Origin of the sequence: Paenibacillus dendritiformis (genome assembly GCF_015845845.1) — a bacterium.
Classification (GTDB): domain Bacteria; phylum Bacillota; class Bacilli; order Paenibacillales; family Paenibacillaceae; genus Paenibacillus_B; species Paenibacillus_B dendritiformis_C.
This window is the reverse complement of the sequence record NZ_LDIG01000237.1, coordinates 1-46,350: the sequence shown is the minus strand read 5'-3', so window position 1 is coordinate 46,350 and position 46,350 is coordinate 1. Positions and strand designations below refer to the sequence as shown.

43 protein-coding genes, 3 pseudogenes and 4 riboswitches are annotated in these 46,350 nt (G+C 56.1%); of the genes and pseudogenes, 24 read left to right on the top strand and 22 right to left on the bottom strand.

The features are described from left to right. Positions 1-194 (bottom strand): IS110 family transposase (locus ABD76_RS23670; protein ID WP_197259483.1); only part of this gene is annotated, 194 nt, incomplete at its 3' end. Positions 195-299: 105 nt separating this feature from the next. Between ABD76_RS23670 and ABD76_RS23665 the strand changes: the two are divergent. The 5 genes and pseudogenes from ABD76_RS23665 to ABD76_RS30275 all read left to right on the top strand — a co-directional run bounded on the left by ABD76_RS23665 (position 300) and on the right by ABD76_RS30275 (position 2,665). Continuing rightward, positions 300-905, top strand: a pseudogene (locus tag ABD76_RS23665) (YjgB family protein). A 182-nt stretch (positions 906-1,087) separates the two neighbouring features. Beyond that, complete coding sequence (locus ABD76_RS23660; protein WP_197259482.1) at positions 1,088-1,741, top strand: TVP38/TMEM64 family protein; 654 nt, start codon at positions 1,088-1,090, stop codon at positions 1,739-1,741. Further along, positions 1,738-1,932 carry an HTH domain-containing protein gene (locus ABD76_RS29915; protein ID WP_338125189.1) on the top strand — a complete coding sequence of 65 codons (195 nt, stop codon included), beginning with the start codon at positions 1,738-1,740 and terminating at the stop codon, positions 1,930-1,932. The genes ABD76_RS23660 and ABD76_RS29915 overlap by 4 nt, the downstream gene beginning before the upstream one ends. After that, positions 1,869-2,432: a helix-turn-helix transcriptional regulator gene (locus tag ABD76_RS30280; protein ID WP_275100858.1), complete on the top strand. Its 564-nt coding sequence runs from the start codon at positions 1,869-1,871 to the stop codon at positions 2,430-2,432. The genes ABD76_RS29915 and ABD76_RS30280 overlap by 64 nt, the downstream gene beginning before the upstream one ends. Further along, positions 2,429-2,665 carry a WCX domain-containing protein gene (locus ABD76_RS30275; protein WP_338125188.1) on the top strand — a complete coding sequence of 79 codons (237 nt, stop codon included), beginning with the start codon at positions 2,429-2,431 and terminating at the stop codon, positions 2,663-2,665. The genes ABD76_RS30280 and ABD76_RS30275 overlap by 4 nt, the downstream gene beginning before the upstream one ends. Positions 2,666-2,733: 68 nt before the next feature. On the opposite strand, the gene ABD76_RS23650 is transcribed toward ABD76_RS30275, so the two are convergent. Continuing rightward, the gene (locus ABD76_RS23650; RefSeq protein ID WP_197259481.1) at positions 2,734-2,997 is read right to left on the bottom strand and encodes a hypothetical protein; all 264 of its coding nucleotides are present in this window, start codon (positions 2,995-2,997) and stop codon (positions 2,734-2,736) included. Positions 2,998-3,379: 382 nt separating this feature from the next. Here ABD76_RS23650 and ABD76_RS23645 point away from each other — a divergent pair, with 382 nt between their 5' ends. The 3 genes from ABD76_RS23645 to ABD76_RS23635 all read left to right on the top strand — a co-directional run bounded on the left by ABD76_RS23645 (position 3,380) and on the right by ABD76_RS23635 (position 5,209). Then, complete coding sequence (locus tag ABD76_RS23645; protein WP_197259480.1) at positions 3,380-3,820, top strand: MBL fold metallo-hydrolase; 441 nt, start codon at positions 3,380-3,382, stop codon at positions 3,818-3,820. Between the two features lie 182 nt (positions 3,821-4,002). Beyond that, the gene (locus tag ABD76_RS23640; protein ID WP_197259479.1) at positions 4,003-4,761 is read left to right on the top strand and encodes a threonine/serine exporter family protein; all 759 of its coding nucleotides are present in this window, start codon (positions 4,003-4,005) and stop codon (positions 4,759-4,761) included. Between the two features lie 16 nt (positions 4,762-4,777). Next, positions 4,778-5,209: a threonine/serine exporter family protein gene (locus tag ABD76_RS23635; RefSeq protein ID WP_197259478.1), complete on the top strand. Its 432-nt coding sequence runs from the start codon at positions 4,778-4,780 to the stop codon at positions 5,207-5,209. A gap of 68 nt (positions 5,210-5,277) precedes the next feature. Here ABD76_RS23635 and ABD76_RS23630 read toward each other — a convergent pair whose 3' ends face one another. The 5 genes from ABD76_RS23630 to qoxA all read right to left on the bottom strand — a co-directional run bounded on the left by ABD76_RS23630 (position 5,278) and on the right by qoxA (position 10,255). Continuing rightward, entirely contained in the window at positions 5,278-6,183 is a 906-nt protein-coding gene (locus ABD76_RS23630; protein WP_197259477.1) for an SDR family oxidoreductase, read from the bottom strand. 193 nt (positions 6,184-6,376) lie between these two features. Next, the gene (gene qoxD, locus ABD76_RS23625) at positions 6,377-6,664 is read right to left on the bottom strand and encodes a cytochrome aa3 quinol oxidase subunit IV (RefSeq protein ID WP_006679562.1); all 288 of its coding nucleotides are present in this window, start codon (positions 6,662-6,664) and stop codon (positions 6,377-6,379) included. A 1-nt stretch (position 6,665) separates the two neighbouring features. Then, positions 6,666-7,262 (bottom strand): cytochrome aa3 quinol oxidase subunit III, encoded by a 597-nt coding sequence (qoxC, locus tag ABD76_RS23620; protein ID WP_197259476.1) that lies wholly within the window; start codon positions 7,260-7,262, stop codon positions 6,666-6,668. Continuing rightward, positions 7,259-9,202: a cytochrome aa3 quinol oxidase subunit I gene (gene qoxB, locus ABD76_RS23615; RefSeq protein ID WP_197259475.1), complete on the bottom strand. Its 1,944-nt coding sequence runs from the start codon at positions 9,200-9,202 to the stop codon at positions 7,259-7,261. Before qoxB ends, qoxC begins: the two co-directional genes overlap by 4 nt. Positions 9,203-9,229: 27 nt before the next feature. Beyond that, on the bottom strand, positions 9,230-10,255 hold the full coding sequence (qoxA, locus tag ABD76_RS23610) for a cytochrome aa3 quinol oxidase subunit II (RefSeq protein ID WP_197259474.1): 1,026 nt from the start codon (positions 10,253-10,255) through the stop codon (positions 9,230-9,232). Positions 10,256-10,905: 650 nt separating this feature from the next. Between qoxA and ABD76_RS23605 the strand changes: the two genes are divergently transcribed. Both ABD76_RS23605 and ABD76_RS23600 read left to right on the top strand, forming a co-directional pair. Then, positions 10,906-11,997 carry an NAD(P)H-dependent flavin oxidoreductase gene (locus ABD76_RS23605; RefSeq protein ID WP_197259473.1) on the top strand — a complete coding sequence of 364 codons (1,092 nt, stop codon included), beginning with the start codon at positions 10,906-10,908 and terminating at the stop codon, positions 11,995-11,997. A 136-nt stretch (positions 11,998-12,133) separates the two neighbouring features. Continuing rightward, positions 12,134-12,952: a TlyA family RNA methyltransferase gene (locus ABD76_RS23600; protein ID WP_197259472.1), complete on the top strand. Its 819-nt coding sequence runs from the start codon at positions 12,134-12,136 to the stop codon at positions 12,950-12,952. A gap of 81 nt (positions 12,953-13,033) precedes the next feature. Here ABD76_RS23600 and ABD76_RS23595 read toward each other — a convergent pair whose 3' ends face one another. The 5 genes from ABD76_RS23595 to ABD76_RS23575 form a co-directional block, all read right to left on the bottom strand. Continuing rightward, positions 13,034-14,023, bottom strand: coding sequence for a DUF3298 and DUF4163 domain-containing protein (locus ABD76_RS23595; protein ID WP_197259471.1), 990 nt, complete (start codon positions 14,021-14,023; stop codon positions 13,034-13,036). 254 nt (positions 14,024-14,277) lie between these two features. Next, the gene (gene rbsK / locus ABD76_RS23590; protein WP_197259470.1) at positions 14,278-15,207 is read right to left on the bottom strand and encodes a ribokinase; all 930 of its coding nucleotides are present in this window, start codon (positions 15,205-15,207) and stop codon (positions 14,278-14,280) included. Between the two features lie 63 nt (positions 15,208-15,270). Continuing rightward, positions 15,271-16,632, bottom strand: a complete 1,362-nt coding sequence (gene dcuC / locus ABD76_RS23585) for a C4-dicarboxylate transporter DcuC (RefSeq protein ID WP_197259469.1) — start codon at positions 16,630-16,632, stop codon at positions 15,271-15,273. A gap of 32 nt (positions 16,633-16,664) precedes the next feature. Next, entirely contained in the window at positions 16,665-17,591 is a 927-nt protein-coding gene (gene rihC / locus ABD76_RS23580) for a ribonucleoside hydrolase RihC (RefSeq protein WP_197259468.1), read from the bottom strand. Between the two features lie 218 nt (positions 17,592-17,809). Further along, a complete protein-coding gene (locus ABD76_RS23575) occupies positions 17,810-18,787 on the bottom strand; it encodes a LacI family DNA-binding transcriptional regulator (RefSeq protein WP_197259467.1) in 978 nt (325 codons plus the stop codon). 490 nt (positions 18,788-19,277) lie between these two features. Then, a riboswitch (cyclic di-GMP riboswitch) is annotated at positions 19,278-19,365 on the top strand. Positions 19,366-19,556: 191 nt separating this feature from the next. On the opposite strand from ABD76_RS23575, the gene ABD76_RS23570 reads away from it, so the two are divergent. After that, the gene (locus ABD76_RS23570; RefSeq protein ID WP_197259466.1) at positions 19,557-23,762 is read left to right on the top strand and encodes a MucBP domain-containing protein; all 4,206 of its coding nucleotides are present in this window, start codon (positions 19,557-19,559) and stop codon (positions 23,760-23,762) included. Between the two features lie 68 nt (positions 23,763-23,830). Here the strand turns inward: ABD76_RS23570 and ABD76_RS23565 are convergent, their stop codons facing one another. After that, positions 23,831-24,484 carry an anthrax toxin lethal factor-related metalloendopeptidase gene (locus ABD76_RS23565; RefSeq protein WP_197259465.1) on the bottom strand — a complete coding sequence of 218 codons (654 nt, stop codon included), beginning with the start codon at positions 24,482-24,484 and terminating at the stop codon, positions 23,831-23,833. Positions 24,485-24,584: 100 nt separating this feature from the next. Continuing rightward, positions 24,585-24,672: riboswitch (cyclic di-GMP riboswitch) on the bottom strand. A gap of 104 nt (positions 24,673-24,776) precedes the next feature. Next, positions 24,777-24,866, bottom strand: a riboswitch (cyclic di-GMP riboswitch). 242 nt (positions 24,867-25,108) lie between these two features. Between ABD76_RS23565 and menA the strand changes: the two genes are divergently transcribed. Next, positions 25,109-26,062 carry a 1,4-dihydroxy-2-naphthoate polyprenyltransferase gene (gene menA, locus ABD76_RS23560; protein WP_197259464.1) on the top strand — a complete coding sequence of 318 codons (954 nt, stop codon included), beginning with the start codon at positions 25,109-25,111 and terminating at the stop codon, positions 26,060-26,062. A 128-nt stretch (positions 26,063-26,190) separates the two neighbouring features. Here menA and ABD76_RS23555 read toward each other — a convergent pair whose 3' ends face one another. The 4 genes and pseudogenes from ABD76_RS23555 to ABD76_RS23540 form a co-directional block, all read right to left on the bottom strand. Further along, positions 26,191-26,322 carry a DUF4023 domain-containing protein gene (locus ABD76_RS23555; protein WP_006676166.1) on the bottom strand — a complete coding sequence of 44 codons (132 nt, stop codon included), beginning with the start codon at positions 26,320-26,322 and terminating at the stop codon, positions 26,191-26,193. Positions 26,323-26,423: 101 nt separating this feature from the next. Then, positions 26,424-26,756 (bottom strand): annotated as a pseudogene (locus ABD76_RS23550) (GNAT family N-acetyltransferase); the annotation flags it as partial. A 446-nt stretch (positions 26,757-27,202) separates the two neighbouring features. Then, positions 27,203-27,568 (bottom strand): serine hydrolase, encoded by a 366-nt coding sequence (locus tag ABD76_RS30540; RefSeq protein WP_338125187.1) that lies wholly within the window; start codon positions 27,566-27,568, stop codon positions 27,203-27,205. A 57-nt stretch (positions 27,569-27,625) separates the two neighbouring features. Next, entirely contained in the window at positions 27,626-28,096 is a 471-nt protein-coding gene (locus ABD76_RS23540) for a GyrI-like domain-containing protein (RefSeq protein WP_197259463.1), read from the bottom strand. 102 nt (positions 28,097-28,198) lie between these two features. On the opposite strand from ABD76_RS23540, the gene ABD76_RS30535 reads away from it, so the two are divergent. Next, a complete protein-coding gene (locus ABD76_RS30535; RefSeq protein WP_206765783.1) occupies positions 28,199-28,906 on the top strand; it encodes a GyrI-like domain-containing protein in 708 nt (235 codons plus the stop codon). A 64-nt stretch (positions 28,907-28,970) separates the two neighbouring features. Here the strand turns inward: ABD76_RS30535 and ABD76_RS23530 are convergent, their stop codons facing one another. Genes ABD76_RS23530 through ABD76_RS23515 form a run of 4 tightly spaced genes read right to left on the bottom strand, consistent with a single transcriptional unit; the run spans position 28,971 to position 32,710 of the window. Beyond that, positions 28,971-29,759, bottom strand: coding sequence for an energy-coupling factor transporter transmembrane component T family protein (locus ABD76_RS23530; RefSeq protein WP_197259461.1), 789 nt, complete (start codon positions 29,757-29,759; stop codon positions 28,971-28,973). Then, positions 29,725-31,512: an ABC transporter ATP-binding protein gene (locus tag ABD76_RS23525; RefSeq protein ID WP_197259460.1), complete on the bottom strand. Its 1,788-nt coding sequence runs from the start codon at positions 31,510-31,512 to the stop codon at positions 29,725-29,727. Before ABD76_RS23525 ends, ABD76_RS23530 begins: the two co-directional genes overlap by 35 nt. Next, positions 31,509-32,081, bottom strand: coding sequence for an ECF transporter S component (locus tag ABD76_RS23520; protein ID WP_006676176.1), 573 nt, complete (start codon positions 32,079-32,081; stop codon positions 31,509-31,511). The genes ABD76_RS23525 and ABD76_RS23520 overlap by 4 nt, the downstream gene beginning before the upstream one ends. A gap of 32 nt (positions 32,082-32,113) precedes the next feature. Next, positions 32,114-32,710, bottom strand: coding sequence for a YkoF family thiamine/hydroxymethylpyrimidine-binding protein (locus tag ABD76_RS23515; RefSeq protein WP_133383674.1), 597 nt, complete (start codon positions 32,708-32,710; stop codon positions 32,114-32,116). 129 nt (positions 32,711-32,839) lie between these two features. Then, positions 32,840-32,947, bottom strand: a riboswitch (TPP riboswitch). A 172-nt stretch (positions 32,948-33,119) separates the two neighbouring features. Here ABD76_RS23515 and ABD76_RS29895 point away from each other — a divergent pair. The 10 genes and pseudogenes from ABD76_RS29895 to ABD76_RS23470 form a co-directional block, all read left to right on the top strand. Beyond that, positions 33,120-33,893 (top strand): annotated as a pseudogene (locus tag ABD76_RS29895) (serine/threonine protein kinase); the annotation flags it as partial. Positions 33,894-34,392: 499 nt separating this feature from the next. Further along, positions 34,393-34,860 (top strand): helix-turn-helix transcriptional regulator, encoded by a 468-nt coding sequence (locus tag ABD76_RS30530; RefSeq protein ID WP_338125190.1) that lies wholly within the window; start codon positions 34,393-34,395, stop codon positions 34,858-34,860. A gap of 335 nt (positions 34,861-35,195) precedes the next feature. Further along, on the top strand, positions 35,196-35,876 hold the full coding sequence (locus ABD76_RS23505; protein WP_242069763.1) for a GNAT family N-acetyltransferase: 681 nt from the start codon (positions 35,196-35,198) through the stop codon (positions 35,874-35,876). A 28-nt stretch (positions 35,877-35,904) separates the two neighbouring features. Next, positions 35,905-36,600 carry a response regulator transcription factor gene (locus tag ABD76_RS23500; protein WP_275100859.1) on the top strand — a complete coding sequence of 232 codons (696 nt, stop codon included), beginning with the start codon at positions 35,905-35,907 and terminating at the stop codon, positions 36,598-36,600. Between the two features lies 1 nt (position 36,601). After that, positions 36,602-37,543 (top strand): sensor histidine kinase, encoded by a 942-nt coding sequence (locus tag ABD76_RS23495; protein WP_206765782.1) that lies wholly within the window; start codon positions 36,602-36,604, stop codon positions 37,541-37,543. A 143-nt stretch (positions 37,544-37,686) separates the two neighbouring features. After that, a complete protein-coding gene (locus ABD76_RS23490) occupies positions 37,687-38,610 on the top strand; it encodes an ABC transporter ATP-binding protein (protein ID WP_197259458.1) in 924 nt (307 codons plus the stop codon). A 16-nt stretch (positions 38,611-38,626) separates the two neighbouring features. After that, positions 38,627-39,301: an ABC transporter permease gene (locus tag ABD76_RS23485; RefSeq protein ID WP_242069762.1), complete on the top strand. Its 675-nt coding sequence runs from the start codon at positions 38,627-38,629 to the stop codon at positions 39,299-39,301. A gap of 228 nt (positions 39,302-39,529) precedes the next feature. After that, entirely contained in the window at positions 39,530-40,489 is a 960-nt protein-coding gene (locus tag ABD76_RS23480) for an AAA family ATPase (RefSeq protein WP_197259456.1), read from the top strand. 5 nt (positions 40,490-40,494) lie between these two features. Next, complete coding sequence (locus ABD76_RS23475; RefSeq protein ID WP_197259455.1) at positions 40,495-41,613, top strand: DUF58 domain-containing protein; 1,119 nt, start codon at positions 40,495-40,497, stop codon at positions 41,611-41,613. Further along, a complete protein-coding gene (locus ABD76_RS23470; protein WP_197259454.1) occupies positions 41,603-43,150 on the top strand; it encodes a DUF4129 domain-containing protein in 1,548 nt (515 codons plus the stop codon). Before ABD76_RS23475 ends, ABD76_RS23470 begins: the two co-directional genes overlap by 11 nt. A gap of 468 nt (positions 43,151-43,618) precedes the next feature. Here the strand turns inward: ABD76_RS23470 and ABD76_RS23465 are convergent, their stop codons facing one another. Continuing rightward, the gene (locus ABD76_RS23465) at positions 43,619-44,821 is read right to left on the bottom strand and encodes an MGDG synthase family glycosyltransferase (RefSeq protein WP_197259453.1); all 1,203 of its coding nucleotides are present in this window, start codon (positions 44,819-44,821) and stop codon (positions 43,619-43,621) included. A 332-nt stretch (positions 44,822-45,153) separates the two neighbouring features. Here ABD76_RS23465 and ABD76_RS23460 point away from each other — a divergent pair, with 332 nt between their 5' ends. After that, positions 45,154-46,320 carry an IS4 family transposase gene (locus tag ABD76_RS23460; RefSeq protein ID WP_242069761.1) on the top strand — a complete coding sequence of 389 codons (1,167 nt, stop codon included), beginning with the start codon at positions 45,154-45,156 and terminating at the stop codon, positions 46,318-46,320. Positions 46,321-46,350: the final 30 nt, after the last annotated feature.

Genomic DNA, 46,350 nt, shown 5'->3' with positions numbered 1-46,350 from the left:
GATGTTGCTTCCAGCCCGATATGAACCTCGGAGCAGGCTGTCTTGACTGCGGCAGAAATGATGCGATCCCGCAAGTAAGAAGCGCCGTGCAGATTGTTGTTGGTCTTGAAGGTCTCCAGGGTGTCGCCATCCGAATTCATAAAACATGCTTCCAGTTCTTCGGAACTGACGTCAATACCGACAAAAAGCTTCAAGGGAATTCCTCCTTTCCATAAGGGATTCAGGGAACGGACTCTCCGGACTGTCTCCGGCGCACTCGCCGATCAGTCACCCTCGCCTATGAGAACACGCTTCGGTTCATGAGCTGCCCCGACGCTGCTGCTGCCGGTACCGTGTCTGAGACGCCGTCCCCTTCACCGGATGCGCCGGCGGCGGACAAACCGCCCGCATCGGCGCCTTCCGGCGACTCCGAGACTTCCGGCGTGACGAAGCCGGAGCCGGAGAAGGGCGAGCCGACTGCGGAGGAAGAGGTGGAGGAGATGATGAAGCTCGCTGCCGAAGGGCGGGTGGCGCACAGCGACTTCGCCGTCGAGCATGGCTTGATGGATGACGTGGAGAAGGAATGGGGCGAGCCGGACAAGGACGAGTTCGCGGGACATGGCATGTACGCCACCTATGAGAAGCGGCATATCATCTTCGGCTATAACAAGGGCATGCAGATTTTCGACGTCTGATCGGACGGTCCGGAAGTGCGGAAGCTGACGCTGGAGGATGTGGAGAAGGCGCTGGGCAAAGCGAAGGATGTGCGCGAGACCGGCGGCGATGCGATCTATGTATACGAGGCCAGCGCGGATTACGAGCTCAAATTCATTGTGCCCAAGCCAACCGGCAAGAACCCGAATCCGCATGTCGATCATATCTCCGTGTTCTATCCGCAAGGGGCCAAAAATCTGATGGCCGGTTGATGGGGATGGGTGGCGGCCTGGCGGCAAGCGGCTCTGTTTGCTTTATTTGAACAATTGGTGGCAGCGCGGATCGGTCATCTCCTGGCCCGATATTTATGCTATGCTAAGGCGGAGGATAAGTGCCGAAGCGAGGAGCTTGGCTCTGTCCCATCACGCTGAATAAAAGTTGGTGCATACACGATATGGAGCTATCGAATATGATGTCTTACGTGACGGAGGAGAACCTCAGGAATCTGCTGGAGCAGTTCCGGTCGTTCGGTCCGCTGCCCGGCATTTTGCTGACCTTCATGAAATCGTTCATTCCCCCGCTGCCAACGATTGTGATCGTCGGCGTCAATGCCGCCGTATACGGGCTGTGGCCCGGGTTCTTCTATTCCTGGCTCGGCATGATCGCCGGATGCATGGTCACGTTCCTCATCGTCCGTACCATCGCCGGACATCGATATTTTCAGCGCTACGCGCAGAAGCCCAAGGTGAAGAAGAGCTTGCTGTGGGTGCGGCGCAATGCGTTCAGCTATGTCTTTCTGCTCAGTATTTTTCCGGTCGGTCCGTTCGTCATTATCAATATGGCGGCCGCCATCGCCCGGATGCGCATCCGCTCTTTCTTCATTGCGGTCACGTTTGGCAAGGCGATTATGGTGTTCGCGGTCTCGTACATCGGGCATGACTTGATGAGGTTCGTTCATCATCCGATTCAGATTGTGTACGTGGTGTTGTTTCTTGCCGCCTCGCTATGGGTCAGCAAGAAGATTGAAGCGCGCTTCACCAAGGATCTCCCGCCGGAAGAAGAGCACGATCTGCCCGTGCCCGAGCGGAAGGAATCGATAGGTTCATGAGAGTCGAACGGCTGCTCTCTATGCTGCTAATCATCTCGCAGCGGGGCAAGGTGACGGGCCAGGAACTGGCCGAACACTTCGAGGTCTCTCTTCGCACTCTCTTCGCACGATCTACCGGGATATCGACATGCTGGGCGAAGCCGGGGTGCCGATCGCGGCGCTCGGCGGGCCGGGCGGAGGCTACTACCTGATGGAGAATTATCAAGTCTCCAATCTGTTCCTGAATGAAGGGGAGGCCGCGACGTTCCTGGCCGTCGCGAACAATTTGAACGTGCTGTTCGGGAAGAACCCGCATTTCAACGATATGGTGTTGAAATTCGAGCATGAGCGCAGAACTACTTCCGCGGATGCATGGAGCATCAACCTGTCTCATTTCAGCATGGAGGATGAGCTGAGGAGCAGCCTGCAGCTGATAAATCAAGCGCTGGAGCAATCAAGACTGCTTGTCTTCGATTATATGAACCGGCGCATGGACGTCGAGGAGCGGACGGTAGAGCCGGTTCAGATCGCTTTCTCTGGAGGCCACTGGAATCTTAATGGCTATTGCCGCATCCGGAACGGTTACCGCCGCTTCAAGCTGGTGCGGATCCGGCAGCTGCAGTTGGGCGGTCATTACGAGAAGCGGCCGAATACGGCGGAAGCGGTACAGCGACTGCTCGATGAGGGGTATTATCACAGCAGCATCAGGTGACGCTGCAGTTCTCTGCCCGCATCGGAGGACAACTGGCGGAGCACTTCCCGAAGCAGTCGATAACGAGAACCGAAGAGGGACATTTTCTCGTCACGGATTATTTTCCGTATGAAGAAGGTCTATTCAAGTTCATCATTGGCTTCGGCAAGGACTGTACGGTCGTCGATCCTCCCCAGGTCAGAAATGCCGTCCAACAATATATTTATGAGATGTGGTTGTCGTATCATGGCTGACATATAGTTGTCAGTCATTAAGACTGTCGACAATGGTTTTGGCGAGATAGGCCGCCTTATACACGGTGTCATTCTTCAATTCCCTGATAGGCGGTCGAATTCCATTCTGTGAGAACCAATTCCTTGTCAGACAGCCCTTGCTCGGCTAGCAGCCTCATCACCTGCGCAAGCATGTCCCGCAAACAATCCGGATTCGGAAGTGTCCCCATGAACTCCTCCACTATTTGGCGGTACCGATGCAACGGGAGCCCCAGCGGAGCGGCCAGTTCGGCGTGAAGCACCTCCTCAATATGGTCATGCGGATAGAAATGAAGCGGTATGAAGTCCGGCAAACACGGATTGCTGCGGCAGAACGCAAAAAATTCATCATTCAGCCGCGGCGAGCGGATGGTGATGATCCGCCCTGGCGCGCAGCCGCTCCGAAACGCCCTTCAAGGTCTGATTGGTTCGCAAATACATCTCCATATAATCTTCCATCGTTCCCGGCCAGAACGTCTGAAACTCCGGTCATCCACTCCACTAAACCTCCAGTATCTCCCGCCACTCTAGTCATCTGCTACACCAATACTGCAAGAATGCAGCAATTTCATTGACACGAGGATGCGAAAATACGATTACTGCAAAAATACAGCAATTACCGTGCGGCGAGGCATAAATAGCGTTCAAAATGGCGAAATAATGTAATTTGGCAGGATTTTCTCGGAATTTAGCCTATTGAGGTTAAAAATGCTGCGCCTGTGCAGCAATTTCATGCGGGGACCAGCTTGCCCTAACCTAACCTGTTCTGCCTTCCCCGGCCATGCGCATTGCAGCGCGCTTGTCACTATTAACCGGCAGTACGTTCATATCGGCGACGAGCTCATGTTCACGAACGGCAGAGAAGCGATTCTGCCATCGGTTGACAGCGGCCAGTATGTGGCGAGACATCGGGACTCGCTGGATAAGCTTAGGGAATACGGCGATTATACGCTTATCCCGAGCCATGGCCCGATCATCAGCGGCCGGGAGGCAATCGAACGCGATATTGCGAATCGTATCGCTTACTTCGAGGCGATATTGGTTAGCGAACAACCTTTGTCTTATGATGAAGCAGTGCGGAATTGTGACGGCCCGTTCCTGCATCAGGAATGGCATCACAATGTGTATCGCACCTAGGTGGCGGGTGCCTGGCAGGCTGCATTTTCCTCATCTGGACTAAACCGGGAGGCGTCGGTTACACTATAGGCAGAGTGATAGAGAAGGAGAGCGAAGGCTCTCCTTTTTGCGAATGGACATCGAGGCATGTCCCAAGCCTCTCATCAATGACAGCGCAGATGGCCAATATGGGAAGTGAAGCAATGAGCGCACAGCCGAGTGCAAGCTACGAGGTGACCCAGGTATGTCTTCTTGCGGGGAAAATTATGCTCCAATGCGGCGGCGAGACGTACCGGGTGGAGGATACGATGATGCGGATTGCGGCTGCTTACGGGTACGAGAACAGTCATAGCTTCGTGACGCCGACCGGCATCATCTTCGCCATTGACGGCTCCGCGCCGACAACCCGGCTGTTCCGCATCGGGGAGCGGTCGACCGATCTGAAGAAGGTGACGCTCGTCAACCATATTTCGCGCAGGATTAGCGGGGACGGGCTGCCGCCGTCGGAAGCGCTGCGCTTGCTGCAGCGAATCGACAAGGCCCGGCTGGCCCATCCGCTATGGCTGCAAATCGCCGCGGCGACCCTATCCAGCGGCTGCTTCGCCATTATGTTCCGGGGCGGCTGGCCCGAATTCGTGCCGGCGATGCTGGCGGGCGGCATCGGCTTCTCGCTGCTGCTGTATGTGCACGGGTTGGTGCGCATCAAGTTTTTCGCCGAGTTCCTGGCGTCGATCGCCATCGGGACGGTGTCCTATCTATGCGTCACATACGGGCTGGGGCGCGACTTGGACAAAATCATCATCGGCTCGGTCATGCCGCTCGTGCCCGGACTGCTGATTACGAATGCCGTGCGGGATCTGATGGCCGGACATCTCGTCTCCGGCATCTCGAAGGGCGCGGAAGCGTTTCTGACCGCCTTCGCGATCGGAGCCGGCATCGCATGCGTCTTGTCCCTCGGATAAGGGAAGGAGGATGGGAATGAGCTTCATCGAACAATCGGCGGTCAGCTTCTTCGCAACGGCTGCCTTCGGCATACTTTTCAATGTTCCGGGGAAAAATCTCGTGCAGTGCGGCTTCGTCGGCTTAATCGGGTGGCTCGTCTACCTCTCGTGCACGATGTATGGGATCGACGCCATTCCGGCGACCTTGATCGCTTCCTTCGTCGTGACGATGGTAAGCCATGTCTTCGCCAAAAAATACCGGACTCCGATCATTGTGTTCAATGTTTCCGGCATTATCCCGCTTGTGCCCGGGGGCATGGCCTATGACGCGATGCGGCATGCGGTCGGGAACGAATATGACATCGCCATTCAGCTTGCGGTCAAGGCGGCGATGATCTCGGGCGCGATTGCGATGGGGCTGGTGTTCTCCGAAGTTATCTATCAAGTCATGCGAAAAAAGGCGGCCTAGCCTCGGCCGGCCATCGGCTGCCCGGCTGGCCGCCGGACAGCGAACCGCCCTGCTCCTGGCGGCCAGGCTCAAGAGGTAATGAACCCGCCGCCGTTCACATGCATCGTCTCGCCGGTAACGTAGCGGGAATCGTCGCTCGCCAGGTAGATATAGGCGGGAGCGAGCTCGAACGGCTGCCCGGCCCGCTTCATCGGCGTATCCGAGCCGAAGACCGCCACCCGATCGGCGGAGAAGCTGGACGGAATGAGCGGCGTCCAGATCGGGCCCGGGGCGACCGCGTTGACGCGGATGCCCTGCTCGACCAGCGAGAGGGATAATGAGCGGGTGAAGGATACGATGGCTCCCTTCGTCGACGAATAGTCAATCAAGGTCTTCTCGCCGCGGTAAGCAGTGATCGAAGCGGTATTGATAATCGAGCTGCCCGGCTTCAGATGGGGCAGCGCCGCCTGCGTGACGAAGAAGAAGGAGAAAATATTGGTGCGGAACGTCTGCTCCAGCTGCTCCTCCGTAATATCAAGCAGGCTGTGCTGCGGATACTGCACGCCAATATTGTTGATCAGTACATCGAGCCGTCCGAAGCGGCGCAGCGTCTGCTCCACAATGTCGCAGCATGCGGCCCGGCTGCGCAGATCGGCCTTCATCGCCAGGACGTTCCCTCCCAACTGCTCGATCCGGGCACGGGTCTCTTGCGCATCGGCTTCTTCATACAGATAAGCGAATGCGACCGCCGCTCCTTCCTTGGCGCAAGCAATGGCCACGGCCCGCCCAATGCCGCTGTCCCCGCCCGTAATGAGCACGGCCCGATCCCGAAGCTTGCCGCTGCCTGCATAGTTCGGATTCTCCGCGATCGGCCGCGGACACATTACATATTCCAATCCCGGCTGCTGATTTTGATGCTGGGGCGGGAACGTAATCGGCTGCTCCTCGCACTTCGTCATTGTGCTGTAATAAGGATACATGGGGTAATCGTACATAGCGTTCGGATCCTCCCTATAGTTATTCGCCTAGACCTACCGTATTCAGGAAGGCCCGGTTCGTTCCGCCTCCGTCCCCGCTCCTTCTGCCCCGTACGACAACGGTCTTATGGCAGTCAACTGCCGCACCGCACCAAAAAAGCGGCCGCCCCGAAGTCCCTGACTTCAGAAGCAGCCGCTTGGCTGAATCGATTTATTGATAACCCCAGATCATGGTGAACAGCGTACCGAAGACGGTCACCAGACCGACGAACAGCGCGTAGACGAGGTTCGTCATGTTGGACGACTTCGTTGTCTTGTCTTCCGTAGCGTGCATGAACAAGAACAGCTGCACCGATGCCTGGATAGCTGCGCAGACGAGCAGGATGGTCATTCCCATGGCGAACGACATATCCCAGAAAATGACGGCCAGCGCGACGACAGAAAGGATGAGAGAGAAGACATATCCCATCACATGACGAATCGGGAATAGTTGTTTCATGTCACATCAATCCTTTCAAGTAGACAAAGCTGAAGATGAAGATCCAGACGACGTCAAGGAAGTGCCAGTACAGCGAGAAGATGAACGACTTGTTCGCCGTATCCAGCGTAAAGCCTTCGCGCGAAATCTGAATCATAATCCCCGCTCCCCACAGCAGGCCCAGCGTGACGTGCGCGCCGTGCGTGCCCAGCAGCACGAACAAGCTGGACAGGAAGGCGCTCGTCTGCAGCGTTGCACCTTCATGGACATAGGTCACGAATTCGAAAATCTCGACGCCGAGGAAGCCGAGGCCGAGCAGCAGGGTGATGCCGAAGAAGACGAGCGACGGCTTCTTCAGTCCGAGACGCATGCTGTGAATCGCGAGACCGCAGGTGAAGCTGCTGGTCAGAAGCAGGAACGTCTCGATCAGGACGCCCTTCAGTTCAAATATATCCGTACCCGTCGGGCCGCTGCCCGTACGGTTCCACAAGGTCAGATAGACAGCAAAGAGAGTGGAGAAGAGGACAATCTCTGCCCCCAGGAACAACCAGAATCCGAAAATACGGTTGCTGTTCTCCTCCGAGCGATATTCAAGCGGCAGCGTGTTGTCTAATTTCATGCTTGTTCACCCCGCAATCGTTGTTCCGTCTCCTGAATCGTCTTCACTGGAATGTGGTGGCCGTGATCGCGCTCGAAGGAGCGAACCGCGAGCATAATCAGCACACCCAGTCCGGCGATAATGGACGGAATCCACCAGCTAAAGACGAGGAAGAAGCCCAGGAAGAAGAAGATAACGCCCAGAATAAACGGTTGCCCGCTGTTATTCGGCATATGGATCTCTTCGATTTTGTCTTCATACAACGGCTGTTTGTCTTTTTTCCAGAACCAGAACGCGTCCAAGCTCTTCACAGTCGGGATAACGGCGAAGTTGTACTCCGGCACCGGACTGTGCGTGCTCCACTCCAGCGTGCGCGCATCCCAAGGGTCGCCGGTCTTGTCTCTCGGCGCATACCGTGCGCTCCAGTAAATGTTGTACACGAGAATCGCGAAGCCGATAGCCAGACCAAAGGCGCCGATTGTGGCGATCAGGTTCAGCGGACCGAATCCGGTCTCGGCCGAGTACGTGTACATCCGGCGCGTCATGCCGTTCAAGCCGAGGAAGAACAGCGGCAAGAACGTGATGTTGAAGCAGATCGCGATGAACCAGAAGCTGATTTTGCCCAGACGCTCGTTCAGGCGGAAGCCGAAAATTTTCGGGAACCAGTAGTACATGCCGGCAATGACCGCGAACACGGTGCCCGGAATCAGCACATAGTGGAAGTGCGCGACCAGGAACATCGTATTATGGTATTGATAGTCGGCGCTCGCCATCGCGAGCATGACGCCCGTGACGCCCCCGATCGTGAAGATCGGAATGAAGGCGAGGGCATACATCATCGGTGTCGTAAACTGTATCTTCCCTTTTTGCATCGTGAAGAGCCAGTTGAATATTTTAACCCCGGTCGGCACGGCAATCGCCATCGTCGTGACGGAGAAGAAGCCGTTGACCATGGCCCCGTGGCCCATCGTATAGAAGTGGTGCGCCCATACGACGAAGGACAGGAGCGAGATGGCAACCATGCTGAATACCATCGATTTATAGCCGTACAAGTTTTTGCGCGAGAAGGTCGAGATAATCTCGCTGTAAATCCCGAACGCAGGGAGGACGACGATATAGACCTCCGGATGGCCCCATACCCAGAACAGGTTGGCCCACAGCATATCCATGCCGCCATTGGCCATCGTGAAGAATTGCGCCCCGAACATCCGGTCGAACATCATCAGGGCGAGCGCTACCGTCAGAACCGGGAACGCGAACAGGATGATGACGCAGGTGATCAGAACCGACCACGTGAACATCGGCATGCGCATCAGCGTCATGCCAGGCGCGCGCATTTTGAGAATCGTCACGATGAAGTTGACCCCGGTCATCAAGGTACCGATACCGGCAATCTGCAGCGCGATGGAGTAGAAGTTCATGCCGACGGTCGGACTGAACTCGACGCTCGCCAGCGGGAAGTAAGCGGTCCAGCCGGCGTCCGGCGAACCCCCGATAACGAACGAAATGTTGAACAGCATCGCCCCGAAGAAGAACAGCCAGAAGCTGACCGCATTCAGGCGGGGGAATGCGACGTCGCGGGCCCCGATCTGAAGCGGTATCACGACGTTCATTAAGCCGATAATGAACGGCATCGCCATGAACAGGATCATGATGACCCCGTGTGTCGTAAAGATCTCATTATAGTGCTGCGCATCCAGGAACTTCATGTCCGGAGCCGCGAGCTGCGTACGCATCAGCAGGGCGTCGACGCCGCCGCGGAACAGCATGAGGAGCGCGGCGATGATATACATGACGCCGATGCGCTTATGATCGACGGTCGTCAGCCATTCGCGCCACAGGTAACCCCATTTTTTAAAATAGGTTAACCCGATCACGATAGCGAGCGACACGATGACGATACTGGCCATCGCGCCGTAGATCATCGGTTCTCCGGTAACGAAAAATTCGTCCCATTTCATACAGATTTGACTCCTTTCTCTGCGAATCTAGTTGCCATGCTGAGAGTGCTCCGTCTGCTCATGATCCGGCTCTGAACCGTTCATCGCACCGTGATCCATATCCGAATGATTCATATTCGCATGGTCGGTGTCCGAATGCTCCGTTCCCGTGTGGTTCGTGCCGGAGTGCTCCGAGTCTGATTCCGGAGCGGTCGCATCGTCCGATCCGTGATGATGGCCTGCATGCTCGCCTTCAGGCGCAGGCTTGAAGTCCAGATGGGTTGACGAGTAGCTTTTGCGTCCGACATGCTCCGTCGCGAGCAAGGCATCGAACTCTTCGCTCGTCAGTGCCGGAGCGGTGGTTTTCACTTCGTTCACCCATTTGTCGAAGGCTTCCGGCGACATGGCCAATGCCTCGAAATCCATGTGGGCAAAGCCCGCGCCCGAGAAGTTGGAGTTCTTGCCCATGAAGGAACCCTCATGTTCGGCCACGAGCCGCAGCTTGGTCACCATGTCGCTCATGGCGTATTTCTGCCCGCCGAGCTGGGGAATCCAGAAGCTTGTAATCGGCCCGTAGGAATAGAGCCGGAACTCGACTGGCCGGTTCGTCGGAATGTTGACGTAATTGACCGTCTCGACGCCTTCTTCCGGATAGCTGAAATGCCACTTCCAGTTCGAGGAGGAGGCATAGACGATAAGCGGCTTCTGATCCTCATAGCCCGCCGGCGTTGTCTCCACGGCATTGGTCGATCGAATCGTAACGACCGACAGAATGATGACGATAATGACCGGAATGAGAGTCCACGTAATTTCCAGCCATGTGCTTCCCTCCATATGAGGCGGCTCATAATCCGGCGCGGCCTTCGACGCCCGGTACTTGGTCAGCATGTAGATGTACAGGACGTAGACGACCAGCAGCACGCCCGCCATAATAAACATGGAGAAGATGATCGTGTCCGATTGGGTCTTGGCCACCGGACCTTTTGGATCCAGCACGAGCAGTGATGAATCACATCCGGTCAGCAGGATGATAAGAGATAGGAAAAGAAAAGATAGCGACCATCTCTTTTTCACAAAAATACCCCTTTCTATGTGTGATGAACTTCGCTGAAATATGTCGGGATAATGATTTCACAGTCTATGTTAGTAAGAAGGGAGTAGAAAAACAAAGCATATAGAAAACCATAAATGACATTAAATGGTTTGACATTGGATGTGAAAACCAAAAAAATAAACGATTAAATGTGATATGTGACAAAAATCACGCGTATTCGGCCGAAATCGGCCGTTTTGATTTTTGTACACATTTATGGGCGGAAAGGCCGAGTTTGCAATATTGTCACATTAGGAGGACGCTGGAAAGTGCGGTTTTCGCGCGGAGGGGACTCGCTTTGACTGGTAATTATTTGTGCAATAGAGCTATGACATGTTCGTGCAAAGCCTTGTTGCATCCGGTTTTTTCGGCTTCGCTCACGAAGGGGCCGCCTGCCTTGCGGACGGTTCCTCATGCGATATCGCGCTGTCATAAAATCGTAACATCCGATTAAGAAAAGGTATCTAATGGGTGAACGAATGTCTTTCCCATGAGAACAAAAATGACTCGGCTTCGGAATCGATCTTGCTAAAGCTCTCGTTTTCTGCCGAAAGGTAGGGATTGGTACTTAAAGGATGCTCGGCTTAAGAACGGCGGGCCCTAAAATGGATGGAAAGGAGCTGAGATCAAGATGAAGATGGCCACGGAGCTGTGCAAAGCATTGAATATCGCGTATCCTATCGTGCAAGCCGGCATGGCGGGCGGACCGACGACCGCGGATCTCGTGGCGAGCGTGTCCGAGGCAGGCGCCCTCGGAACGCTGGGGGCGGCCTATATGGAGCCGGACGATATCCGGGCGGCGATTCGGCTGATCCGTCAGCGGACCGCCAAGCCGTTCGCGGTCAATCTGTTCGCGGCCGATATGACGGACGATGCGAGCCGAATCGCCGAGGTGAACGATGTGCTGCGCGGCCGGCTCTCCGAGCTTGGGCTCGGAGAGCCGGCCGCGGAGCTGCATACGCCCGATCGGTTCGAGCGGCAGATGCAGGTGCTGCTTGAGGAGAATGTGCCTGTTATCAGCACCGCATTCGGCGTTCTGCCGGCCCGGTTCATGGAAGAAGTGAAGCGGCGGGGCATTCGGGTCACGACGATGGTGACGACCGTCCGCGAAGCGGTGGAAGCGGAACGGGCGGGCAGCGACGTCATCGTGGCCCAGGGCAGCGACGCCGGCGGCCATCGCGGCACGTTCGACGTCGGCCTGCACCCGGACGGAGCCAATATCGGCACGTTCTCTCTCGTGCCTCAGATCGCCGATCAGGTACGGGTCCCGGTCGTCGCGGCGGGCGGCGTGATGGACGGGCGCGGTCTGGTGGCGGCCTTGGCCTTGGGCGCGAGCGGAGTTCAGCTCGGAACGAGGTTCTTGACCGCCGCCGAATCGGGGGCCCATCCGGCCTATAAGCAAGCGCTGCTGGACAGCACGGAGGAGAGCACCGTCATTACGCGGGTGTTCTCGGGACGGCCGGCACGGGGGATCAGCAACGCGTTTGTACGGCGGTTCGATGAGAGCGGGGTAGAGCCGCTGCCATTTCCGACCCAGAACTCGGCAACGAATGAGATTCGCAAGGCCGCGGCAGCACGGAATGAAGCGGACTACATGTCGCTGTGGGCCGGCCAAGCTACGCGGCTGCTGACGGACGGCGATCCGGCTTCCCGTATCGTGATGGAGATCATGGAAGAGGCGCAGCGGCTGTTAAGCGGACTTCCGGCGCTGAATCAAGATTAAAACAGACGACGTACATAGGAAGGAGACAGCGATGTACCATCTTATAGTCGAGATATAACGCGGCTGTTCAATCCGTGTCCCTCCTCCCGGAAGAAGACTCTGATCATTCGGACTTCTATCTCGGGGAGGATTCAATATGGGACAACGGACTATGCCCTTATGGAGGGCGCTAATGGATGGCGGACATGTTCACGACCGCGCGCAGGCAGAGAGTCTGATTCTTGCGGGTAGCGTCTTCGTGAACGGGCAGGAAGCGGCTTATGCGGGTGAACCGGTAAAAGCGGATGCCCGGATTGCCGTCAAAGGGAGCGAGAGGAAATACGTCGGGAAGGGCGGCCTGAAGTTGGAGGGCGCGCTGCGGCATTTCCGGATCGACGTAACGGGGCGTATCGCGCTGGATGCCGGCGCTTCCACGGGCGGATTTACGGATTGCCTGCTTCAACATGGAGCCGCGCAAGTGTACGCGGTAGATGTTGGCTACGGCCAGTTGGCGGGACGCTTGCGGCAGGATCGCCGCGTCGTGTGCATGGAGAAAATAAATATTGGGCAATTGAAGCCAACGATGCTCCAGCCAAAGCCGTCGCTTGTGACGCTGGATTTGTCCTATTTGTCGCTGAAGCAGACAATTCCCATTGCAGGAGCTTTGTTGGAACCGGATGGGCAGATGCTCTGTCTCGTCAAGCCGCTATTCGAAACAAATGACCCTGAAATACGGCGAACCGGCGTTATTGAGTCGCCGGACGTGTATCGGGAAATATTAAGAGATCTCGTGAGAAGGGTAAGGGAGCTCGGCTACGCCCCTTCCGGCGTTACGCACAGTCCGGTCACAGGGAACCGGGGGACGCGCGAGTTCTTTCTTCATCTATTCCTTCGCGGCAACGGAGTGAAGCCGCTGGATGAGGACATCGATCAGGCGGTGAACGCCGCTCTGGCCGTCGAAAAATATCGAAAATAAAGCAGAACAGCCCAGCCCGGCCCAGTGCCGGAGTGGGCTGTTTTCTTCATTTCCAATGCTTAGAAAAAATGAGAGGCCTAGTCAGCCTTGCAGCGCCTGGACGAAGGAATCGGAGAGCTTGGACTGAATCGATGCCAACGGCAGCTTGAACGTTGGCGCGCCTGCCGCCCCGGGGGCGATCTCATAGCGCTCGAAGGTGAGCACAAGATAGCCGTTCGATACGTAGAAGCTTTGCGTATCTTTTATTTCCGTGAACGTGAAGTCGTCTTTGTTTTTCTTCAGCGCAATTTGATTTCTGACTACATTGCCGAGCAAGGCTTTATAGTCCACGTCTTCTTTGAAAAGATCGGCTAATTGTAGCGCCTTGGCATTGTCTTGGTTAATGAAAACATAGCAGTCTGTGCGGCTTTGGCCGTTGGCTTCCGCATTCGTGATTTTGAACGTATCGACGATAAGCGAGACGACATTGCCGCTCTGCACGAAGCGGAAGCCGGAGTGCAGCTCGGCTGGGTTGAACGATACTTTTTGCTTCTTCGCTTCTTGCGCGGCTTGCTTCGACGAGGCGTAGACTTCCGCCTTCTCCTTGAGTGCATGGCGCATCAAAATGTCGTTAAGCTGTTCTTCGTACTTTTTGTCTTTGAGGCCGGACAGAACCGGAACGTTCACGTTGACATGGATGAATGTATTGGCCGTTTTGATCGAGTGTTTTTCCGCCTGAGGCACAGCCGGCGCAGATATGTACATTTCGGACAGTTTGCCGAAGCCCTGCAGATCGTAGCGAATCCCGTTCTTCATCCAGTTGGCGGCATAATCGGACGGGGCCTTCTTATCCAAGACCGGTTCATTCGCTTTTCCCAATTCTTTGCTGATAAGCGGTGTCAATTGGTTGGATTGTGCCAGGGTAAGGCCAAGGCCGATATCGCTCTTCGCATATTTTGTCTTCTGGGCGGGGGTTGCAGCGGACGGATGGACTGTTTTGTCTGGTGCAGGTGCTGCGAATGCCGCGGCGCACATGTTGGCGATCATCGTGCAGGACAGTACAAAAGCGACAGTTATTCTCTTGGTGTTCATTAGGAAGTTCAATCTTTTCTCTTGATGCTGGTTTCTTAATTAAGAATAAACCTCGATGCAAGAAAAGGGATGACATTCGAATAACAAAGGGAAGGCAAAAGGATACAATCTGGTCATTGGTTAGCGCTTACGTATGACGATGTGTTTACCATTAAGGCGCGAGGGGAGGAGCGACGCGCATCGGCAAGCCGCAGCAGCGGGAGATTCATGGCTGAAAGTGAAAAAGCATGGGCGGAGTGATTCCGCCCATGCGATTATTTTTCCTGCACAGATTCCATCTCATGCGCGTAAGGAATCGAGGAAATGGCTCCCTTGCGCTGAACGACCAGCGCCGAGAAGGAGTTGGCGAATCGTACGATGTCCTGCATATGGCGGACATCCTGCCATTGAGCGAGATCGAGGCGGCTGCACAAGGCGCCGATGAACGAATCGCCGGCGGCCGTCGTATCGACCGCGGGTACCCGCTTCGCCGGCACATGCGCAGCTCCGTCCGCATGGCAGATAAGCGCCCCTTGCTCGCCCAGCGTCACGATGACGTAGCGGATGCCGTACCCGAGCAGCCGGTCCGCCGCCTGGCGAATGGCATCGTCGCTGTTCGGCTCCACTCCCGTGATGATCTGCATCTCCGATTCATTCGGCACCAGAATATCGGTAGCCCGCAGCAGCTCCTCCGGAATCACCTTGGCCGGAGCCGGATTGAGAACCGTCACTTTGCCCTGCCGTTTGGCATAGACGAACGCTTGGGTTACCGCCGGAATCGGAATTTCGAACTGGGCGATGACGATATCCGCCTGATCGATGGCCGAGTAAGCCCGCTCTATATCTTCTTCGCGGATGCTCATATTGGCGCCCGGCGTGACGATAATGGCATTTTTCCCGTCCTCTTGAATCAGGATCGTCGCTTCTCCGGAATGCACCTTCGGATCGACATCGATATGGGAGGTGTCGATTTGCTCCTCCTTCAGCACCGCCAGAAGCTGATCGCCGGCTTTATCTTCACCGACCTTGCCGATGAAGGCGACCTTCGCGCCCAAGCGTGCGGCGGATACGGCTTGGTTGCAGCCTTTGCCTCCGGCGCTGGAAGAGGTGCTGATGCCATGCACCGTCTCCCCCACCATCGGAAGTCTTGCGAGCAGATGGCTTGTATCTCTGTTCAAGCTGCCCACGACACATATATGGTTCATTTTCTAACACTCCCTCCTACCTGAAGAAGATCCCTGGCGGGATCCTCTCTTTCCCTTGTCCTCTTAGGCGAACATAATGAACGACAAGATGAGGCAAGAGACGACCCCGACCAGAATCGGCACGGATGTCCGCTTCACAATTTGTATCGGGTTGACCTTAATAATCGAAGCGACGACGATAATGACCGCCGCTACCGGCGAAATCGAGCGGATCAGATTCGAGGTCAACTGCATCGGCAGAGCGACCATGATGCTGCTCACGCCGATTTTCTCCGTAATCTCCGGAATAATATTGATGAACGAATAGAATACAGCCAGACCGCTTCCGCTGATGAAGCCGATAAGACCAGCCACACCAGAGAAGATAAGCATCAGGATGATGCCGGCGCTCTCGACATGCTTGACGGATTCAATCAGCATATCGATAATGCCGATCGCTTTCAACCCCTCGACCAGCATGCTGGCAGCGACGATAAGCGATACGACTTGCGCCAGTCCGTTTCCCATACCGGTAAAGAAGATCGAGAGCTGCTTCGACGTCTCTTTGAAGCTGCCTTTGCGAATAATCTCGATGATTAAAGCCAAGGCGAGACATATAAAGGTGATCTCGATCAGACCCAGCTTAATATTCGTGATAACCAGACCGAAGACGAGTACGAGAATGAGCGGCAAAATCGGCAGCAAGCCGTAATAGCTTGGCGGCAAGTCGGTTTTCACCTTCAGCTTCTCGTCATTAATATCCTGCTGGATGCTGCCCTGTTGGCGCTTGTCCATATACTTCTGCCAGAAGTAGTGGGCTACGGCCATAATCAGCAGAACCGGAATCGAGATTTTGGCATGATAGGAGAAAACATACTCGACCAGGCTGACGCCCAGCTTCTCTGCGGCTACGACGTTATCCGCTCCGAGCGGTGTCGGCATGATGGTGGCTGTTGTCGCAATGACGGCTCCGGCAGTCAGGGAGGACATCCCTGTATTTTTCAACACCGGATATAGCGTCGCCATGAGCAGCACAGCCAAGCTGGATGCGCTGGGAACAACAAGAGACAACAGGTTGCCCAACAGGAAAATAATCGGTACAAGGATATACTGCGATTTGATTCGGCCCAGCGGCTTCGTCATTAAATGGACGGCTACATCATTGGCTCCGATGTGCGTCATATAACTGGAGAAGCCAAAGAGCACCATAATGGTCAAGCCGACGCTTCCCAGTTGCTTAACGAAGATCAGGCCAATCTGCTTGAACGGATCAAGCAGGGCGAGCCCGGTTGTATCTTCAGGTGACAGAACTGGATGTCCGAGCAGCGCGGCAGCGATCATAAGCATGATACCTGCGGCCAGGAGCACAAACTTAGCGTCATAGTTCTTGGCGATCAAATACCCGGTTGCAACAAGAAGAACGATGCTGATGATGATCTCCAACACGTTGAACACGCTCCCTTATATAATAAGAAGGTTTATACGGTTTTGCCAAGGACTTCAATCGCCCACTCGCGGAAAGCGGGAACATCAATGTCCAGACATACGGTGGCGTTGCTTGGCTTGCCAAGGCGGTTCGTAATATCGGTGACCGTCGTGCCGGCCGTATAAGTTCCTGCCAGCTCGATGTCAACGAAGCAGTCCTGCGTCTTGAACAGTCCTGGATTGACCAGATAGGCGATAGCGCACAGGTCATGCATTTTCAAGCCGCGGCTCTTCAGGCTGCCGCCCCGGTAATGCTGGAACAAGGAGTAGAGCATGAAGCCCGTCTTGTTCATTTCCTTTATCTTCTCCACAATCTCGGTCGTCAATGTAGCCTGGCTGGTCACGTCAAGGCCGACCATCACGAGCGGCAGACCGGCATTGAATACGATGCTGGCGGCTTCCGGATCGGCATAAATGTTGTATTCGGCATTCGGCGTATGGTTGCCGCGGGAAGCGGAACCGCCCATCAGCACGATTCGCTCAATCTTCTCCTTGCATTCCGGGAACAGCGTCAGCAGCAGCGCCACGTTCGTAAGCGGCCCGATCGGAACGATCGTAATCGGTTCCGGGCTGTTCATAATGGTATCGCGCATCTGCAATACGGCATGATCGAGCGGAGTCTGCTTCGGTTCGTCGAAATCATAGCCGTCCATGCCGGATTCCCCGTGAATATGGCTGGAGTCTTCGGCCGGGCGCACGAGAGGCTTGCCCGCGCCCTGAGCGACAGGCACTTCTTTGCCGAAGAACTCGAGCAGCTTCAAGGCGTTATTGGTCGTCTTGTCGAGGCCGACATTGCCTGCAACGGTCGTAATCAGCCGGACATCGATACGCTCATGGAACAGGGCGGCCGCAATGGCGACGGCGTCATCAATTCCAGGGTCCGTATCCAAAATGATTGGAATTTTTCTCACAGTTTCCATGTTTAAGCACTCCTTTTGAATGTAATGGGTTGAAAGTAGCCTATGAAAACAAATCAAATTGTATGTGTAACCGGTTACACATCCGTCAAAGAAATTCTTCATCCCAAGCGGTCGGATGGGTATGAAGAAAATCAGACCAGAGAGCACGCTGTTTTTTCTAAAGAATAGCATTCCCCCGAAAATGAAGTTCTATGAAAGCGGAGTTCAGGCCGATCCGACTATCGCGTCGTCCCTCGCCGAATCAGCTCTACGGGAAGCTTGTAATGCATCGTGTCCAGCGGCTTTCTTTCGATCATTTTAATCAGCATTCGGGCTGCCAGCAGCCCCATTTCATAGATGGATTGCGCGACTGTCGTCAATTCCGGGTAGACCATCTCGCCCAGCGAGATGCCGTCGAAGCCGACAATCTGCATCCGGTCGGGAACAGGAATGTCCCGTTTCTGAACGGCCCTCAGCGCTCCCATAGCCATAATATCGTTGCCGGCGAAGATTCCGTCGATATCGGGGTGACGATCCAGCAAGCGATTGGCCGCTTCCGTCGCCTGATTCAGGTTGAAGTTGCCTTCGACGATGAGATCCGGGGAGAACCATGCGGCTTCCTGCACCACGTCCAAATATCCCTGGCATCGTTCATCCGCTATGGATAGCTGCTGCGGTCCCCGAATATGGGCGATTTTGCTGCAGCCGCGATCAAGGAGATATTGCACGCCTTGCCGCGCGCCCTCGCGGTTGTCGGAGGCGACCGTCGGTATGGTGTCCGAAATCGTCCGGTCCAACGTGACCACCGGAACATCCAGCTGCCGGACTTCTTCCGCCGACAGTGTATTCGATGCGAGGATGAAGCCATCGATGTATTTCTGCTTCAACGCATGAATATACTGCTTCTCATTGGCCGGGGTGTCGTCGGAGTTGCATAAAATGGTTGCGTATCCGTACAACTGGGTTACCTTCTCCACGGCACGGGCCAGTTCATTGAAGAACGGGTTCGTGATGTCGGGGACGAGAAGCGCCAGCATTTTCGCCGATTTTTTGGTCAAGCTTCGGGCGACGTCATTCGGAATATAGTCGAGTTCCCGAATCGCGTCCATCACTTTCTTCTCAGTGTCCTCGTGGACATACCCTTTTTGATTCAGGACCCTAGAGACGGTTGCGACCGATACGCCCGCCAATTTTGACACATCTTTGATCGTGGCCATGACGGAGTATCCTCCCTTTCTATGTGTAACCGGTTACACATCCGTTACATCACTTATCATATGTCCTGCTTATCCATTTGTCAACGATCCAAGATCTGCAAATATTCTGTAATTTTGTCGTCTCTTCTGGTCGGGGTGCGAGTAACTTCTCTTATATTATGACCCGTTTCGGCATGAAGCGATGGAAAATGAGCTGCAATTTAATTCCTTTTAGCTCCTCGTTTATCCATTTATTTGCGGACGAGTCGAACTATGAGATATTAGGTCGATGTACCCATAATTATGAAAATAAGGGGCGATAATTTTTCAAAGAAATGAATATTTTATCCCATTCGAAGGTCAAGGAAAATCCCCTAACCAGGGGATTTTTCGGGGATGGGGCGCCATTGGAAACGCATCGAAACATTTTCAAAAAAGTGATTGACAAATAGGAGTCTGTCACATATATTGAGCATTGAATAGTGCTTTAGCTGGGTATGATTGGATGCAAAACTACATAGGGCACACTAATCGAAAGATTAGGCCGCAAAGCTTAGGAATCTAAAGGCCCCCAGGCCCATGATCGTCCGGCTGCATTTAACAATCGTTAAATTGCAGCCGGATTTTTTATTTTTCATAGGGCGGTTCTCCGCGGTATTTTTGGCCCGCAGAACGATATAAATAAGACGTGAGGAGGCAATTTTTACTCTGCAAAGGAGGACTCAGATGAAAAAATGAGGAGGAAACTATGAAACGCCGATTCAGACTAGTAGTCACATGGTTGTGTATGTTGAGTGTCGCATTTGGGACGATTCCGGGCACGCTCGGCGCCCAGGCGGCGAGTTCCGGGGAGCTTGAGTGGCCGAATCCGGGAGCGGTGAAGCTCACGAAGGAAGCCAATCCGGTCGAAGGCAAGCTGGATGAATGGGATATTACACTGACAGTCGAAGGCAAGAATCTGAAATCGGGCTCCTCCGATATCGTGCTCGTAATCGACAAGTCGGGGAGCATGACCCAAAAACCGAACCAGAATCGATTGCCGAAAGCCAAGGATGCAGCCAAGAAATTCGTTGACAATCTCTTGATTGAAGACTCGGACACGAGAATTGCAGTCGTAACCTTCAATAGGACTTCTGAGCAGGTATCTGATTTCAAAGGCCTTGACCAGAAGACACAATTGAAGCATGCCATTGATAATATACAGGCGACCGGGGGAACGAATATTCAGGCCGGATTGCACGAAGCTCAGGAGCTTTTAAAGACAAGCCGGGCCAACAACAAAGTGATCGTTCTGCTGAGTGACGGGGAACCTACGTATAGTTACAAGGCATCCACTGCAGTAAAAGGCTCATGGGGAAATAATAGCCATCAGTTTATCCTTTCTGATTTTAACTACAAAAACATTATCGGGTCGGGCTCCAGTTATAGCCTAGGATCTAGCTGGTATGGTTTGGGCAAGGAAACTTGTGGTTGGTGGAACTGCAGCTATGAGTTTGAAATTAAAGACAATGGCATCGGCACGATTTCCGAAGCCAAGCTGGCCCACGATGCAGGAATCGGCATTTATTCGATTGGGTTGGATGTCGGCAGCAATAGCAATGCCACCAATACGCTGAAGGATGTAGCGAACAAAGGTTATTATTCGGGCAGCAGCGACAGCCTGGAGCGAATCTTCTCCGAGCTGGCCAGCAAAATTGCCTTTGCCGCAGAGAATGCGGTAGTCACTGACCCGATGGGAGACATGTTCGACCTGAAGTTGAAGGGAAGCTCCTTCAGCCCGGACGACTACAAGGCCTCTCAAGGGGAGGTAACCTGGAACCCGCAAACCGAAACGTTTACCTGGAACATCGGCAATGTCACGGAAGGCAATCCGGCGACGCTTACTTACCGCGTTAAAATGGATCATTCCAAAAACCCGGATCCGAAACAATTGTACCCGACCAACGGGCATACGCCGATGAATTACACCGATGCCAAAGGTGACCGTACATCGAAGGACTTCGAAGTGCCGAGAGTGGGCTTGGGCAAAGGTTCGATTCTCGTCAAGGCGTATAAGGTCAATGCCAACGGCAAGCCGGTCAATTCCGACGGTCAAGAAGTCGAGCGTCCGGATTTGGCCCAAGAGCTGTACAGCCGTTACCACGAGGAGGATGGAAGCGACGCGCTTGAGGTTGGCAAATCCTATACCGTACCTGCGCCAACAGTGCCAGGTTACACGTTGAGAGTTGGCGACAATCCAACGAAAGTTGATTTAACGGTAAGCAAGCCTTCGCCAATTATTTGGTTCGGTTACAACGATGTCCCTAACAAGCTTACGATTGTTCACCAATCGGGAGACAAGGTGCTGGAGCGCAGCGATGCGGACAAAAAGCCGGGCGAATCCATTGATGTCAGCAGCAAGAATTTCGCCGGATATGAGTTCGCCAGTGCCGAGGTTAGCGAGGGCAGCGGACTGAACGTGGACCAAGGCCATGTAACGGGCGTGATGCCTGCCAAGGATGTAACGATAACTTTTCATTACACAGCACAGGATCAGAGCGTAAAAGTCCGTTACGTAGACCGAGCGACGGGCAAGGATCTGTTGGACCCAAGCGTGAAGACAGGAAAGACCGGGGAAGAGCTTACGCTGAAAGCTGAAGAAATTGCGGGCTATGAAGCAGAAGAGCCGAAATCAGTGAATTATGTGCTGAAGGCTGGCGAAAATCCGGATCATGTCTTCTACTACAATGGAACAGAGCAAAGCGTAAAGGTTCGCTACGTGGACCGGGCAACGGGCAAGGAACTGCTGGACTCAAGCGTGAAGACAGGGAAGACCGGGGAAGAGCTTACGCTGAAAGCTGAAGAAATTGCGGGCTATGAGGCGGAAGAGCCAAAATCAGTGAATTATGTGCTGAAGGCCGGCGAAAATCCGGATTACATCTTCTACTACAAGGCCCAGAAGCAGACCGTAACCGTGAAGTACCTGGAAAAAGGTACGGATAAAGTACTGGCTGACGAAACGACGAAAGAAGGCGTGACGGGTCAGACGGTAACGCTGGAAGCGAAGCCGATTCCGGGTTACACAGCGGAGAACGAGACGTATGAGTACACGTTCAAAGCAGGAACGAACGAGTACATCTTCTACTACGTCGGAAGCAGTCAGACGCTAACAGTAAAGTACCTGGAAAAAGGTACGGATAAAGTGCTGGCTGACGAAACGACGAAAGAAGGCGTAACCGGGCAGACCATCGAGCTGACGGCGGAAGAAGTGGCGGGCTACAAGCCGTTGAACGCCACGCACAAGTACACGTTCTCGGCGGAAGCTGACCAAGTGTATACGTTCTACTACACCAAAGATGATCCGACAGGCGAAGAGCGCACCGTAATCGTGCATTACGTCGATCGGGCGACGGAACAATCGCTGAAGGAGTCCACTTCGCATATTGGGCAAGTGGGGTCGGCGCTTACGCTGAAGGCGGAAGACATTACGGTGACGGATGCGGTCTACAAGCCGGAACGATATAGCGTCGAGTACACAGTTACAGCAGATACCGAGCAGGAGTACACCTTCTACTACAACAAAGTTAATGAAGGCGAGACGTACACGGTAACGGTTCACTACGTGGATCAAGAATCGAATCTGGCTCTCCAAGCTCCGTCCACTCATTCCGGCAAGGCCGGGGAAGTGCTGTGGCTGAGAGCGGATCAGATTACCGTTACAGACGCCGTATACACGCCGCTGAAATTCAATGAGCTTTATACGATTACGACGGCTCCTGATCAGCAGTATACGTTCTACTATGTGAAGGGCGAGCATGGCGATATCCAGCTTCTGACGGTTAACCATCTGGAAGCCGAGACGAACCATGTGCTGAAAGACTCCGAGCGAGTCAAAGGAAGAGCGGGCGAGCAAATCCTGTACCGGACGTCTCCGATTACGGTAACGGGCGCCGTCTATCACCCTGAGCTTCCAAGTTACTCGTATACATTCACTGCTGAACCGGAGCAGATGTTGAATATTTTCTACAAAAAAGACCCATCCCAGACGGACCGACAGGTGACCGTGAAGTATCTGGAGCAGGGAACGGGCAAACAGCTGGCAGCGCCGACGACGAAGAGCGGCAAGCCGGGAGAACAAGTGACGTTGACGGCGGTCTCGGTATCCGGCTATACGCCGGTGAAGTCCAGCGACACGTACACGTTCACCGATGCGGAAGGACAGGAATACATTTTCTATTACACGAAAAATTCGTCCAATCCGGATCCGGGCTCCGGCGGCAGTTCGGGAGGAAGCACCACGACAATAACGCCGTCGCCGAAGCCGCTGCCTCCGGTGCCGCCATTGCCGCCGGTACCGCCGAAGCTGGATATGGAGAATCACTACAACTACATCAACGGCTACCCGGATGGCACGGTGAAGCCGGAGAATCTGATTAGCCGGGAAGAGGTCGCCGCCATCTTCTATCGTCTGATGGAGAATGAGAGCCGCGTGAACTATCTGACCGACCAGAATTCGTTCTCGGATGTAGCGAAGAAGCGTTGGTCGAACAAACATATCTCGACGATGGAGCGGGCCGGAATCATCACCGGATATCAGGATGGCACCTTCAAGCCGGGCCAATCGATTACGCGGGCGGAATTCGCAGCGATCGCGTCCCGATTCGACAAGCTCAATGATCAAGCGAACGGCATGTTCTCGGATATTTCCGGACATTGGGCGGAGAAATATATCGTATCGGCGGCGAACAAAGGCTGGATTAAAGGTTATCCGGACGGCACCTTCAAGCCGAATCAGTACATTACGCGGGCGGAAGCGATGGCTTTCATCAACAGTGTGCTTAACCGGAAGGTGAAGGCAGCCGATATCCATGACGATGCGAAGCAGTGGCCGGACAACAAGCCGGGCAAATGGTACTATACGGACGTGTTGGAGGCGACGAACCACCACGAGTACAGCCGTACCGAGGACGGTTATGAGACGTGGGATTCCATCCAACCGGATCGGGTATACCCATAAGGCAGGCTCGCCTGCATGAACAAGAAGCTCCTTCCGAGGCATCTGCCCGGAAGGAGCTTCTGTGTCTGTTATGGATTGGCGAACAGCTTGTCCATAAATTCATAGGTGAGCGGAGTCGTCTTTTTGAGCTCTTCCCGCGTGGCGTCGCTGTATACATACAAGCTGGCGGTCTCCGCAAAGTATTCGGTCGGATGGACCGACACGTAGCCGTCCCCGTTATAATTGACATTCGCTTCCTGATTGAAAATGTTCTTGAATTCCTCGGTGCCGCTGATTTCATTGAAGACGATACGGTCCACCGCATGCATGGTCTCGTGAATTTCCAGATTGAACGAATTGTGTCCCTGGCCCTTATTGCTGTAACCGATGCGGGCGGCGACAATGCGCTCGCTGACGCCGGGAACATCGTCCCATGTCATGCCGGTGCCTTCCCAGCCTCGCGGCGTAACGCCCTTCAAATAGCTTAACTCCGGTTCGTTCGTAATGATGTCGTTCGTCAGCTTGATTTTGACGCCCTTGTCATACAACTGGTTCAAAATGCGGGCGGGAATCTTGGCCAGCCGTTCCTTCATGGCTTCGGCTTCCTTGACATTATAATCGCTGCTTGGCAGCACGACTAATTTATCGATAATGGCATCCTCGGCGTGAACCGGATAGACCGGCACCGTGAACAAGATAGCGGCCAATACAAGCAGGCCCAATAGACGCTTGTCCCATTTCATCGCAATCTCTCCTCTGAAGCCCGGCGTCTCTGCTTACGCGATTCTTTCCATTCCATCCGGAGTGGCAGAGTTAATCGCGCAGTTCGGCGCTTGCTTCAATATTGGTAGCTGGCTGGCTGAGCGCTGGCGGCGCTGAAGCCCCTATAGCTTTGCGTCCCTGCTTTTCAACAGGTTTGCCTTTGTCAATACGGAGTTGACCGGTTGCTTCGCTGTCCATCCTAATGAAAAAGCCCCGCTTACCGAAGTAAGAAGGGCTTGGGAACGTTCGCGAAAGACACGTCAAGCTATCTCTATCGGTAACTGGCTGGCATAGCGAGTCATCCTCGCTGAAGCCCCTGTAGCTTTGCGTCGCCATCTTTCGATGGGTTTGCCTTTATCACTAGGATAGATATGCGATTGGAAGAAAAATCTAGTGATCTATCTATCTTTAGAGTAATATTGATAGAATAGCTTGTCAAGATGAATCGGCGTGGGGGACTTGGTTTCTACGGGCTTTTTTTACGGCTTTTTTGGGGATGCTAAGGAACTGGACTGGCCTTGGATCTGGTGGTAAAGTTTATGAGGAAAAGATACGAAACAGAAAGATGCCTCTACGGGTGCTGTACATGCAAAGGAGTATGAAACGTGACAATCAAAAGCTTTCTTAAGCTGGTTGAGATCCAGACCAAAACAGCCAGCATGATCCCCTTTTTTATCGGCAGTCTGTATGCCGTATTTCGGTTCCAATCCTTCGAATTCAGCCATTTCTTGCTGATGCTGGCCTCTCTGCTGTCCTTCGATATGGCGACTACGGCCATCAATAACTATTACGATTACAAAAAGGCGATCAAAACCCATGGCTACGGCTATGAGGTCCATAATGCGATTGTCCAATTCAAATTGAAGGAATCGACTGTCGTCGCCACCATTATAACGCTGCTCGCGATCGCGATAAGTGCGGGGGTTGTACTGTTCCTCCAGACCAGCCTGCTGATCCTGCTGTTGGGCGGATTATCGTTTTTGGTCGGCTTTTTGTACTCGCTTGGACCGGTACCGATCTCCCGCATGCCGCTCGGGGAATTGTTCTCGGGGTTGTTCATGGGGTTCGTCATCATTTTCATCTCCACCTATATTCATGTGGGAGATCACCAACTGGCAGCCTTATGGCTGGAAGACTGGCATGTCAAGATCGATATCAACATCATGGAAGTGCTGCTGGTGTTCCTGATTTCCATACCGGCGATTCTGTGCATTGCGAATATTATGCTGGCCAATAATATTTGCGACATGGAAGACGATGTGGAAAATAAGCGTTATACGCTGCCGGTTTATATCGGCAAGCCGAATGCGCTGGCCCTGTTCCGCATCATCTATTACGCTTCCTATCTGGACCTTATCGTCCTGTTCTTCTTGAAGGTCAACCCGATTATTCTGCTGCTTGTCCTGTGCACGCTGATACCGGTGCAGCGCAATATCCGCGCTTTCCAGCAGAAGCAGACCAAGGAGCATACCTTCGTCTTGGCTGTCAAAAATTTCATCATCACGAATGTGGCTCGTATTGCCGCTCTGGGCGCAGCGATTTTGCTCAACCTGATATAGCCGTTTTTTATTTTTTGCCGCAATGCATCATCCCCCTGCTCTCGCATGACAGGCAGAGCAAGGGGGATGAATAGGTTGTGATGGAATAAAGCGAGATACGGCCGTTCTCTCGCCCCTCGGCCTTTCCTCTACTTATTGGTGCTGTGCTGCTTGTTCGGCAGCTTGTTGCCCGGCGAGCCTTTGCCCTGCCGCTGCTGATTACGCTCCGCCTTCTCCTGCGTCTCCTTCAGCTTCTCGACATAATCATGCGTATTTTCCATAGTCGGCACCTCCTTAGGCTCTTACTATTGCCAACTCCAATGATTTCATTCCGATGGCCCAGAGGGCATAGATCAGGAGCTCATAACTCTGGATTGGCGGGTTATCCGCGGTTGCGGTACTCCTGCTCCAGGATGCTCATCATAATAGAATCATGATACGCATGATTGTAGTACAGGGCGTCGCGCTGCACGCCTTCCCGCTTGAAGCCCATTTTCTCGTAGACGTGAATGGCGCGTTCATTGAAAGCGAATACGTTCAATTCAATCCGATGGAGCTGCAAAATGCCGAAGGCGTATTCCAGCAGCAAACCGATGGCTTCGCTGCCGAACCCTCTGCCCTGATTCTCCGGGGCGTCAATCGCGATGCGCATGCTGGCGCTTCGGTTAATGCTGTCGATATTCTGCAGTTCAATATCCCCGATGACCTGATCGGATTAAGCTGGAAAAGGCGAAGTACGTCTGCCGGGAGATCAATCCGGACAACCGCCGGGAAATCTTCGTTCGTCTGGACGAGCGCGGTGAGGAGCATTTCGCCCGGGAGGAGGAACTCGAGCGAACCATTATCGACCGCTACTATTCCCAGCTCGATTTTGAAGAAGTCGTGGCATTGAAGAACATCGTCCTGAAGCTCAAAGGGATCGTAGAGAAGGAATGCAAGGGCGGGGCAGAGACGGATTGATTGCTTCATGCCGGAATTTGAGGGACATCCCCGCCCTGCTCGGCGGCCAGGAAGACCCCGCTCATTCCTCCCTGTTCTTCCAACTTGCGGAACAATTGTTCTAACCGCTCCCGTTTCGTCTCCATATATCCGCACTCCCCTTTTTCCATAAGTATCCTCGGAAACCATCAACGATTGATTGAACTTAATTATTAAGATTGCTTAATAATTAGACAAAGGAGAGCCCTTCCTCTCCTTCTCATAGCCCAGCTTGCCCTCCTCTGCGAGCACCATGATTCCCGCCGCCGTGAACGGCTTCGACAGCGAGGCCAAATCAAAGGCCGATCCCGTCGTCAACCGCCGGCCCGTCGCCAGGTCGGCCTCCCCAAAGGCCCTTTGATAAATAATCGAGAGCCGCAAAGAATTTTTCCTTGGCTTCGGCGGCATTCCGATCGACCGGATCGATGAGGGAATCCGCCGCCTGAGCGAGGTCTGGCTGGTAGATTGACAGGAACGGGCACGGCTGAAGGCGGGCTGCGTCGCAGCCTGGCTGAGCGGCTCCAGTGCGGCCGGCTTACCGGCGGGCACCGGAGCCTCACGGGCAGGAGGGAAGGCCTCCCCTTCCTTCGCCTCCCTCAAGGAGCCCTAGGATTGGAGGGGGATATAGATCTCGAACTCGTTCGTTTCCCGCTCCGGATCGGCAATGGCGGGATGATAGCGTTGATCATAGATTTCGAGACCGAGCACGGCAACGTTTTTTTCATAGCCTTCCTTCCTTATCCAGTCAAAGCACCGCATATAGAAATCGGACACTTGGGTCATGGGACCTGTGAAGGTGAAGCGGGCGTACCGTTGCGTCGGTATCGTAAGACCGATCATTCCATCGGGCAGTTGACCCTGATCAGACACCTCCACACCGATATAATACGTAAAGTCCGTCGGGCGGTCATGGCTAGCCGCGACAAATTGGCGGGGATGGATCCGGTTTTCAATCTCTTGCACGCGTTCCGCGAACTCTCGCCACAGACCCGGAATCGCATGCGCGGCCGAAAAAGGGCCCGTCCATCCCATTCCCGCTATTTTGAACTCCTCTTTGGTCACAATACTTCCTGTCATCGTTCATACTCCTTCCCGGCTTGATCATTTTTTCTTTCTCCTTTACGCTAGCAGTAAACTTGGTCAAAAACTGTCATAGTTCAAAAAAATTGATGGCAGGGGATGGACGTGGCAAAAAGCAGGCGGTTAATCGAACTGATGATGAAACTGAATTCGAAAAAAAGGTATACGGTGCAGGAACTGGCGGATGAGTTCGGCGTGTCTTATCGCACGATGTGGCGCTATCTGCAGGAGTTAAGCGCCATGGGGCTGCCTTTATACTCCGAGAGCGGGATGCATGGCGGGTATCAGGTGCTGCCGGAACGGAAAGTTCCCTCCATTCCGGTCGGGAAGCAAACAGAGGGGAGAGGGAAGATGATCAGTAAGCCTTCTTTCCTGGTTTCGGGATTTGAATTTACGGCTCCCTATACGGCGTTTGGCGAGGTGGAGGTTTTGGCGCCCAGGCTATGGCTTGAATTGCTGCGCCGCCAGGAGGAAATTCCATGCGTCAATTCCAGCATACGCCTCGGTCTCTCTCACAATCGGGACAAAGAGTTCACCTATTATGTCACCTTAGAGGTAGAACATGTTGAACCGATTCCCGAAGATTTTATTCAACTGCACATACCCGCGCGCATATATGCTCTTTTCACGCACTATGGCTCTTTAGAGCGGGCGCACGTTCATGCGACCTATCATTCCATTTACCGCTGGCTGGAGAAGAATGGGTATGAGCAGGATAGGGAGGCGCTTATTATCGAATCGTTTGATGAGCGCTTCGCGCCTTCCTCCCCCCATAATCAGTATGATATCTACATCCCGATCCGCTGAACGGCAAGCCGGCTGATGAGGGAAGGGCCGCCGCGCCCCTAGAAGCGGGTGCGCAGCGAAGCGATTACAATTCCCCCCGATAGAGCCTCACCGAGCCGATTTGCCAGGACAAGAGATAGCACCCGCAGATGCCCCCAACCAACAGCAGCAGGAGCAGCCAATCCTTCCAGGTCACCCGCAGGCGCACGTAATAGGGGCGCTCCCGCTTGCCGGTAAATCCTTTGGACAGCATGGCGACGGCGACGCGCTCCGACTTGCGGATGGCGGAGGCCAGCAGCGGGATGGCGTACCGCTTCATGGCGCGCAGCCGGCCCCGCCAGCCGCGTTCCCGTTCCACGCCGCGCATGCGGTGCGCATGCTGCAGAATCCGCAGCTCCTCCCGGAAGAAGGGGAGGAAGCGGTAGCCTGCCAGGATGCCGTATGCCCACTTCGGGGACAATCTGCACTGCTGCATCAGGCTCAGCATGAAGCGGACGGGGTCTGTCGTCAGAATGAAGAGCAGCGACAGCGCCGAGAAGATAAGCACCCGCAGCCCGAGCGAGAGCGCTTGTTGCAGCGCCGCCGCCGTTACCGAGAAGGCACCCCACTCCCATACCACGTCAGAAGACCCGTCCGCTCCTGCGCGCGGAAGCAATATCGCCGTCCATACATATCCGATACTCATGATCAGGAACGGAGCGAAGCCGAGCAGCCATTTCTTCCACGACACGCGGCCAAGCGCGAACGTCATCCCTGCGGTCCAGATTAGCGCCAGCAGCGGCGTTATCGGATCAAGGGTCAGCGACAACAGAATAACGGCAATGATGACCGCCAGGCCCTTAATGCTCGGATTCCAATCCTGCAAATTCAGCATGCTTCTCCCTCCTGCTCGTGATAAGTTCGGTCAGCCTGCCGGCTGCCGCGCAGCGGAGCGGGGGCAGCAGCTGGCAGTCCGCCGCCAACTCCGCATGGTCCGACCAGAGCGTGGCGGGCGGGCCGTCATAGGCGACACGTCCGTCCCGGAGGACAATGATGCGGTCCGCATACGCGTGCGCCAGCTCCATATCATGCGTAATCATGATGACCGCATCCCCCCGCCGGACCCGTTCCCCGAGCATGTCCATCAGCTCGCGGGTCGTATCGGCGTCCTGGCCATAGGTCGGCTCGTCCAGGATGAGCAGCCTCTGCGCATCGGTCAGCGCCGAAGCGACGCTGAGCCGCCGCTTCTGGCCTTGGCTGAGCGAGAACGGGCTCGCCTGGGCGGCATTCTCCAGCCGCAGGCGGCGCAGCGTTTCCTGAACCGCCTGCTCGATCGCGGCCGGCGCGATGCCCTGCACCCGCAACCCGAAGGCAAGCTCATCGGCGACCGTATCGGTAATGAATTGATGCTCCGGATTTTGGAAAACGTAGCCGATCCAGGTCCGGAGCTCCTTCTCCGTGTAGTCGCCGAGAGGTTTCCCCTGCAGCCGGACTGCTCCGGATTCCGGCTCGTTCAGCCCGGCCAGCAGCGAGGCGAGCGTCGATTTGCCCGCCCCGTTCGGCCCGGCGATAGCGACCCATTCTCCCGCGCGCAGCGTCAGCGAGATGCCGTCCGCCACCGAGCGGCCGCCGCGCCGGAAGCGCAAGCCTTCCGCTTCCAGCAGAAGGGCAGGCTTGCCGCCGGCGTGGTCTCCGGCAGGCCTGCTGCCGGACGGCGAAGGCGCGGTCAGCGCCTGCAGCGCGCGCTCCTGGCCCGCCTCGCTCCACCGGGCCAGCTCCGCGGCGAGGTCCGGCTCGGTCAGGACCGCAGCCAGCGCCGGCGGCTCTTCGCCCGGGACAAGCCGCCGCAGCTCGCGGTACAGCCGGAGCGGGCCCGGCAGCCATATGCCGGGCGCTTCCGGCACCGCGCCGGCATAATACGCGGCGGGCGGCCCGTCGTAAGCGATGGCGCCGGCGGCATCCATCACGAGCAGCCGGTCCGCCTGGCCGATCCACTCGTCGAGCTGATGCTCGATGACGAGCACGGCCAGACCGCGCGACCGGGCCAGATCGCGGACGAGCGCCGCGAACTGCCGGCGGGACGCCGGGTCAAGATTCGACGTCGGCTCGTCGAGCACGAGCAGGCGCGCCTCCATCGCGATGGCGCAGGCGAGCGCCAGCCGCTGCTTCATGCCGCCGGACAGCTCGTGAATCGGGGCCGCGCGCCAGGCGGCCAGGTCCACCGCGGCCAGCGCCCCGCTGATACGCCCGTCCATCTCCTCCCGCGGACAGCCGAGGTTCTCCAGACAGAAGGCGATCTCCTCCTCGACCCGCAGCAGACAGAATTGGCTCTCGAAGTCCTGGAACACGATGCCGGCCACCCAAGGGGCATCGCCCGCCGCCCGCTCGGCGACCGGCTTCCCGTACACGAGCACCCGGCCACGCACCTCGCTGTCGATGGCGTGCGGGTACAGCCCGGCCAGGCAGAGGGCAAGCGAACTCTTGCCGCAGCCGCTCGGCCCGAGCAGCAGCACCGTCTCGCCGTCACCGATGCGGACGTCGATGCCGGACAGGATCGGGTCCGCGCCCGCCTCGAGGGCGAGCGTCAGCCCCTCGGCCTCGATCGCCGCCACGCGCTCATTCACGCGGCTCTCATTCACGCGGCTCATGCGGCGCGGGTGCCTTCCTTCGCGATCGGATAGCTGCGCAGCACGCCGGTCCGCTTCAGCGACTGGGCGATCCCGTGGCCGAGCAGCCCCGCGATGAGCGCCCCGCTGACGCAGCGGACGGCTAGCATCGCGATGACGAGGCCGGCGGAGTACGCGCCGAAGCCGCTGCGGAAGTAACCCCACGCGAAGCTGAACAGGGCCGCCCCGACCCCTGCCAGCATCAGCGTCTTCAGGCTGTAGCTGCGGTAGCGGGTGGCAGCGAAGGCCGCTTCGGCACCCAGCCCTTGAATGAGGGCGGACACGATCAGGATCGGCCCGACGGCGTTGCCGATCAGCACCTCGACGACGCCGGCCACCGTCTCCGAGATGACGGCGGCACCCGGCTTGCGCAGAATCGTGGCGGCAATGATCGACACGATGAACCAGATGCCGAAGATGACCTCATAGCCCATTGGCCCCATGAAGCCGACCAGAACATTGCCCACCTGGAAGAACAGCAAATAAACAACGGCAAAGACGACAGACAGCGAGCTGAGCATGACGATATCTTTTAATTTCCAATGTCGCATCGGTATATGGCTCTCCCTTCCGCTTCCCGCGTTCATGACTTCCGGCTCGGGCTGTGCGCCGAAATATTCGCCGTCAGCACGATATGAGTGCTGTCGCTCTTCTTCGCCCGCTCGAAGGCGTGCTCCAGCGTGGCGAACACGTCATGCGCGTCGCCCTGCAGCCCGCTCGCATAATGCACCCCCTTGGTGAAGGTGCCTTCCTCCCGGGCAAGACCGATAATGTCATAGATGGTATCCATATAATCCGGCGTGCCGAGCGGGTAGAGCGAGAACTGCGCATCGGTCTGAACCGCGATGAGGCGGGAGCGCTCTTCATTCAGGCGATGGGCGTCCTCCGTCATGTAATAATCGGCCTCGCTATCGCCGGGGCATCCGATCGAGAAGGTGGCATTCAGCACGGTATGGACGCCGGACTGGGCGCAGTGGAGAAAGATCGACTTCACCACGTCGAAGACATGCTCCGACTTGCCGCGGACGCAGGTGCTTACCTCATCCGTCTTCGACCATACTTTGGACAGGTCCGTCGCCTTCAAGGCCCCGAGAATCAACTCCACGAACCGATCGCTCATCGGATAGAGCGAAAACCGGCAGCCGGCGATCTGGCCGGTGCCGCACATAGCTTTTTTCATTGCGAATTCCTCCCGTATCTGCGAATGATCGTAAAAAACAGCAAAAAACCGCACCTCCGGGAAGTGCGGTTCGCCATACGGAAGAACGGCTGCCATGAAGGAAAGCCTCCTTCGGCGAGCGCGAATCATCGTAATCTACCTACACTTCCCCACGCTAGTATTATCTAGTTCGGGTTATAAGGGTTAACAGCGATCCGCCGTCTCTCAGCCTGCAAGCAAGCACCCCTAGTGTTCACGAATATGCGGTTGGCATTGCCTCTTTTACGCTTCCCATTATACCGGGACCGGCCCGAATGTAAAGACTCTTTTCGAGTAAACTACTTTTTCATCGTTCCTCTCGGCGATCTTTCGTTATAATGAAAAGAAGAAATTTAATCGCTTGGAATCGAGAGAATTCGAGGGAATCTCCATGAATGCAATGACGAACGGCCTCACCCTTCCCGGATATGAAGTGGACAAAATCATATATGAAGATCCCTTCCTGTACGTCTGTTACGCCTATGCGCTGAAGCAGGAACGGCCTGCCCTGCTCAAGGTGGTGAAGGAAGGCAGCCGCACCATCATCGAGAACGCGAAGCTGCTGCATGAATACGAAGGCACCGCTCGCGTACATATCGACGGCATCCTGCGGCCGGTCGCGGTCGTGCCGCATGGCCACGCCCTGATTCTGGAGTATGAGCCGGTGAACGGGGTAACCTTGCGGCGCTACTTCGAGATGCAATCCGTATCGTGCAACGAGTTCCTGGAGCTCGGCATCGGCATGTGCCGGATGATCGAGGCGCTCCACCAGCAGCAGGTGCTCCATCTCAATCTCAAGCCCGATACGATCCTCGTGCAAATGGTGACGAAGCGAATCTATGTGACCGGCTTCGGGTATGCCTTGTTCTTGCAGCAGGGCGAGGGGCAGCCGATGAAGCGCCCTCTGCTGGAGGGCAATCCGATCTATATGTCACCGGAGCAGACCGGGCGCATGAGCTGCGACCTCGGCCCGTATTCGGATCTGTACTCCCTGGGCGTGACCTGGTATGAGCTGCTGGCAGGAGAGCTGCCGTTCGAGGCGGACAACGCGCTTGTCTGGTCGCATGCGCATATGGCGCGGCGCCCCGTGCCGTTAACCGAACGGAGGCCGGAACTGCCGCCGGAACTGGCGGAGATCGTGATGAGGCTGCTGGAGAAGGACCCGGAAGCGCGCTATCCGGATGCGCGCACGTTGCGCGTCGCGCTCGAGGAATGCCTGGAGGGGCGGCGGAACCGCCACGCATTGGATCTGCCGGAGGGAACGTTGCGGGATCAGACTGCGCCAGCGCGGCAGCTATCGGTGACAGCGCTCTACCCTGACGATCCGGGGCCTATCCTGCCGCACCCTGCGCTTGGCCAGGCCGGTGACGCTCCGTTATTCGGCTTGACCGGACCGTTGGCGGGGGACGACAGCGGCGGCTATCCGCAGACGCTGGATCTGGCGGCGGTCGTCCAGTCATCCCACAGCTTCGCGGAGGGCTGGGAGGGACGGGGACTGGCGGAGAAGCTGCTCGCCACGATTGTGATGCAGGCCGGAGCGGGGCAGGGGCATCTCATCGTCCTGCGCCAGGGCGAGCCCTACGTGGAAGCGGCGATAGATCCGGATAGGGACGGGATAAGCGGCTGTGGCGAATTCCGGCCCTGTCCGCTGAGCGAGTGCGGCGATGTGCCGGAGGAGCTTATCCGTGCTGCGCTTCAATCGGGCGAGCCGATGCTGCTGCGCACCGAGACCGAGAGGCGCTCCGGCGGGCCGGATCAGCATGGGCCGGCGACACGCCCGCCCGAAGCGGCGCAAGGCCGTCCGGCCTCGGTGCTGGTGCTGCCGATTCGGCTGCACGAGCAGGTGCGAGGCTGCCTGTATCTGGTCAATGGACGGACGCGGCACGCCTTCGTCCCGGGAGGAGCTGCAGCGGCTGGCGAAGGTGGAGGAACTGACCGCCCGCGAGCGGGAAGTGCTCAGCCTGCTGGCCCGCAGCCTGTCGAACAAGGAGATTGCCGAAGAACTGCTGGTGTCGGCCGAGACGGTGAAGGCCCATATCAAAAACCTGTTCAAGAAGCTCGGGGTCGATCGCCGCATGAAAGCCGTCTCCGTAGCGAAGACGCTCGGTTGGCTGGATGAGCGGGGGCCGTAGCGCAAGTCTGATAAAATCCCTCTTAACGCAGGCTGCATGTGGAAGCGACGGGATCGCTATGAGCGCCCGAACTGTTCCATACCGCCCACAATTTGTTTGTCCAGATCGGACTGTAAGCGGCCATCAGGGAATCCTGGCGGCTTGTTGCTCGTTCCGGAACACGGAACGGCGCCGTCTCGGGGGTTGGGCGAATCCGTTCGAGCCGCACCGGCAACAATTGACGCGGCTCCCCCGGCGCAGTACGATGACAGGAGAAGCTCCGGCGCCGCAAGCCGGCGGAGGAGCCATATTCGAAGATTCGGGGTGGAACTATTTGTAGTGCCAAGCTGTTGCTCTTGGAACGCAAGCATATGGAAGCCGCGGCCGCGGTCATGGCCGAAGGCTTCAAGGAAGACGGATTGTATGTGCATTTGCTGCCCGATCCGTCCACCCGCGTGGAAGTGTTGAAGCTGTTTTTCCGACATTATATCGAATTGCTGTATGATTACGGCGGATTGTATGCGACATCCGAGAAGATGGAGGCCGTCGCGCTCATCTTCCGCTCGGAGAGGATGAGAGCCTCTTGGGCTTCCCGCTTGAGATATGCATGGGGCGTTGCCCGGGCCGTCGCGAAGTCGCTGCGCATGTGCCGTTACATCAGTCCCGCCCGCTTCCTGCGCGGCTTGTCGGGCCTGCGCAGCATGAGTTCGGCCTGGCTGGCCTCATTGGGCGACCAGCCTTATCTGCATCTCGATATGCTCGTGGTACAGCCGCAATACCGGGGCCAGGGCTGGGTGCGGAAGATGGTGTCCCCGCTGCTGGCTGAATGCCGCGAACAGGGAATCGCCTGTACCCTGGAGACGCAAAATCCGCGCAATGTCGGGCTGTATGAGCATTACGGCTTCACGGTCGTGGATACGATCCGGCTGCGGAACAGCGACCTGAAGCAGTATTGCATGGTCTGCCTGCCTGGGACGGCGGCTTGGCAGAACGGTAATCCAGGGCATCCGGCAGCCACGCCGCAACGCAAGCCGTAACGCAACACAACAGTGAAGGTGTGAGATGATGAAGCAGCATATTTTGCTGATTGAAGACGATCCCGGCATCGTGGAGATGGTGGGCGATCATTTGACGAAGGAAGGGTTCGCCGTCACGGCGGCGGGCAATGGGGAGGAAGGCCTGACCCTCTTCGGCCAGCGTTCCTATGATATCGTCATCGTGGATCTGATGATGCCGAAGCTCGACGGCTTCGAAGTGATCAAGCGGATGCGGGAGCGAAGCTCGGTTCCGATCCTGATCATGTCGGCGAAGGACGGCGACGTGGACAAAGCGTTGGGGCTTGGCTTCGGCGCAGATGATTATGTGGCCAAGCCGTTCTCCTTGATCGAGCTGTCGGCCCGGGTGAAGGCGTCTATCCGGCGCGCCACCGAATATGCGCGGCCGGCCGAACCTGAGGAGCGCGTTATCACTTATGGCCCGCTCAGCCTGTATGTAGACGGCTACCGCGCCACCAAGCAGGATCGGGAGATTAAGCTGACCTCGACCGAGTTCGAGCTGCTGAAGCTATTCATGACGAATCCGAACCGGGTATTTACGAAGGCCCAGATCTACGGCTTCGTCTGGGGTGACGACTATTTGGGCGACGAGAATGTCATTAATGTCCATATCCGCCGATTGCGGGAGAAGATTGAAGACGATCCTTCCCATCCGGTCTATATTACGACCCTATGGGGCATCGGTTACAAGTGGGAAGGGAAGTAAGATGATCATCCATCTCGTGTACGGCGCACTGATTGCCATTCTGCTCCTTCTCCTCTTGCTGCAGTGGCGGGCGCGGCGGGTTCGAAGCGCCAAGCTCGCTTATATCCATTCGAAGCTGCATCTCATATTGACCGAGCCGACACGCGAGAAGCTGCTGGTCGTCACGAGCGATCCCGAGCTGCGGCCGATTCTGATTGAGATCAACCGCCTCTTGAGCGAGAATCAGAAAGTAACGGCCCAATACAACCGCACGGAGCAGTCGATTCGCCGCATGCTGTCGAACATTTCCCATGATCTGAAGACGCCGCTAACCGTCATCCTTGGTTATATCGAGACGCTGAGCCTGGATCCCGATATGCCTGCGGAAGAGCGGCAGCGCTTCTTGGAACGTGTGAATGAGAAGCTGCACGATGTGCTGAAGCTGATCCGCACCTTCTTCGATCTGGCGAAGCTGGAGTCGGGAGACAAGGAGCTGCCGCTGACCCGGCTGGATATCAATGAGGCATGCCGGAAGAGCATGCTTCAGTTCTATGATACGCTGACTTCGCGAGGCTTCGAGGTGGATATCGGAATCCCGGAGACACCGATGTATGCGCACGCGAACGAAGAGGCCCTGGAACGCATTCTGAACAATCTTATCTCGAACGCCATCCATCATGGCGGCGACGGCCAGGCGATCGGCATCCGGACCCGCGAGGAGGAAGGCTTCATTTTGATCGATGTGTGGGACAGAGGCAAAGGCATTCAGGAGCTGCATCGCGATCGGGTATTTGAACGGATGTATACGATGGAGGATTCACGGAACAAATCATTCGAAGGCAGCGGGCTCGGCCTGACGATTACGAAGCGGCTCGTGGAGCATATGGGCGGCACCATTCATCTGGACAGCAAGCCGTATGAGAAGACCGTCTTCACGATTCGGCTGCGCGCTCTCACCTATTGATCTTAGCCTGCGGACAGACCGGAACGGCTGTCTGCGGGCTATGTGCCGTTTCTTAAGAAACTCGTAAGAATCAGGAAAGAAAAAAGAGAATTTCAGATTATACGATGGAAGCATGAGGCACATGAGCGAAGGGAGTTATTGCGATGACCTATGCATTGCGAACCTATCGGGTCACGAAAAGTTATCAAGGCAATGAAGTCGTGTCGGAAGTCAGCATGAATATCCGGCGGGGGGAAATCTACGGATTTCTCGGGCCGAACGGCGCCGGCAAGACGACCTTGATGAAAATGATGACGAATCTGGTCAAGCCGACCAGCGGCGAGATCGAAATTCTCGGGCAGAAGCTGACGGACACGTCCTATGAGCTGCTCGGACGGATGGGATCGATTATCGAATATCCGATCTTCTACGATAAGCTCACGGCGCGCGAGAATCTGGATTTGCACTGCGAATATATGGGCTACCATGACAAAAAGGCGATTGACGAGGCGCTGGAGCTGGTCAATCTGCGCGGCATCGACAAGAAAATGGTCAAGGACTTCTCCCTGGGGATGAAGCAGCGGCTCGGCATTGCCCGCGCCATCACGACGAAGCCGGAGCTGCTCCTGCTCGACGAGCCGATTAACGGACTCGATCCGATCGGCATCAAGGAGCTGCGGGATCTGTTCCGGATGCTGTCCCGCGAATACGGGATTACACTGCTCATTTCAAGCCATATGCTGGGGGAAATCGAGCAGATGGCCGATACGATCGGCGTCATCAATCACGGCAAGCTGCTCGCCGAGGTGTCGATGGCGGAAGTGAGGGAGCAGAACGCCGCCTATATCGAGATCGTCACGGCGAACAGCCAGCATGCGGTGTTCGTGCTGGAGAACAAGATGAAGCTCACGAACCTGCGGCTGATGAACGAGCAGGTCATACGGGTATATGACACGGATCTGCCGCAGAACGAGATTGCGAAGACGCTGATCATGAACGATGTCATTATCGAGTCGATTCATAAGAAAAACCACTCCCTGGAAGACTACTTCCTCAATTTATTGAACGGAGGCGGCATCCATGCGTAACTTGATGAGGATGGAAATGAAAAAATATAAGATCGGCGGCTACATCCGCGGAGCCGTCATCGCCAGCGCCATCATCCTCCTCTTCATGCTGTTCGTCAGCTTCGTGCAGAAGGTGGAGGAGGGCACTCCTGCCTTTACCAGCCTGCTTGAGGCATTCGACTTCGGCGTCACGATCGTGCGGGGGACCTTCATTGTGTTCGCGGCGGTGCTGCTCTCGCGCTTCGTCATCGAGGAATTCCGGAGCAAGTCGATTACGGTGCTGTTCATGTACCCCATCAGCCGTAAGAAGCTTATCGCGGCCAAGCTGGCGATTGTTGTCGTCTTCACGTTCTGCGCCATCATCCTGTCTACCCTGTTCGTGACAAGCGGCTATTATCTCCTGAACCGGTGGCTCGATCTGGTGCCCGGGGGCCTGCCGTTATCAGCGCTCGCCTCCCAAGGCTTGAAGGCCTTCATCAATGCGATCGCCGCCAGCGGCATGGGACTGATCCCGCTATTCTTCGGGATGCGGAAGCATTCGGTCTCGGCGACCATCGTCTCTTCGATTCTGATGATGGCGATTATCACCTCCAGCACCAACGGGTTCTCGCTGGGGTCGATTATCTTCATCCCTCTGACTTTGGCGGTCATTGGCGGATTGATCGCTTACTTCACTATCCGCAATATCGAGCATGTCGATGTGACGACATAAACCGGGAGGAACGCGACCAGGAGGCTGCGTTCCTCTTGGCCTATTCTCTCCACTGAACGACGGATGGCCAGGTCCATTCCTTCTCTTTCTCCCTTTCCATTTCCCTTAACCTCAGATCCCCTTTTCGCTTGCCCTTGCCGCTTCTGTTCAGGGTTAACCGTAGCCGAGTCTCCCAAAAAAGGGTAACATAGAAGCAGTAACCACGACGGAAACGAGGTGCTTCGATCTATGGACTTATCCCGTATTCATACGCTTGCCCAAGCTATTAAGCGCAATGTGCAGCAGGTTATCGTCGGCAAGGACGATACGCTGGACCGCATCTTCGTCGCCCTGTTCACTGGCGGCCACGTGCTGCTGGAGGACGTGCCGGGCACAGGCAAGACGCTGCTCGCCAAATCCATCGCCAAGTCGATCGACGGCACCTTCAAGCGCATTCAATTCACGCCAGATCTGCTGCCTACCGATCTGAGCGGAATGAACGTGTACAACCAGAAGCGGGGCGAATTCGAGTTCCGGCCGGGTCCGGTCTTCACCAACCTGCTGCTCGCTGACGAGATTAACCGGGCGACGCCGCGCACCCAGTCCAGCCTGCTGGAATGCATGGAAGAGCGTCAGGTCAGCATCGATGGCGTCACGATGCAGCTCGAAGAGCCGTTCATCGTGCTGGCGACGCAGAACCCGCTCGACAACTTCGGCACGTTCCCGCTGCCGGAGGCCCAGTTGGACCGCTTCATGCTGAAGCTGAAGCTTGGCTATCCGACGTTCGAGGAAGGACTGCGCATTCTCTCCCGCTTCCGCACCGAGGATCCAATACAGGAGCTTGCCCCGGTGGCGACGCGGGAGGATATCAAGGCGGCCCGCGCCGGATATACCCGGGTCCATGTGGACGATGCCATCCTCGAATATGTGCTCGGCATTGTCGAGCGGACGCGCAGCCACCCGGACATCGCGCTGGGCGCCAGCCCGCGGGCCAGTCAGGCGCTGCTTCGCGCTGTGCAGGCCTTTGCTGTCATCCACGGGCGGGATTACGTATCGCCGGATGATGTGAAGGCGATGGCCGCTCCGGTGCTGTCGCATCGCCTGCTCCTTCACCATGCGGCCGGATCGCGGGACGACAAAGCCGAATCCGTCCTGGCCCAGATCGTAAGTCAGGTGCCGGTTCCGGCAGAAGCCCGTGCGGCGGAGTAACGCCTATGCCGCTGCATTGGTTGATTGTGTTCCTCGGCCTTGCCCTGGCTGCGCAGGGCATGCTGTATAGACGCTGGGCGCTGCAGCGGGTCTCCTATACCCGCACATTTTCGAAGCAGAAGCTGTTCGCCGGCGAGACGGTGGAGATGACGGAAACGATCGGCAACGACAAGCTGCTGCCGCTGCCCTGGGTCCGGCTCGAGTCGATGCTTCCGAGCGCCCTTCGCTTCGGGAAGCAGCATAATCTGGAGATGGACGTCGGGGAACTCTCCCAGAACCATCGAAGCTTATTTGCATTGAAACCGTATACACGCGTGATTCGGCGTCATCAGATTACATGTGTGAAGCGGGGGATCTACCGGCTGGACAGCGTCACGATGACGGCGGGCGATCCGTTCGGCGTGTTCGATGCGGTGCGCCGGATTCCGCTGGGGCTGGAGCTGACCGTGTACCCGGCCCTCATCAGTCTGGATCAGCTTCCGCTGTCGACGAAGAGCTGGATTGGGGACATCCCTGTACGCCGCTGGATATTGGAGGATCCGTTCTGGAAATCTGGCGTCCGGTCGTACCGCCCGGGCGATACGCTCAAATCGGTGCATTGGAAGGCGACGGCCCGCACGAACAGTCTTCAAGTACACAAGTTCGATTATACGGCCGACCGCAAGCTGATGATTCTGGTCAACTTCGAGACATCGGACGGGATGTGGTCGAAGGTGACGATTCCGGAGCAGGTCGAGAAGGCGCTGTCTTATGCGGCTTCCATCGCTCATGCCACGGTGAAGCAGGGGATGGAGACGGGCGTCAGCTGCAACGGAAGCTTGCCCGGCCATACTAGAGGGACCGCGCTGACCTTTCCGCCCGGAGCGGGAACGCCGCATTTGCACCAGCTGTTCGAATGGATGGCGAAGCTGGAGCTGGAACTGACGATGACGTTCGCCACCTTCCTCGCGCAATGGGAGCCGGCAGGGGATACCGACTATATTATCGTGACGCCGCTTCCGCCTTCCCGTCAGGCCGAGGCGATCGCGAACCGGATGCGCATGCGGGGCAGCGCCGTGGAATGGCTCGTGCTGCCGAAGCCCGATATGAAGCCGCAGGAAGAGGAGGTGCGTCATGCTCAATAGCCGGGAAAAGGATTTGGAACGAAGCCGGAATCAGAGCGGGGAACTGAACCGTGAAAACAGCCGGGAATTGAACCGCGAAGGCAATCGGGAACGAAAGCGGGACTTCAATCGGGAAGACACCCGCGGTTGGTATTGGATTCGGGGGCGAGACTTCGGGATTTCGCTGCTGCGGGCGCTGCTCGATTATCTCATCCTGTTCCCGGTCCTGCTGCTGATCAGCGTGTATGCAGCGCCCGAAGAGGCCGGACCTCATCTGTGGTACGGACTATGGCCGGCCTGCGCGGCCGCGGGGACGGCGCTCCAGTCTGCGGCGCGCTTCAAGAGGCTTCGCCTCTGGCTGCTGCTGTTGTTCGTGGCCGGCAGTGCCGCGCTGGCAGCCGTAGTACCGCTTCGACTGCCGATGATAGCAGTGTATGCGGCCGGCTTTATCGTATTTGCAAGAGGGACGTCGGCTGTGGCGAGCCGGTCAGCGTTCGGAGATACCGTGCATTGGAACTGGGCGGCGCTCGGCATGTATTTTCTCGTATTTGCGCTCTCCTTTTTCCGCCCGGAGCTGCGTGCGCTTCAGCCACATCTAGCTACCGTCGGCGTGCTGTTCGTCTTCGGCACGCTGTGGCAGATGAACTGGGGGCAGCTGAACAAGGCGAATTACAGTGCAGAGGCCCGCGGCTCCGTTCCGGCTCAGGTGATCCGCCTCAATGCGTCCTATGTCATTCTGTTCTTCCTTGCGCTGGTGCTTATCGTCGCCTTCACCTTCGGGTCGGCGATGGACACGCTGATGGAGTGGACACGCACGCTGCTCGCCTGGCTATTCTCGGGGAGCGAGAATGTCGCCGTGGACGAGCCCCCGCCGCCGCAGGCCGCACCGCAGATGCCTCTATTCGGGGCCGATGCGAACGCCGAGCCGAGTTTGTTCTGGAAGCTGCTGGAGCGTGTCATTACCGTCGTCTTCTGGCTCGCCTTGGCTGTCGGGACGCTGGCCGCAGCCTGGCTCCTGCTGCGCTTCCTGATGAAAAAGCTGTTCCCGCAGGCCTGGGATGCGCTGCTGCGATTTTTGCGCAAGCGGGAAGCAGAGCCGGAGCCGGCCGACTATGTCGACGAACAATCCTCCACGTTCGAATGGGAGAAGCTTCGCCGCCGCGTCATGAAGCCGTGGGCGCAGACCGCGCGCCGCTGGCGCCGGGAGCGCTATGACGACCTGAAGACGAATCGCGAGCGTGTCCGCTTCCTGTACCGGGAGCGGCTGCGCCAGGCGATCGGGCAAGGATATGAGCCTGACCCGGGCCGCACGCCGAAGGAGACGATGGAGCATCTTCGGCAATGGGAGGAGCGGGGAGCGGAGGGCGGTCAAGGCGGCGAGAGCGAACTGGGCGACGGGTACAGAGGAGCCGTTGAGATCGAGTTGGTTGACGCCTACACCGGTTCCGTCGAGAGCGAGCTGGGCGATGCCTACACCGAGGCCCGGTACGGGAAGCGCGACATTCCGGATGAGACGGTGAACCGGCTTGTCCGTCAGATACGAGGCGTTGCGAAGTGAGGCATGTTTATAAAAGGGAGCCCTGGCGGCTCTCTTTTGATTGTAAAATTCCTGCTATTTTACATCATTTTTGGCGCGTTGAGGCTGAATTAAGGGAAATTCCTGCAAAATTACATTAATTCACTTCGAAAAGTGCCGGTCAAGCGATTATGGCGTGAAATTGGTGCACATTTGCAGGATTCCCTCGCATCCAGAAGGGCTCCTATGAGAAAACTGTAATTTTGCAGTATTTTTGGCGGGAAAACACGAATAGCACGCATCGCAAGCCAGGATATGGGAGGAAGCAGGCACCAGCGGACATCCGCCACACCAACATACACCAGCAGACCGTATCAGACACCAGAAGTAGCTAGTCCAACCTAGTCCCAACTACTCCACTCTCCTCCAACTAGCCCGCTCTGAACCGCCTCAACCCATGCAAAAAACCGTCAGGGCGAGCACCCTGACGGCCGTTTTTTACTTACCAGATTAGACGTAATTGCGGCGGAAGCGGAGTCTCGCCGTCTTGCGCGGCACGATCGGGTGCCGCTCCACCTGCAGAATCGCTTCCAGCACGCGGGCTTGCGTATGCTGGCGTTCCGCCTGGGCGCGGACGCTCATCCATTGCAGCGCTTCAGGGCGGGAAGCGAAGGACGATAGCTGGGATACGAGATCCTCCGGATCCTCGGCTTGGCAGGCCAGTCCCTTGCGGACCAGATAGCGGATGTTGTCCTGCTCTTGGCCCGGCAGCGGCTTGTAGACCAGAAGCGGCAGCCGCTGGACGACCGCCTCGGTCGTCGTCACCCCGCCCGGCTTCGTAATCAGCAGATCGGACATCGCCATATATTCGTGGACCGGCTGTACGTAGCCTTCGACCCGGATATGAAGCGGGGACGAGGCCGCCCATTCCTCAAGGTGGCGGCGCAGCCGCTCGTTCCGGCCGCAGATGACGATGAACTGAATGTCGGCCGCCCAGTCTGCTTCTTCCATAGCGCGGAAGAAATCGGGATCGAGCAGGCCGCAGCCGCCGCCCATCAGCAGCACGGTCATCCGATCCGGATCCAGGCCGTAGCGGCGGCGAAGCGCGACTTTGTCATAGTTTCCATAGAACTCCGGACGAACCGGAATGCCGGACACCTCGATCCGGCAGGCGGGAATGCCTTGTCCGGCCAGCTTGGCCCGGGCTTCCTCCGAGCCGACCAGATAACGGTCGGTATGGGGGTGAATCCAGAAGCTGTGATCGGTATGGTCGGTGATGACCGTTACCAGGCCGCATTGCACAGCTCCGCGCTCCTTCAGGCGGGATACCGCCGCGCTCGCCGCCGGGAACGTGCTGACGATAATTGTCGGCTGCACCTCGCGAATCAGCTTGATGAGCGGACGCAGACTCGTCAGCGGCACATTTTTAATCAGCTGGGAGAAACGATGATCCCGGCGTGTCATCTCGAACAGAAAGCCGTACATATTCGGGAACATTTTCAACCATTGCACGAAGCAGTACGAACCGACCGTGTGCAGATGCGGCGACACCTGTTCCAAGTAATCGACGACATGCACTTCCGCTTCCTGCGGGTACCAGGTGCGCGCCGCTTCCCGAATCGCGTGAGCCGCTTGCAGATGGCCGTGGCCGAGCGATCCTGCGAGAACGAGCACCTTCTCCTTCGGCTGTTTACCGTAACCCCGATCATACATGTTTCCTAACATCTCCCTTTATTTATAACTTCACCATCTCTGGCTACTACTTCTCTCTGAATTTGTTACTCTAATCGTATCCGAAAAGGGACGGACTGGAAATGGACTGGAGTGCGGTTGTGATCCTAGACCTTTGGCGGGTCTTGGACCTGGCTATAATGCATACAAGCTCCATCATAGAATAAGAATGATGAGAAAAGGTTGAAAATTTATAATATTTTCAAATGAAATCATCAGAGGGACCGCTAGTCAGCCCGCTTCATACTATTATACAAGATCACACCTGTTGATTAACCACAAAATGGTAGAAAAAAAGCCGCACACCCGGTAAAATGTTTGTACGCCTACAAACTCAACCGAAGAAAGGTGGCGACTCCATGAAAAAGTCTACCACGATCCTGTCCATCCTTCAATCCGTTTTGCCTGCAGAAGAAATCGATTCTGCAATCGAACTCGCCGGCTATAAAGACAAGGCCCGCAAGTTTACCGTCCATCATTTGCTACAATATTGGGCGATGGCTGCCTCTGAACAATGGGATAGCTACCGTTCAGGTGTGGTTCATGCAGCAGCCAGCGGCTTGCTTCCTGTCCATTATTCCAGTTTTTCCGGAAAGGCAGCTGAGGTTCCCTTTGCTGTATTCAAGGAGCTCCTACACCGGCTCATCCAAACCTGTAATCGTCAAACGACCCGAAAGCTGGCCTTTCCTAAAGAATTGCTTTTGATTGACTCGACGACCGTAACGGTAGGAAAAACTCGCTTGCCCTGGGCCCCTTACCATGGTGAGCGTTCGGGCATTAAGCTACATGTTTCTTTGCAAGCCCAATGCGACTCCCCTCTAAACGTGGTCGAAACGGTTGGTTCGAAACATGATGGTCCGCTCTGTGAAAGCTTAACCCATTTGGATTACATTATGGTTATGGACCGGGCTTACGGGAAGCTCGAACGATTAGATCGTTTCAAAGAAGAAGGTCAATCCTTTGTCGTTCGACTGCGTGATAACGTTCATCTTGAAAAACCACGTGCTCTACGCCGGCAAAAAGAGCCTAACAGCCCGGTCATCCGGGACATTACGTGCCAACTTGGAACAGAGCAATGTCGATCCAAGAAGCGGCATCGCGTCGTTACCTTCCAAGATTTCGATGGCCGAGAACTCCGCGTCGTTACCGATCTCATGCAAGTGACCCCAGAAGAAATCGCACAGATGTATAAAGCCCGGTGGCAAATCGAGGTTTTCTTTCGCTGGATCAAGCAGCACTTGAATATCCCTACTTTGTTCGGGACAACTGAAAATGCCGTGTACGGGCAGCTGTTTGTAGCTCTCATCGTTTACGTGTTACTCAAATGGTTATTTGATACCACTCAAGGGGTCGTATCTAGGCATCAAAAGCTGTCCTTTATTCACTTTGCACGTCTATTTAGGCTAAATTCCCTTCCTCCCGAATGGCTCGTTAAGATGCAGAGGATAAGAGAAAAATTCAGCCCTGCCGGGCTTGTTTGAGTTACACAATTTGGTTAATCAACATGTCTG

Bases quoted from the DNA above. Each gene is read 5' to 3' on its own strand.
- qoxB (WP_197259475.1), bottom strand. From the start codon at position 9,202: ATGAAATGGGACGAATTTTTCGTTACCGGAGAACCGATGATCTACGGC.
- ABD76_RS23495 (WP_206765782.1), top strand. From the start codon at position 36,602: ATGATCATCCATCTCGTGTACGGCGCACTGATTGCCATTCTGCTCCTT.
- ABD76_RS23485 (WP_242069762.1), top strand. From the start codon at position 38,627: ATGAAAAAATATAAGATCGGCGGCTACATCCGCGGAGCCGTCATCGCC.
- ABD76_RS23555 (WP_006676166.1), bottom strand. From the start codon at position 26,322: ATGGAAAATACGCATGATTATGTCGAGAAGCTGAAGGAGACGCAGGAG.
- ABD76_RS23480 (WP_197259456.1), top strand. From the start codon at position 39,530: ATGGACTTATCCCGTATTCATACGCTTGCCCAAGCTATTAAGCGCAAT.
- qoxD (WP_006679562.1), bottom strand. From the start codon at position 6,664: ATGAAACAACTATTCCCGATTCGTCATGTGATGGGATATGTCTTCTCT.
- ABD76_RS23460 (WP_242069761.1), top strand. From the start codon at position 45,154: ATGTTTGTACGCCTACAAACTCAACCGAAGAAAGGTGGCGACTCCATG.
- ABD76_RS23520 (WP_006676176.1), bottom strand. From the start codon at position 32,081: ATGCGACATTGGAAATTAAAAGATATCGTCATGCTCAGCTCGCTGTCT.
- ABD76_RS23490 (WP_197259458.1), top strand. From the start codon at position 37,687: ATGACCTATGCATTGCGAACCTATCGGGTCACGAAAAGTTATCAAGGC.
- ABD76_RS23565 (WP_197259465.1), bottom strand. From the start codon at position 24,484: ATGAAATGGGACAAGCGTCTATTGGGCCTGCTTGTATTGGCCGCTATC.
- ABD76_RS30280 (WP_275100858.1), top strand. From the start codon at position 1,869: ATGCTGGGCGAAGCCGGGGTGCCGATCGCGGCGCTCGGCGGGCCGGGC.
- ABD76_RS23515 (WP_133383674.1), bottom strand. From the start codon at position 32,710: ATGAAAAAAGCTATGTGCGGCACCGGCCAGATCGCCGGCTGCCGGTTT.
- ABD76_RS30530 (WP_338125190.1), top strand. From the start codon at position 34,393: ATGTGCCGGAGGAGCTTATCCGTGCTGCGCTTCAATCGGGCGAGCCGA.
- ABD76_RS30535 (WP_206765783.1), top strand. From the start codon at position 28,199: ATGGACGTGGCAAAAAGCAGGCGGTTAATCGAACTGATGATGAAACTG.
- ABD76_RS23605 (WP_197259473.1), top strand. From the start codon at position 10,906: ATGAAGATGGCCACGGAGCTGTGCAAAGCATTGAATATCGCGTATCCT.
- ABD76_RS29915 (WP_338125189.1), top strand. From the start codon at position 1,738: ATGAGAGTCGAACGGCTGCTCTCTATGCTGCTAATCATCTCGCAGCGG.
- ABD76_RS23470 (WP_197259454.1), top strand. From the start codon at position 41,603: ATGCTCAATAGCCGGGAAAAGGATTTGGAACGAAGCCGGAATCAGAGC.
- ABD76_RS23575 (WP_197259467.1), bottom strand. From the start codon at position 18,787: ATGGCCACGATCAAAGATGTGTCAAAATTGGCGGGCGTATCGGTCGCA.
- ABD76_RS23530 (WP_197259461.1), bottom strand. From the start codon at position 29,759: ATGCTGAATTTGCAGGATTGGAATCCGAGCATTAAGGGCCTGGCGGTC.
- ABD76_RS23525 (WP_197259460.1), bottom strand. From the start codon at position 31,512: ATGAGCCGCGTGAATGAGAGCCGCGTGAATGAGCGCGTGGCGGCGATC.
- ABD76_RS23500 (WP_275100859.1), top strand. From the start codon at position 35,905: ATGAAGCAGCATATTTTGCTGATTGAAGACGATCCCGGCATCGTGGAG.
- ABD76_RS23640 (WP_197259479.1), top strand. From the start codon at position 4,003: ATGAGCGCACAGCCGAGTGCAAGCTACGAGGTGACCCAGGTATGTCTT.
- ABD76_RS23635 (WP_197259478.1), top strand. From the start codon at position 4,778: ATGAGCTTCATCGAACAATCGGCGGTCAGCTTCTTCGCAACGGCTGCC.
- ABD76_RS23600 (WP_197259472.1), top strand. From the start codon at position 12,134: ATGGGACAACGGACTATGCCCTTATGGAGGGCGCTAATGGATGGCGGA.
- ABD76_RS23465 (WP_197259453.1), bottom strand. From the start codon at position 44,821: ATGTATGATCGGGGTTACGGTAAACAGCCGAAGGAGAAGGTGCTCGTT.
- rihC (WP_197259468.1), bottom strand. From the start codon at position 17,591: ATGGAAACTGTGAGAAAAATTCCAATCATTTTGGATACGGACCCTGGA.
- ABD76_RS23475 (WP_197259455.1), top strand. From the start codon at position 40,495: ATGCCGCTGCATTGGTTGATTGTGTTCCTCGGCCTTGCCCTGGCTGCG.
- rbsK (WP_197259470.1), bottom strand. From the start codon at position 15,207: ATGAACCATATATGTGTCGTGGGCAGCTTGAACAGAGATACAAGCCAT.
- qoxC (WP_197259476.1), bottom strand. From the start codon at position 7,262: ATGAAATTAGACAACACGCTGCCGCTTGAATATCGCTCGGAGGAGAAC.
- ABD76_RS23595 (WP_197259471.1), bottom strand. From the start codon at position 14,023: ATGAACACCAAGAGAATAACTGTCGCTTTTGTACTGTCCTGCACGATG.
- ABD76_RS23540 (WP_197259463.1), bottom strand. From the start codon at position 28,096: ATGACAGGAAGTATTGTGACCAAAGAGGAGTTCAAAATAGCGGGAATG.
- ABD76_RS23630 (WP_197259477.1), bottom strand. From the start codon at position 6,183: ATGTACGATTACCCCATGTATCCTTATTACAGCACAATGACGAAGTGC.
- ABD76_RS23660 (WP_197259482.1), top strand. From the start codon at position 1,088: ATGGAGCTATCGAATATGATGTCTTACGTGACGGAGGAGAACCTCAGG.